52 protein-coding genes (1 of these 52 only partly in view) are annotated in these 55,958 nt (G+C 71.6%); 31 read left to right on the top strand and 21 right to left on the bottom strand.

What is annotated here, in order from left to right; all coding sequences use genetic code 11:
* On the bottom strand, positions 1–217 hold the start of the coding sequence (locus ACFWYS_RS10515; protein ID WP_384765678.1) for a hypothetical protein. Its footprint begins 731 nt before the window's first position; 217 of the gene's 948 nt are visible here — the first part of the coding sequence; it begins with the start codon at positions 215–217; its stop codon lies beyond the left edge, outside the window.
* Positions 218–439: 222 nt separating this feature from the next.
* Complete coding sequence (locus ACFWYS_RS10510; protein ID WP_384765676.1) at positions 440–862, bottom strand: hypothetical protein; 423 nt, start codon at positions 860–862, stop codon at positions 440–442.
* 120 nt (positions 863–982) lie between these two features.
* Between ACFWYS_RS10510 and ACFWYS_RS10505 the strand changes: the two genes are divergently transcribed.
* Together ACFWYS_RS10505 and ACFWYS_RS10500 are read left to right on the top strand one after the other, a co-directional pair.
* Complete coding sequence (locus ACFWYS_RS10505) at positions 983–2,173, top strand: PP2C family protein-serine/threonine phosphatase (protein WP_384765675.1); 1,191 nt, start codon at positions 983–985, stop codon at positions 2,171–2,173.
* 180 nt (positions 2,174–2,353) lie between these two features.
* The gene (locus tag ACFWYS_RS10500; protein WP_384765673.1) at positions 2,354–4,288 is read left to right on the top strand and encodes a hypothetical protein; all 1,935 of its coding nucleotides are present in this window, start codon (positions 2,354–2,356) and stop codon (positions 4,286–4,288) included.
* Here ACFWYS_RS10500 and ACFWYS_RS10495 read toward each other — a convergent pair.
* Together ACFWYS_RS10495 and ACFWYS_RS10490 are read right to left on the bottom strand one after the other, a co-directional pair.
* Positions 4,278–6,254 carry an Ig-like domain repeat protein gene (locus tag ACFWYS_RS10495; protein ID WP_384765671.1) on the bottom strand — a complete coding sequence of 659 codons (1,977 nt, stop codon included), beginning with the start codon at positions 6,252–6,254 and terminating at the stop codon, positions 4,278–4,280. The two genes, ACFWYS_RS10500 and ACFWYS_RS10495, sit on opposite strands and share 11 nt — an antisense overlap.
* A gap of 241 nt (positions 6,255–6,495) precedes the next feature.
* On the bottom strand, positions 6,496–7,278 hold the full coding sequence (locus ACFWYS_RS10490) for an NPP1 family protein (RefSeq protein ID WP_384765669.1): 783 nt from the start codon (positions 7,276–7,278) through the stop codon (positions 6,496–6,498).
* A 347-nt stretch (positions 7,279–7,625) separates the two neighbouring features.
* Between ACFWYS_RS10490 and ACFWYS_RS10485 the strand changes: the two genes are divergently transcribed.
* The 8 genes from ACFWYS_RS10485 to ACFWYS_RS10450 all read left to right on the top strand — a co-directional run bounded on the left by ACFWYS_RS10485 (position 7,626) and on the right by ACFWYS_RS10450 (position 17,958).
* On the top strand, positions 7,626–11,381 hold the full coding sequence (locus tag ACFWYS_RS10485; RefSeq protein WP_384765668.1) for a hypothetical protein: 3,756 nt from the start codon (positions 7,626–7,628) through the stop codon (positions 11,379–11,381).
* 121 nt (positions 11,382–11,502) lie between these two features.
* On the top strand, positions 11,503–12,159 hold the full coding sequence (locus tag ACFWYS_RS10480; RefSeq protein ID WP_384765666.1) for a hypothetical protein: 657 nt from the start codon (positions 11,503–11,505) through the stop codon (positions 12,157–12,159).
* Positions 12,160–12,279: 120 nt separating this feature from the next.
* Entirely contained in the window at positions 12,280–12,936 is a 657-nt protein-coding gene (locus tag ACFWYS_RS10475) for a Uma2 family endonuclease (RefSeq protein ID WP_384765665.1), read from the top strand.
* A gap of 275 nt (positions 12,937–13,211) precedes the next feature.
* On the top strand, positions 13,212–14,582 hold the full coding sequence (locus ACFWYS_RS10470) for a helix-turn-helix domain-containing protein (protein WP_384765663.1): 1,371 nt from the start codon (positions 13,212–13,214) through the stop codon (positions 14,580–14,582).
* Between the two features lie 306 nt (positions 14,583–14,888).
* Positions 14,889–15,893, top strand: coding sequence for a permease (locus ACFWYS_RS10465; RefSeq protein WP_384765661.1), 1,005 nt, complete (start codon positions 14,889–14,891; stop codon positions 15,891–15,893).
* Positions 15,890–16,696, top strand: coding sequence for a TIGR03943 family putative permease subunit (locus ACFWYS_RS10460; protein WP_384765659.1), 807 nt, complete (start codon positions 15,890–15,892; stop codon positions 16,694–16,696). Before ACFWYS_RS10465 ends, ACFWYS_RS10460 begins: the two co-directional genes overlap by 4 nt.
* 138 nt (positions 16,697–16,834) lie before the next feature.
* Positions 16,835–17,638: a GAF and ANTAR domain-containing protein gene (locus ACFWYS_RS10455; RefSeq protein WP_384765658.1), complete on the top strand. Its 804-nt coding sequence runs from the start codon at positions 16,835–16,837 to the stop codon at positions 17,636–17,638.
* A 44-nt stretch (positions 17,639–17,682) separates the two neighbouring features.
* On the top strand, positions 17,683–17,958 hold the full coding sequence (locus tag ACFWYS_RS10450) for a ribosomal protein L7/L12 (RefSeq protein ID WP_384765657.1): 276 nt from the start codon (positions 17,683–17,685) through the stop codon (positions 17,956–17,958).
* A gap of 50 nt (positions 17,959–18,008) precedes the next feature.
* Here ACFWYS_RS10450 and ACFWYS_RS10445 read toward each other — a convergent pair whose 3' ends face one another.
* Complete coding sequence (locus ACFWYS_RS10445) at positions 18,009–18,785, bottom strand: hypothetical protein (protein ID WP_384765656.1); 777 nt, start codon at positions 18,783–18,785, stop codon at positions 18,009–18,011.
* Between the two features lie 401 nt (positions 18,786–19,186).
* On the opposite strand from ACFWYS_RS10445, the gene thrS reads away from it, so the two are divergent.
* Together thrS and ACFWYS_RS10435 are read left to right on the top strand one after the other, a co-directional pair.
* Positions 19,187–20,407 (top strand): threonine--tRNA ligase, encoded by a 1,221-nt coding sequence (thrS, locus tag ACFWYS_RS10440; protein WP_384765654.1) that lies wholly within the window; start codon positions 19,187–19,189, stop codon positions 20,405–20,407.
* 60 nt (positions 20,408–20,467) lie between these two features.
* Positions 20,468–21,442 carry a nucleoside hydrolase gene (locus ACFWYS_RS10435; RefSeq protein ID WP_384765653.1) on the top strand — a complete coding sequence of 325 codons (975 nt, stop codon included), beginning with the start codon at positions 20,468–20,470 and terminating at the stop codon, positions 21,440–21,442.
* Positions 21,443–21,619: 177 nt separating this feature from the next.
* Here ACFWYS_RS10435 and ACFWYS_RS10430 read toward each other — a convergent pair whose 3' ends face one another.
* Positions 21,620–22,555 (bottom strand): LAETG motif-containing sortase-dependent surface protein, encoded by a 936-nt coding sequence (locus ACFWYS_RS10430; RefSeq protein ID WP_384765652.1) that lies wholly within the window; start codon positions 22,553–22,555, stop codon positions 21,620–21,622.
* A 251-nt stretch (positions 22,556–22,806) separates the two neighbouring features.
* Between ACFWYS_RS10430 and ACFWYS_RS10425 the strand changes: the two genes are divergently transcribed.
* Positions 22,807–24,471, top strand: a complete 1,665-nt coding sequence (locus ACFWYS_RS10425) for a glycoside hydrolase family 13 protein (protein ID WP_384765650.1) — start codon at positions 22,807–22,809, stop codon at positions 24,469–24,471.
* Between the two features lie 6 nt (positions 24,472–24,477).
* Here the strand turns inward: ACFWYS_RS10425 and ACFWYS_RS10420 are convergent, their stop codons facing one another.
* Positions 24,478–25,080: a DUF4142 domain-containing protein gene (locus ACFWYS_RS10420; protein WP_384765862.1), complete on the bottom strand. Its 603-nt coding sequence runs from the start codon at positions 25,078–25,080 to the stop codon at positions 24,478–24,480.
* Between the two features lie 172 nt (positions 25,081–25,252).
* Positions 25,253–27,697, bottom strand: a complete 2,445-nt coding sequence (locus ACFWYS_RS10415; RefSeq protein WP_384765648.1) for a tetratricopeptide repeat protein — start codon at positions 27,695–27,697, stop codon at positions 25,253–25,255.
* Positions 27,698–27,815: 118 nt separating this feature from the next.
* Between ACFWYS_RS10415 and ACFWYS_RS10410 the strand changes: the two genes are divergently transcribed.
* A complete protein-coding gene (locus tag ACFWYS_RS10410; RefSeq protein ID WP_384765646.1) occupies positions 27,816–28,121 on the top strand; it encodes a hypothetical protein in 306 nt (101 codons plus the stop codon).
* Positions 28,122–28,157: 36 nt separating this feature from the next.
* Here the strand turns inward: ACFWYS_RS10410 and ACFWYS_RS10405 are convergent, their stop codons facing one another.
* A complete protein-coding gene (locus tag ACFWYS_RS10405) occupies positions 28,158–28,313 on the bottom strand; it encodes a hypothetical protein (RefSeq protein ID WP_384765645.1) in 156 nt (51 codons plus the stop codon).
* A 282-nt stretch (positions 28,314–28,595) separates the two neighbouring features.
* On the opposite strand from ACFWYS_RS10405, the gene ACFWYS_RS10400 reads away from it, so the two are divergent.
* A complete protein-coding gene (locus tag ACFWYS_RS10400) occupies positions 28,596–29,306 on the top strand; it encodes a carboxypeptidase regulatory-like domain-containing protein (RefSeq protein WP_384765643.1) in 711 nt (236 codons plus the stop codon).
* Here ACFWYS_RS10400 and ACFWYS_RS10395 read toward each other — a convergent pair.
* Both ACFWYS_RS10395 and ACFWYS_RS10390 read right to left on the bottom strand, forming a co-directional pair.
* Positions 29,275–29,490 carry a DUF397 domain-containing protein gene (locus ACFWYS_RS10395; protein ID WP_384765642.1) on the bottom strand — a complete coding sequence of 72 codons (216 nt, stop codon included), beginning with the start codon at positions 29,488–29,490 and terminating at the stop codon, positions 29,275–29,277. The two genes, ACFWYS_RS10400 and ACFWYS_RS10395, sit on opposite strands and share 32 nt — an antisense overlap.
* Positions 29,491–29,498: 8 nt before the next feature.
* Positions 29,499–30,350, bottom strand: a complete 852-nt coding sequence (locus tag ACFWYS_RS10390; RefSeq protein WP_384765641.1) for a helix-turn-helix domain-containing protein — start codon at positions 30,348–30,350, stop codon at positions 29,499–29,501.
* Positions 30,351–30,564: 214 nt separating this feature from the next.
* Between ACFWYS_RS10390 and ACFWYS_RS10385 the strand changes: the two genes are divergently transcribed.
* A complete protein-coding gene (locus ACFWYS_RS10385) occupies positions 30,565–30,996 on the top strand; it encodes an ATP-binding protein (RefSeq protein ID WP_384765639.1) in 432 nt (143 codons plus the stop codon).
* A gap of 33 nt (positions 30,997–31,029) precedes the next feature.
* On the top strand, positions 31,030–31,941 hold the full coding sequence (locus ACFWYS_RS10380; RefSeq protein ID WP_384765637.1) for a hypothetical protein: 912 nt from the start codon (positions 31,030–31,032) through the stop codon (positions 31,939–31,941).
* 125 nt (positions 31,942–32,066) lie between these two features.
* Here ACFWYS_RS10380 and ACFWYS_RS10375 read toward each other — a convergent pair whose 3' ends face one another.
* Genes ACFWYS_RS10375 through ACFWYS_RS10365 form a run of 3 tightly spaced genes read right to left on the bottom strand, consistent with a single transcriptional unit; the run spans position 32,067 to position 34,564 of the window.
* Positions 32,067–32,858 (bottom strand): ABC transporter permease, encoded by a 792-nt coding sequence (locus ACFWYS_RS10375; RefSeq protein ID WP_384765635.1) that lies wholly within the window; start codon positions 32,856–32,858, stop codon positions 32,067–32,069.
* Positions 32,855–33,862 carry an ATP-binding cassette domain-containing protein gene (locus tag ACFWYS_RS10370; protein ID WP_384765633.1) on the bottom strand — a complete coding sequence of 336 codons (1,008 nt, stop codon included), beginning with the start codon at positions 33,860–33,862 and terminating at the stop codon, positions 32,855–32,857. Before ACFWYS_RS10370 ends, ACFWYS_RS10375 begins: the two co-directional genes overlap by 4 nt.
* A gap of 30 nt (positions 33,863–33,892) precedes the next feature.
* The gene (locus ACFWYS_RS10365) at positions 33,893–34,564 is read right to left on the bottom strand and encodes a DUF4097 family beta strand repeat-containing protein (protein WP_384765632.1); all 672 of its coding nucleotides are present in this window, start codon (positions 34,562–34,564) and stop codon (positions 33,893–33,895) included.
* Between the two features lie 243 nt (positions 34,565–34,807).
* Between ACFWYS_RS10365 and ACFWYS_RS10360 the strand changes: the two genes are divergently transcribed.
* Positions 34,808–35,554 (top strand): helix-turn-helix domain-containing protein, encoded by a 747-nt coding sequence (locus ACFWYS_RS10360; RefSeq protein WP_384765630.1) that lies wholly within the window; start codon positions 34,808–34,810, stop codon positions 35,552–35,554.
* Here ACFWYS_RS10360 and ACFWYS_RS10355 read toward each other — a convergent pair.
* Positions 35,551–36,012, bottom strand: a complete 462-nt coding sequence (locus ACFWYS_RS10355; RefSeq protein WP_384765629.1) for an FxLYD domain-containing protein — start codon at positions 36,010–36,012, stop codon at positions 35,551–35,553. The genes ACFWYS_RS10360 and ACFWYS_RS10355 overlap by 4 nt on opposite strands.
* A 161-nt stretch (positions 36,013–36,173) precedes the next feature.
* Between ACFWYS_RS10355 and ACFWYS_RS10350 the strand changes: the two genes are divergently transcribed.
* Positions 36,174–36,818, top strand: coding sequence for a hypothetical protein (locus ACFWYS_RS10350; RefSeq protein WP_384765627.1), 645 nt, complete (start codon positions 36,174–36,176; stop codon positions 36,816–36,818).
* Positions 36,819–36,855: 37 nt separating this feature from the next.
* Here ACFWYS_RS10350 and ACFWYS_RS10345 read toward each other — a convergent pair whose 3' ends face one another.
* Both ACFWYS_RS10345 and ACFWYS_RS10340 read right to left on the bottom strand, forming a co-directional pair.
* Entirely contained in the window at positions 36,856–37,224 is a 369-nt protein-coding gene (locus ACFWYS_RS10345; protein ID WP_384765625.1) for a DUF6479 family protein, read from the bottom strand.
* Positions 37,225–37,313: 89 nt separating this feature from the next.
* A complete protein-coding gene (locus ACFWYS_RS10340; protein ID WP_384765623.1) occupies positions 37,314–37,706 on the bottom strand; it encodes a VOC family protein in 393 nt (130 codons plus the stop codon).
* A 303-nt stretch (positions 37,707–38,009) separates the two neighbouring features.
* On the opposite strand from ACFWYS_RS10340, the gene ACFWYS_RS10335 reads away from it, so the two are divergent.
* Together ACFWYS_RS10335 and ACFWYS_RS10330 are read left to right on the top strand one after the other, a co-directional pair.
* A complete protein-coding gene (locus tag ACFWYS_RS10335; protein ID WP_384765622.1) occupies positions 38,010–38,744 on the top strand; it encodes a response regulator in 735 nt (244 codons plus the stop codon).
* A 153-nt stretch (positions 38,745–38,897) separates the two neighbouring features.
* Complete coding sequence (locus ACFWYS_RS10330) at positions 38,898–39,605, top strand: class I SAM-dependent methyltransferase (protein ID WP_384765620.1); 708 nt, start codon at positions 38,898–38,900, stop codon at positions 39,603–39,605.
* On the opposite strand, the gene ACFWYS_RS10325 is transcribed toward ACFWYS_RS10330, so the two are convergent.
* Complete coding sequence (locus ACFWYS_RS10325; protein WP_384765619.1) at positions 39,592–41,076, bottom strand: MFS transporter; 1,485 nt, start codon at positions 41,074–41,076, stop codon at positions 39,592–39,594. The two genes, ACFWYS_RS10330 and ACFWYS_RS10325, sit on opposite strands and share 14 nt — an antisense overlap.
* 289 nt (positions 41,077–41,365) lie before the next feature.
* Here ACFWYS_RS10325 and ACFWYS_RS10320 point away from each other — a divergent pair, with 289 nt between their 5' ends.
* The 8 genes from ACFWYS_RS10320 to ACFWYS_RS10285 all read left to right on the top strand — a co-directional run bounded on the left by ACFWYS_RS10320 (position 41,366) and on the right by ACFWYS_RS10285 (position 50,218).
* Positions 41,366–41,872 carry a MarR family winged helix-turn-helix transcriptional regulator gene (locus ACFWYS_RS10320; protein ID WP_384765617.1) on the top strand — a complete coding sequence of 169 codons (507 nt, stop codon included), beginning with the start codon at positions 41,366–41,368 and terminating at the stop codon, positions 41,870–41,872.
* 72 nt (positions 41,873–41,944) lie between these two features.
* Positions 41,945–42,649 carry a response regulator transcription factor gene (locus ACFWYS_RS10315; RefSeq protein ID WP_384765616.1) on the top strand — a complete coding sequence of 235 codons (705 nt, stop codon included), beginning with the start codon at positions 41,945–41,947 and terminating at the stop codon, positions 42,647–42,649.
* A gap of 86 nt (positions 42,650–42,735) precedes the next feature.
* A complete protein-coding gene (locus ACFWYS_RS10310) occupies positions 42,736–43,530 on the top strand; it encodes an alpha/beta fold hydrolase (protein WP_384765614.1) in 795 nt (264 codons plus the stop codon).
* Between the two features lie 478 nt (positions 43,531–44,008).
* Positions 44,009–45,481 carry an asparagine synthase-related protein gene (locus tag ACFWYS_RS10305; protein ID WP_384765613.1) on the top strand — a complete coding sequence of 491 codons (1,473 nt, stop codon included), beginning with the start codon at positions 44,009–44,011 and terminating at the stop codon, positions 45,479–45,481.
* A 4-nt stretch (positions 45,482–45,485) separates the two neighbouring features.
* Positions 45,486–45,758 carry a PqqD family protein gene (locus ACFWYS_RS10300; RefSeq protein WP_384765611.1) on the top strand — a complete coding sequence of 91 codons (273 nt, stop codon included), beginning with the start codon at positions 45,486–45,488 and terminating at the stop codon, positions 45,756–45,758.
* Complete coding sequence (locus ACFWYS_RS10295) at positions 45,755–46,267, top strand: lasso peptide biosynthesis B2 protein (protein WP_384765610.1); 513 nt, start codon at positions 45,755–45,757, stop codon at positions 46,265–46,267. Before ACFWYS_RS10300 ends, ACFWYS_RS10295 begins: the two co-directional genes overlap by 4 nt.
* Positions 46,264–48,066, top strand: a complete 1,803-nt coding sequence (locus ACFWYS_RS10290) for an ABC transporter ATP-binding protein (protein WP_384765609.1) — start codon at positions 46,264–46,266, stop codon at positions 48,064–48,066. Before ACFWYS_RS10295 ends, ACFWYS_RS10290 begins: the two co-directional genes overlap by 4 nt.
* A gap of 172 nt (positions 48,067–48,238) precedes the next feature.
* Entirely contained in the window at positions 48,239–50,218 is a 1,980-nt protein-coding gene (locus tag ACFWYS_RS10285; RefSeq protein ID WP_384765607.1) for a right-handed parallel beta-helix repeat-containing protein, read from the top strand.
* Between the two features lie 125 nt (positions 50,219–50,343).
* Here the strand turns inward: ACFWYS_RS10285 and ACFWYS_RS10280 are convergent, their stop codons facing one another.
* The 3 genes from ACFWYS_RS10280 to ACFWYS_RS10270 all read right to left on the bottom strand — a co-directional run bounded on the left by ACFWYS_RS10280 (position 50,344) and on the right by ACFWYS_RS10270 (position 54,323).
* Positions 50,344–50,994 (bottom strand): DUF305 domain-containing protein, encoded by a 651-nt coding sequence (locus tag ACFWYS_RS10280; protein ID WP_384765606.1) that lies wholly within the window; start codon positions 50,992–50,994, stop codon positions 50,344–50,346.
* Positions 50,995–51,105: 111 nt separating this feature from the next.
* Positions 51,106–51,528: a DUF6153 family protein gene (locus ACFWYS_RS10275; RefSeq protein WP_384765604.1), complete on the bottom strand. Its 423-nt coding sequence runs from the start codon at positions 51,526–51,528 to the stop codon at positions 51,106–51,108.
* Positions 51,529–51,575: 47 nt separating this feature from the next.
* Positions 51,576–54,323, bottom strand: a complete 2,748-nt coding sequence (locus ACFWYS_RS10270; protein WP_384765603.1) for a hypothetical protein — start codon at positions 54,321–54,323, stop codon at positions 51,576–51,578.
* Between the two features lie 315 nt (positions 54,324–54,638).
* Here ACFWYS_RS10270 and ACFWYS_RS10265 point away from each other — a divergent pair, with 315 nt between their 5' ends.
* Both ACFWYS_RS10265 and ACFWYS_RS10260 read left to right on the top strand, forming a co-directional pair.
* The gene (locus ACFWYS_RS10265; RefSeq protein ID WP_384765601.1) at positions 54,639–55,040 is read left to right on the top strand and encodes a sortase-dependent protein; all 402 of its coding nucleotides are present in this window, start codon (positions 54,639–54,641) and stop codon (positions 55,038–55,040) included.
* Positions 55,037–55,705, top strand: coding sequence for a class F sortase (locus ACFWYS_RS10260; RefSeq protein WP_384765599.1), 669 nt, complete (start codon positions 55,037–55,039; stop codon positions 55,703–55,705). The genes ACFWYS_RS10265 and ACFWYS_RS10260 overlap by 4 nt, the downstream gene beginning before the upstream one ends.
* Positions 55,706–55,958 lie beyond the last annotated feature (253 nt).

The raw sequence follows: 55,958 nt of genomic DNA, 5'->3' as shown, positions 1-55,958 counted from the left end.
CGGCCCCGACGGTGTCCACCACCGCGCCCTGCACCGCCGGATCCGCGGCGAGCGGCGCCATCGCGGTCACATAGCGGCCGGTGTCCGCGAGCCCGTACGTCACCCAGGCCGCCAGCGCGCCGAACGGCACCAGCAGGCACGCCAGCGCGATGAGCGCTGCCGACAGGCCGTGCCGGGCGTTCCTGGTGTTCCGGGCGTTCCGCAGGCGGGTGGGCACCTTTTCAGGCAAGGGTCACCGGGCCGGGAGCGCCAGCGCTGTGCCTGCATACGGCGGCACGGTTCCGCCCTCCGGTGGAGCGTTCACCCGAACGGGTGTCTCATGGATCAGGGGAGCCAGGAGCCCCTGCGGTGCACGACCCCGTGGGTGGATGAAGGGGAACGGGTCGGCCCCGGCGCCGAGGTGGCCGGGGCCGATCCGTGGGTTCGTCGCACGCGTCCGTCACCCGGTGCGATGACCCTCGGCGTCCTCGTGCGTGTAGTAGCGGTAGAACAGCACGACGAAGCAGGCCGCGCCGACCGCCAGCCCCATCGCCGCGGACTTCAGGACGGTGTTGCCGCTCTGGCTGTACAGGAACCCGAAGCCGCCGCCGACGAAGGCCGCCCACAGGATCGCGTGCACCTCGCGGATGGAGCGTGAGGCGATCTCGCGTACGGCGACGTAGAGCACCATGAACGCGATCGCCGTGACGAAGCCGAAAAGCAGGTTCCAGCCGGTGATCTCGCCGCCTGAGCGCCGGTTCGCCGCGGCCCAGTAGCCGTAGATCAGACCGAGGACGACCGGTACGGCGACGCTCGCGATGCGGTGCGTCCGCTCACTGAAGACGTCGGGCAGAGGGCCCGACGCGGGTGCCGCATGAGCCATGAGAGCACTCCTCTCTCCTCGCCCCCGCCAACAAGGGCACACCTGAGGGGGCTGCCTGGCAAGTCGGCGGTCACGGGTACCCGGATGCGGCGCACTGAACGTCGTGCTTGTCTGAGGCGCATGAGGGCCGTCAGCGACGGTGGGGCCAGCCCGGTGGGCGGCGCACGCCCGCCGCAGCTGCTGCGGGTGCGCGGCCGCAGTGTCACCTGGCTGCCGCCGCTGCTGCTGCTCGTCGGCATCGTGCTGGTCGACTTCCGCACCAGCAGCGACTTCCGGATCCTGTCCTGGATCGTGCTGGTGCCCGGTATCGCCGCCGCGATCTGCGGGGTGTGGGGGACGGCCGTGTACGCGGTGCTCGCCCCCGCCACCTATATCGCCGCGGACGCCGTCCTGCCGCACGAGTACCAGGCCGGCCTGCCCGACCTCGTCCTCGCCGGCATCGGCGGTGTCCTCGCCACACTGGCCTGTGTGGTCCGGGTGCGCGGCGAGCAGCGCATGCTGCACATGCAGGACGTCGCCGAGACGATCCGCCGTACCGTGCTGCGCCCGCTGCCACCGGGCTGGGGCGGCCTGGACCACGCGGCCGTGTATCTCTCCGCCGACAGCGAGGCCAGGGTCGGCGGCGACTTCTACGACATCCAGACCGGCCTGCACGGCACCCGCGTCATCCTCGGCGACGTCCAGGGCAAGGGGCTCGGCGCGGTGGAGGCGGCGGCCGCGCTGCTCGGCACGTTCCGTGAGGCCGCGTATCACGAGGCGGACCTGACGGCGGTCGCGCTGCGGCTTGAGGTGCGGATGCAGCGGCACATCCGGATGCGGACGGCGCTGGGCAGGGAGGAGGGCGACCGGTTCGCCACCGCCGTACTGCTCGGCTTCCCCGAGGAGCGGCCGGGCACGATGGACGCCGTCGTCCTCGGCCACGACGCCCCGCTGGTCGTCGGGCCCGACGGCGTACGGCCCCTGCCGCCCGAACACGGCCTGCCCCTCGGCTACGGCGAACTCGTCCCCGCCGACGGACCGCCACCGGTGCTCCGGGTGCCGCTCGCCCCCGGCGAGACGCTGCTGCTGACCACGGACGGCGTGACCGAGGCCCGGGACGACGACGGCACCTTCTACCCGCTCACCACCGACGTCGACGCGGCCGTCACCGCCGACCCCGCCATCGCCCGCCCCGCCCGCCTGGTCGCCTTCGTCCGAGAACGGACACTGCGGCACTGCGGCGGGCATCTCGCGGACGACACGACGGTGTTCGCGGTACGGAGGAGGGTGGGTGTGGGGACGGAGGTGGGCGAACGGGAGTGGGGGGACTGAGGACGTGAGGGCATGAGATGGGGGGACTGAGGACGTGGGGGACCGAGGTGAGGAACTGGCGTGGGGAATGAGGTGGGGAATGGGGGCGGAATCGGGCGTGAACAGTCCTGAGATCCCGCTTTGCAGCCGCAGCGGTTACGGTGCTGCCGTACGTGATCGACGGGGGATGGGGAGGGACCGATGCCCGGAACCGTGCTGCTGCTGGCCGCCGCGCCGGCGGGCAAGGGCTGTCTGGTGGACGCCGCCTCCGTGCTCCCCGTCCTCGCCGCGGTGCCGCCCACGGTGCTGTCCGGCACGGACACGGCGAACGTCGTGGAGCTCGCCGACCCCCTGGAACCGCAGGCCGTCCTCACCCGCCTGCGCGCCGCCGCGGCCGCCCCCGCCCCGCTCACGGTCTTCGTCACGGGCCAGCTCCACCTGGACCGCCGCCAGCATCTGCCGCACCTGGCGCTGGCCCGGACCACCGCGTCGACGGTCCGCTACACGGGCTTCCCCTGGCACTGGTTCCGCGAGGAACTCCGCCTGCGCGCACCGGGCTCGACCACGCTCTTCCTCGACCTGCACGCCGACACCGAGACCTGGGCGTGGCTGCGCACCAACCCCCTCGACTCGGGCCGCAACAGCGCGGTCTACGGCCGTATCGCCCCGTCGCCGAGCCGCCGTACGGTGGCGGGCCCGGCGTACATGAAGGCGGTGGCGACCCTGCTGCGCAGCGGCCACCGCCCGCCCCTGGACCAGCTCCACCAACAGGCACTGTCCCGGATCTCCCCCGACGGCGGCGTAGGCACCGACATCATCCTGACGGCCCAGGGCCCCACCCAGATGCCCCCACCGAGCCCCGCCACCGCCCAGACCCCGCCGCAACTCCGCCCGCACAACGCGGTCCAGGTGCCGGGGGCGGTCGCCGGGCCACTTGGGGAGCAGGCCGGGGGGCCGCACGCTGGGCAGGTCGGGGGGCAGGTCGGGGGGCCGCTCACTGGGCAGGTCGGGGAGCCGTTCGCTGGGCAGGCGCCGGGGTCGGTGGCCGGGCCGGTCGGGGGGCAGTTCGGGGGCCCGGTCGCGGGGCAGCCTCCCGCGCAGGTCTCGCCACAGTTGCCGCCGGAGGTTCCCGGGCCGATGGGGGCGCCGGGCGCGGTGCGGCCTTCGCCGGAGCTGCCGCCGGAGGCCTCGGCGCCGCTCCCGGCCCAGGTTCCCGCGCCGATTCGGACCCAGACGGCCGAGCCGCCTCGGGCGCAGGACCCCGCACCGATTCGGGCACAGGCTCCCGCACCGATCCCGGTACAGGACCCCGCGTCGATCCCGGTACAGGACCCCACGCTGGTCCTGGCGAAGCTGTCTCCGCAGAGTCCCGCACCGGCTGCGGCGCACCACACCGTACGAAGCCCTGCGCCGAGCTCTGCACTGAATCCGGAGCCGGGTCCCGCGTCGAGCTCCGCGCCGAACCGTGCGTCGAGCACCGAGCCAGGTCCCGCGCTGACCCCCGAGCCGAGCCTTGCGTCGAGCCCCATGCCAAGCCCTGCGTCGAGCCCCGCGTCGACCCCTGGGCCAGGCCCCGCACCGAGCCCGGAGCCGGGTCCCGCGCCGCGCCCCGCGCAGGTGCTTCCGCCGATGCCGGCGCACAGTCCCGCACCGGCACCCGCCCATACCCCCGCCCCCGCCCCGGATCGCCTCCCAGTCCCAAGCCCGGCGCCCGCCGATCCGCATGCTCATATTGCCGCTGCCGTCGAGTCGGGGCGGCACAGTGAGGCGGAGGTGTTGGCTGCTCATCATGAGCAGGCGGCGTTGCGGACGCATGGGCCTGCCTCCGAGGAGGCGTTGCACTGGATCGAGGTGCGGGCGGATCTGGCGATGCTGGCGGGGGATCCGGTGCGGAGTTGCCGGACGTGGCTGACGGTCGCCTCGGCGCGGCTGTCCGCGGGGCAGGCGTCGGACGCGCCCGCGGTGGAGGCGGCGGTGGACCGGGCCCACCACCAGTGGGGGCAGATCCACGACACCGCCCCCGCCCGTGAACTCGGCGCCCTGCTCGCGGAACTGCGGGGCCGGGTGCCCGGACGGCGGCGGGGCGCTCTGGAGAACGTCCTGCGGCAGCTGAGGCAGTTGCAGGTCAGCGGGTGAAGGTGAAGTACTTCCAGCCGCCGTACGTCGTCGCGTTGACGTTGTCGCCCGACGTCGTGTCGATGTAGGACGAGCGGATCCGGAAGCGGACGCCCGTGGGCGGGTTGTCGTCCAGCAGGACGGAGTCCTTGCCGTAGCGGTCCAGGGCGAAGTACTCCGTGGCCGTCGTGTGCCAGGCACCGCTGTAGAACTGCTGGATCTGGAACTGGTACTTGCGGCCCGGGTACATCGTCATCGACGTGTTGTAGACCGGGTCCTTGGACTGGTGGAAGTAGGCGTACGTCGCGTTCCAGGCGGTGGCCGTCTTGTAGGCGCCGCTCAGCGACGAGGAGACGCTCACCTTGGTGTAGACGGTGTTGGTCGTCGTCCGCGCCGCGTACCGCGTGTCACCCGTGAACTTCGCGCTGACCTTGGTGTCGCGGGTGAGACGGATGGAGGCCAGCAGGTTGCCGCCCGCGTCGACCGTGCCCTTCTTCACCAGGGCGTTGGGCTTGTCGGAGCCGTAAGGGTCGGCCCAGATCTCCACCGTGCGGTTGCTGTACGTGGCGCCGAGGTGCGCGGTGAAGGTGACGGTGCTGCCGTAGCCGTACACCTTGAGGTTGTTGTCCAGCGTCAGCGTGGCCGCGCTCTTGGCGACGGTCACCGCGCTCGTGGAGGTGGCGCCCGCGTGGTCCGCGTCGCCGGCGTAGGAGACGGTGTACGTCACCTTGCCGCCGGCCGGCGGGGTGTCCGGGAAGGAGTACGAGCCGTCGGCCGCGACGGCCGCCTCGCCGAGGGCCCTGCCGCTCGGGGACTCGTCGTCGGTGCGGGTGACCTGGACCTTGGTGCCCGCCGGGAACGCGGCCGACGAGGTCAGCGTGCCGGTGACGGTGAGGGACGTGCCGCGGGTGCCCGTGGCGGGGGCGCTCGACGTGAGGGTGGTGGCCACCTTCGTCGGGTCGTCGTAGACGTGCAGCGCGTAGGCGTCGCCGCCGGTGCGGGACACCGCGAACAGCTTGCTGGCGTCCGGCGCCCAGGCGAGCCCGCGCGCGGTGAGCTGGTCCGTGCCGAGGTTGTACTCCTTCAGCGGGAGCGAGGTGCCCGGCTTGAAGACGTGGACGTCCGGCTCGTCCGTCGAGCTGGTGCCCGCGGCGACGTCGCCGTTCGGCGCGATGTCGACGGCGTTCGGGTACGGGTTGGTGACGTACTTGCCGTCCTTGGACAGGTCCGAGAGCTTGTAGACCGCCTGGTAGTACGGGGCGCCGCTGGCCGTGACGACGTCCTTGCCGTCGGGCGTGACGGCCATGTCCATGAGGTTGCCGCCGCCCGTGGAACCCGGGTCGAAGGCGTACGCCGTCCGGCTCGGCGTGCCCGAGGAGACGTCGTACACCGCGAGGACGACCGGGCTCTGGTCGGCGGCGCCCGCGACCAGCGTGCCGGGTGCGCCGGCCGAGGCGTCCAGGATCGGGGCGGAGTACCAGGCGTTCGCGGGTGCCTGGTTCAGGGTGACGACCGGGTCGGTGCCGCTGAGGTCCAGCGAACCGATGTTGCCCTGGGTGGCGCCGCCGTAGCCGAACCAGATCCTGCCGCCGGTCGCGGCGAGGTACTGCGGGTCGGCCGTGCCCGTGGACCAGCGGTGGGCCTCGGTCGCGGTCGCCGTGTCGATGGCCACGATCGCGTCGGCGTCGCCCACGGCCGCGTACACGGTGCCCGAGTCGGCCGACAGCTCCAGGCCGCGGACGCCGGGCAGCGAGCCGACGGTGCCGACGACCGAGCCGGCGTAGTCGGTGACGACGACCTGACCGGCGGTCGGGTCACTGATGAAGACCCGCTGGTGGGCCCCGTCGACGACGATGTCGCCGGTCGACTTCAGGGACAGGGGCGTGCTGGAGTCGGCGGTTGCCGACCCGGTGCCGGCCGCGACCAGGGCGACCGAGCTGAAGAGGACCGCGAGTGCCGTCGCGGCCGGGAGAGTGCGTCTGCGCACGGTTTTCGAACCCCCCGGAACGAAAAAGAAACGAAGAAGTGAGTGTGAGTGAATGAGGGCGGCGGCCCGCGCGGCCCTTGCCTGTTCCTCGTAGAGCGATCGAAGGCTAGATCATGGCGCCGACAGCCGGGTTAAGCGGTCTGTAAGAGGCCGGTGTGAACAAGCCGGTGTGAACAGGGGAAGCCCCCGGCGGGACAGGGGGGAGTGTCCCCGCCGGGGGCGGTTCGGTGTCGGCGGTGCGTCAGAACGCGGGGATCTGGCTCTTGGCCGCCGAGTTGGCCTCACGGGCCTTGTTGATGTTGCTCTGGAGGTTGCCGGTCAGCGGGAAGTTGGCCTTGCCCCACTTGGAGTTCCACAGGGCGTTGCGCGGTGCGTCGTCCATCTGCGGCACGTCGACCAGGGCCGGGTGGTCCCACCTGCCCATGGCCTCCGGCTGCTCGCCCCACTTGGCGAAGCGGAAGGCATGGGTGCTCGCACCGTCCTTGTGGTAGACGATCTGGACGTGGTTGCCGTTCATCGGCACCTCGTTGACCGGGTGGGTGCTGTAGCCGCCGTGGCGGGACGCGGCCAGGAAGCTGGGCTTCTCCTTGCCCTGCTGCTGGAAGACCACGACGGACTCCCAGTCGTGGCGGTGGCCGAAGGCGTCGGCGCCGTTGAGCGTCTGGTCCTTCTCGAAGTAGAGCGCGTAGACGTAGGCGCACCAGCCGTTCTTGCACCAGGCCTGCGAGTACGTGTTGGCCGTGTTGGGGTGTCGGCAGGCGCCGGTGATCGACCCGCTGTTCTTGAGGCCTCCGTTGAGCCGTCCGCTCGCGTCGACGGCCGCCGCGGGGAAGCAGCTGTTCGAGTCGTAGTCGAAGTCCGGCATGTACTTGAGCTGGAAGGTGCCGGCCTTCTGCTGCAGCGGGGTCAGGACGGCCGCGCCGGCGCTCCCCGTCAGGCTGACGGTCAGGGCGGCGGCGCTGCCGAGGACGAGGGCCGCCTTGGTGAGGCGGGACGTCCTGCGGGACTTGGCGGTCTGCGACATACGGGTTCTCCAGGGATTCGGTCTGCCGGACGTCCGGCGTGCTCCGTGCCGGGAATCCGGCGATCGGGACCGAGCCTGGGGAACGCGGAGTTGATCGGCAGCCCCTCTCATCAGGGCAATCAATTTCCTGTGGGTGTCCGGTGCGGTGTTGTCCGCGGCGTTCGTGGTGTGTGCCCTTCGCTTCGGACACCGTTCACCTCGTGTTCTCCGGGGTGGCGCCGGTGGCCGTAGGTGTCATCAACCGCACACCTTGAGTCGGTTCACGGGGGAGCGCGGCGAACCGTAGGTTGAACCCGTCTCGGCCTGATGTCCGGACATATGCATCGCCGTACGGAAGTGGGTGACCTGTGGGCCGTCCCGAAAGACCGCTGGACCCCGATGCGGGACCCGTGCAGCGCCTCGCCTGCGGGCTGCGCGAGCTCCGTAAGGCGGCCGGCAGCCCCTCGTACCGCGCCATGGCCGAGACGGCCGGTTTCTCCGCGACGACGCTCTCGCAGGCCGCGGCCGGCGAACGGCTGCCGTCGCTCGCCGTGGTGCGGGGGTACGCGCGTGCGTGCGCTGCCGATCCCGGGGAGTGGGAGACGCGCTGGAAGGAGGCCCAGGACGAGGTCATGGGCCGCGCCCGCGAGGACTGCGAGGACACGGCGCCGCCCTACCGGGGCCTGGCCCGGTTCGAGCCGGGCGACCGGGCGCTGTTCTTCGGCCGGGACCGCATGGTGGAGGAGCTGAACCAGCTGGTGTGCGACCACCGGCTCGCCGTGCTGTTCGGGGCGTCCGGCAGCGGCAAGTCCTCGCTGCTGCGGGCCGGGCTGATCCCCCGGCTGCGCGAGGAGATCGCCCGGCGGGAGCGCCCGGCGGTGCTGCGCGTGCTCACCCCGGGGGCACGCCCCGCCGAGCAGTACGGACATCTGCTGGCCCCCGCCGAGGACGAGCCGGAGAGCTGGGTCGTGGTGGACCAGTTCGAGGAGGTCTTCACCCTGTGCCGGGACCGGGCGGAGCGGGCCCGGTTCATCGACCTGCTGCTGGCCTCCCGAGACCCGTCCCGCCGACTGCGGGTGCTGGTCTCCGTCCGGGCCGACTTCTACGCCCGCTGCTCCGAGCACCGGGGACTCGCGGACGCCCTGCGCGGCGCCGGCCTGCTGGTCGGCCCCATGACGGCGGACGAACTGCGCGAGGCGGTGACCAAACCGGCGCAGACGGCCGGCCTCCTCGTCGAGCGGGAGCTGACCGCCCGGCTGGTGGAGGAGGTCCTGGACGAGCCCGGCGGGCTGCCGATGCTCTCCCACGCCCTGCTGGAGACCTGGCGGCGGCGCCATGGCCGGATGCTGACGCTGGCCGCCTACCAGGCGGCGGGCGGAGTGCGCGGCGCGATCGCGGCCAGCGCCGAGGAGGTGTACGGCAAGCTGGCGGCGGCCCAGGCGGACGCTGCCCGGCTGCTGTTGCTGCGGATGGTCGAACCGGGCCAAGGCACCCCCGACACCCGGCGCCCGCTGACCCGGGCCGAGCTGGACGAGTGGGCCGACCCGGACGTGGCCGTGGTGGTGGAGCGGCTGGCCCGGGCCCGGCTGCTGACGGCGGACGAGGAGGGCGTCCACCTCGCCCACGAGGCGCTGATCACCTGCTGGCCCCGGTTGCACGGCTGGATCGAGGAGGACCGCGAGCGGCTGCGCCACCACCGGCGGCTGACCGAGGCGGCCCGCACCTGGCTGGAGCACGACCGCGATCCCGGCGCCCTGTACCGGGGCACCCGGCTGACCCGGGCGGAGGAACTGTTCGCGGACGACGACGGCATCCTCACCGGACCCGAGCGTGACTTCCTGACGGCGGCCGTGGCGGCCCGCGAGGCGGAACACCGGCTCGCCGCGAGCACCGCCCGCCGCTCCCGGTTCCTGCTCGCCGGTCTGTCCGCCGTACTGGCGGTGGCCCTGGTGGTCTCCCTGGCCGCCTGGACCCAGCACCGCGACAACGAGCGGCAGCACACCGAGGACGCGGCCCGCCGGATCGCCGAGGTCTCCGACGCCCTGCGCACCACCGACCCGCGCACCGCCCAGCTGCTCGGCGTCGCCGCCTGGCGGGTGGCCCGGCTGCCGGAGACCCGGCGGGCGCTGCTCGGGGCGCTGGGCCAGCCGGAGCTGGACACCTTCCAGGACCCGGCGCCCGGGGACGGCCCGGCGCGCTTCCTGACGGACTCCGGCCGCACCCTGCTCAGCGTGGCGGGCCGCACCTGGCGCACCTGGGACGTGACCCGGCACCGCCGCCTCGACTCGGGCCGGCTCCCGGAGGCCGGGCAGGTGACGGGGGCGAGCCCGGACGGCCGGCTGCTCGCGGTCCACGGCGACGACGGCGTCCGGCTCTGGGACACCAAGGCCGGCCGCTGGACCGGCGCCGCGCTGCCCGAGTCGGCGCTCGTGGACTTCGCCGGGCCCACCTACGTCGTCAGCGACATCGACGACCCGAAGGTCCGGGTGCGCTCGGCCACGGACGGCCGAGCGCTGCTCGGCACGGAGGCCGCGGGCCCGACCCTGGTGGCCCCCGACACGAACGGCCGACTGGTCGCGGTCTGCTCCCTCACGGGCCCTCCGCAGGTGCGCGACCTGCACACGGGGCGCACCGTCCCCGGCCGCTGGGAGCGCGTCGGCGACGTCTGCGGTGAGGAACGGGCGCTGCTGACGCTCGGCGGTGGACAGCGTCTCGCCGCGGTGACCGGCGGCAAGGTGCGCGTCTGGGACGTCCGCTCGGGCGAGCAGCTGGCCGACCTCCCGGACCCCGGAGTGCGGTACGCCTCCTTCAGCGCGGACGGCAGGTTCCTCGCGACCGCCGACGGCGAGGAGGTCAGGGTCTGGCGGATCGGCGTCGACGCCCCGGTGTTCCGGCACTCCCTGAACAGCCAGCACCTCTACGGCGGCCTCGCCTGGGACCCGGGGCGCCCGGTCCTGCGCTACCTGGAGGGCGGTACCGTCCACTCGCTGGACGTCTCACGCTCCCTCACGCCCGCCTGGCGGGCCGACCCGATGGACAAGGTGCTGCTCAGCCCCGACGGCCGTACCTTCACCACCGCGCGCCGCACCGGCGAACGCTACGTCTTCGAGCTGCGCTCCACCCGCGACGGCCGTCTGCTGCACACACTGCCGTCCCCGCCGCTCCCCACCTCCCCCGACCCGTCCCGCCCGGTGACCCCCGGGTACACGACCCCCCTGCTCGCCTACGACCCCGACGGCAAGGCCGTCGCATACGGCGTCTCGGCACCCGGGTACGAGACGTCCGCGCAGCGCGTCACGCTCTGGGACGTCCGCAAGGGCGCCGTCCGCACGACCCTGGACCTGGCGCCGCGGACAGCGGCCGGCGCGGTGATCACCATCGCCCTGGGCCCGAAGGCCCGCACGCTCCACGCCACCCGCACGCCCGCCACCGGCGGTCTGTCGAACGAGGTCTGGGACGTGCCGGACCACCACGTGACGTCCGCCCTCCCCGCCCTCTCCAGCAGCCACCTCGCCGTCCGCCCCGACGGCGGCCTCCTGGCCGGCGACAACCGGACGGCGGCCCTGCCCGGCGGCAAGGTCACCGGCCGGGACCTGGTGCAGGGCGACCAGATCGGGGCGATCGCCTTCTCCCCGGACGGTTCGCGCCTGGTGGCCGGAGACCAGACGGGCCGGGTGGCCCTGTGGGACGGCAAGGTCCGCGACCGGCTCGGCGTCCTGCGCAACGTGTTCCCCGCACCGGCCCGCGGCGACTCCGCCGACGACCCCCTCGACGACAGCTCCGAAGCGGTCAGCGCCCTCGCCGTCAGCCCCGACGGACGCACGCTGGCGGTGGGCGGCGAGGCGGGCACGCTGCAGCTCTGGGACATCGACACCCGCCAGCCGCTCGGCGGCCCGCTGACGACGCCCGGCGAGGCGATCGACACGGTGGCGTTCAGCGCCGACAGCGCCACGGTGTACGCGGGGAGCGCGCACGTTCCGCTCCAGCAGTACACGATCACGCCGTCGAAGGCGGTGGCGTGGGTGTGCGAGCGGGCGGCGCGGGCGCCGGGGGCCGACCTGACGAGGGCGCAGTGGCGGACGTACCTGCCGGATGTGCCGTACCGGAGGGTGTGCGGGAATTGATCGCCGCGTATTGCTACGTATTGCTCTGGGCGGATTGATTCACCTGATGGCAGGGCTGGCCGAACAATTCCCGCCCCGCCGACGATCGTCCCGTCGCTGCACATCCGACGGGAGACCCCCCATGAAACTCCTCAAGTCCAACCGCGGCCGCTTCGGTGCGCTAGCCCTCGCCCTCGCCCTCGCCCTGATCCCCCTCTCGACGGGCACGGCGAGCGCCAACACCACCCCCGGCTGGGGCGACGACAAGCCGGACGTGATCTGGGACTGCAACAACGGCAAGGCCGACTCCTGCCAGTACCACGAGACGAATGCGTGGACCTCGCTGGGCAAGCGGCGTCAGGTCGGCAACCCGGTCAACAACTGCGCGGGCAGCACGCCGCTGGGCTTCGACCTCACGTTCCGGACCGACCGCTCCACCGAGTACTCGTTCCAGCAGGAGACGAAGGTGGAGGTCTCGGCCGGCTTCTCGGACGTCCTCACAGGCGGCATGTCCGCCAGCTCCACGCAGACCGAGACCTGGAAGGCGGGCACGGTCACCAGCGCCGGCACCACCCTCAAGGGCACCATCCCGGCCCACGAGGCCGGCGGCTACTGGTTCGCCCCGTACGAGCGCCACTCCCAGGGCTGGGTGGAGGTCCACTACGGCAAGCGCAAGAACGGCCACTACTTCTGGTACTACCCGGGCCAGGGCTCGACGGGCGTCCAGATCAACACGCCGGTGAAGCTGTCGGACGGCTCGATGAAGGGGCAGTGGTACTGGGCGACGTGGAAGTGCTGACCCCGGCCCCTCGGCGAGCGGAAACGTAACAGCACACTCGTTCGGGTGATCGGCTCCGGATTCCTTGTGCGAGCTCCGCGTCTACTCTGGGAGCGTCGCGTCGAGCGAAGGAGGACTGTCATGGCGACGGCGGAGCCGATCATCATGCCGGGGTATCAGGGCGAGGCCATTAATGGTCCGTACGACGACCCTGACGGCGACAGTGACGCGGACAGTGGCGTGTCCGACAACTGGGATTCGAGCGTAGAGACAGCCTTCGAGCGCCTTAGTGCGGCAGCCCCCCGGGGCTGGCGCGTGGAGCTGATCGAAGGAGAGATCTACGTGACGCCACCGGCCAACGGGGAGCACGAGGAGATTCTGGCGGAGGTCAATCACCAGGTCGGCCGGAAGGCGTCTGATGATTCCCTGCGCAACTACGGCGGCATCGGCCTGAACGTCCCCGGCTCGTCCGACACTGGTCACGTCGAGCCGGACCTGGTGATCGCCCCGAAGGGCAGTTTCGACGACCAGGAGGAGTGGCACGACCCGTCCGGTGTCCTCCTCGTCGCCGAGGTCACCTCCAAGAGCACCGCCGACCGCGACCGCCACATGAAGATCCGCGGCTACGCCCGCGCCGGCATCCCCGTCTACCTGCTGATCGACCGCGATGAAGCGGAGGTCACCGTCTACTCCGAGCCGTCCGGCGACGAATACACCCAGAACCCCAAGTACAAGCTCGGCCTCGCCGTCCCGCTCCCCTCCCCGCTCGGTTTCGAGCTGGACACCGCCGAGTTCTGAGGCCGCCCCGCCTCCCGGCCCGGAAGACCCGCCGCCCGGGCCGGTCCCGCGTTCGCCGCCAGAATCAGGGTCGCCACGGCGATCACCGCGGCCGCGAAGCTTCGGGTGTAGCGCTCTGTGGTGCTGGTGCGTTGCTGCACGGCGACCTCGCAACAGCCATGGGTTAACCACGCTTAATCCTCGGTTTAACCTAGGGGCTGTCGGACTCGAACGGCAAGGGGACCAGGGAGAGTTGGGCGAGGTGGGGGACGCGAGGACGGTGGGGGAGATGAGCGATGTCGGACCGTGACGACCCCGGGACCATCGGGCGGAGAGTGCAGCGGTTGCGGGCCGACCGCGGGCTGACGCAGAGACAGCTGGCGGAGCCGGCGTACACCCCCGCGTACATCTCCACCCTGGAGGCAGGCCGTGTCCGCGCCTCCGACGACGCGCTGCGGCACATCGCCGAGCGGCTCGGCATCGCCTTCGAGGAGCTGCTCACCGGACGCCCCGCGCACCTCGTCACGGACCTGCGGCTGCGGCTGACCGGCGCCCAGCGCGCCCTCGCCACCGGCGACACCGAGGCGGCGGCCGAGCAGTACGCCGCGCTGCTCGCGGAGGCCGAGTCGGACGGGTTCGCCGAGGAACAGGCCGTCGCGCTGCTCGGGCTCGGCGAGTGCGCCGTCGAGGTCGGCGAACTCACCACCGCCCGGGGCCACTTCGAGCGGGCCGAGCAGGTTCTCGCCGAGGCCGACGCCCCGCTGCCCGCCCGTGTCCCCGCCCTGCGCGGGCGCGCCGTCTCGCACTACCTCGCCGGTGAACTCCGTTACGCCGTCTACCTGTTGGAGTCCACTCTCGACGAGCTCAACCGTGGCGGACTGCACGACCCCGACGCCCTGCTGCTGCTCTACGCCAGCGTCATCGGCCCCTACATGGACATGGGCGCCCACGCCCGCGCCGCCCAGGCCGCCGAGTACGCCCTCGCCCTCGCCCCCAAGGCAGCCGACCCGGCCCTGGTCGCCCGGATGCACCGCTCCGTCGCCCGCACCCTCCTCGCCGAGGGGCGGGTCGCCGAGGCCGACGCCTCCCTCGCCAAGGCCGCCGAGCTGTACCGGCAGCTCCAGATCCGTACCGAACTCGCCAACTGCCACTGGATGCGCGGCTACGTCTACGCCCAGCACGGCGACCTGGAGCGCGCCGAGGCCGAACTGCGCGAGGCCCAGACCATGCTCACCGCCCGGCGCGCCGCCCTCTACACCAGCCAGGTCGCCGTCGAACTCGCCGACGTACTGCACCGGCGCGGCAAGTCCGACGAGGCCGCCGCCCTGCTCCACGAGGTGCTCAGCGACCCGAGAGCCTGCGGACAGGCTCTCGGCCCCGAACGCGGCGCCCTGCACGCGGCCGCCGCCCACCGCCTCCTCGGCATCATCGCCGAGGACGCCCACGACACCGAGAGCGCCGAGGAGCACTACGTCCGCGCCCTCAGCCTGCTGGAACGCGCGGGCGCGGCCGGCGACCTGGCCGACCTGTGCCGACTGCTGGGCGACCTGCTCCGCCGCACCGGCCGGGTGGAGGCGGCCCTGGACGCCTACCGAACGGGCCTCGGCCACCGCACGGCCCCCGGCACCACGACCCTGGGCCCGGCCCCCGCACAGCCCCCACTCTGAGGCCCCCAAGGCTCCCCACAGGCCCCAACCGACCAGCCTGCGCCCCACCCACCCCCACCCCCATCTTCGCCCCGCAACCCGGCACCCGTCCCCCTCACAGCCCCCACCGTGAGGCCCCGAAGGCTCCCCACAGGCCCCAACCGACCAGCCTGCGCCCCACCCACTTCCGCCCCCACCTCCGCCCCGCACCCCGGCACCCGCCCCCCTCACAGCCCTCTCCTTGAAGATCCCAAGGCCCCCAACAGCTCCCACCGGCTAGCCTGCGCAGGCGTATTCGAACGGGTTCGGACAGGTGGGGACAGGCGCGTGGAGAATCGGCGAACCGTCGTCGACGGGCTGCGTGTCGTCGTACGCGCGCTCGTGTACGCCGTGCTCGGCGGCACCGCGCTCATCGCCATCGCCACGGTCGTCTCGGTCCTCGGCCCCGTGCTCGCGCTCGACCTCTACACCCCGCCCGTCGCCGCCTGGTGGACCGTCTTCACGGCCATCGCGGTGCAGGGCGTGCCCTTCCTGCTGCTCGGCACGGTCGTCTCGGCGGCGATCGGCGCCTTCGTACCGGAGCGGGTGTTCAGCCGGCTGCTGCCGCGCAACCAGGCCCTCGCCGTGCCCGTCGCGGGAGCCGCCGGTGTCGTTCTGCCGGGCTGCGAGTGCGCGTCCGTGCCGGTGGCCGGGAGCCTGATGCGACGCGGGGTCGCCCCGGCCGCCGCCCTCGCCTTCCTCCTCTCCGCACCCGCCGTCAATCCGGTCGTCCTGGTCGCCACGTCCGTCGCCTTTCCCGGGCAGCCGGAGATGGTCCTGGGGCGGCTCGCCGCCTCGCTCGGCACGGCCGTGGTGATGGGCTGGCTCTGGGCCCGGTTCGGCCGCGAGAAGTGGCTACGGCTCCCCGAACGGCACACCGACCCCACCGCCACCGGTCTGCGCGCCTTCACCGCCGGGCTGCAGCACGACTTCCTGCACGCCGGCGGCTTCCTCGTGCTCGGCGCGGCGGCCGCGGCGACCTTCAGCATCGCCGTGCCCCGCTCCGTACTCGACCTCTTCACCGGCTCCCCCTGGCTGTCGGTCCTGCTGCTCGCCCTCCTGGCCGTCGTCCTGTGCGTGTGCAGCGAGGCGGACGCGTTCGTCGCCGCCTCACTGAGCGGGTTCTCACCGACCGCACGGCTGGCCTTCATGGTCGTCGGGCCGATGGTGGACCTGAAGCTGATCGCCCTCCAGGCGGGCACCTTCGGACGGTCCTTCGCCCTGCGGTTCTCGTCCGTGACCTGGGTGGTGGCCGTGGCGAGCAGCGCGCTCGTGGGGTGGTGGCTGCTGTGAGGCGCCACGGACCGGCGGTGCTGCTGCTCCTGACGGGCGCGGCGATTCTGCGGATCTCGCTCTTCAGCGAGCTGTATCTGCGGTACGTGCAGGCGGGACTACGGCCGTACCTGGTCGTGTCCGGGCTTCTGCTGGTGCTGCTGGCGGTGGCCGCGGTGCTCGTCGGGCGATCGGAACAGGAACCGCACGCCGAGCAGGGCCAGCACACTGAGCACGGCGAACACGCCGGCCGCGACCAGCAACGCGAGCACGGCGAGCACGGCGAGCACAGCGACGATTCCCACGCCCACGATCAGCACGGCGGCCACCATAGCCCCCGCGTCGCCTGGCTCCTCACCCTCCCCGCCCTCGCCCTCCTGCTCTTCCCTCCCCCCGCCCTCGGCTCCTACAGCGCCGAACGCGAGGCGGCTCAGCGTGCGGCGCAAGGGGTCGGTACCTTTCCCGCGCTGCCCGCCGGGAACCCGGTGCCGCTGTCCCTGGGGGAATTCAGCTCGCGGGCGATCTACGACAAGGGACGTTCGCTGGCGGGCCGCACCGTGCGGCTGACCGGGTTCGTCACGCGCGACGCCGACGGCACCTGGTACGTCACCCGTCTCCTCGTCGCCTGCTGCGCCGCCGACGCCACCACCAGCAAGGTGGAGATCCGGGGCGCGGACGCGCCGCCCGCCGACACCTGGGTCACCGTCACCGGCACCTGGCATCCCAAGGGCGCGCTCGGTACGGACGGGGCCTGGCCGCCCGTCCTGGACGCGGGGTCGGTGCGGCGGGTCGCACAGCCGGCGAACCCGTACGAGAAGCGTTAAGAGGCTGTGACGGCGGCCGCCGACGGGGTTTCGCGGGGCGGGCCAGGGGTAGTCGGGCGTCGTCCGGGGGGAGCGGTGGAAGGGCCCCGAGGGCCGTATTCGACCTAAGCAGGCCGCGCTCGGAAAGAGGAGGCTGCCGTGCGGCCCAGAGACGAGCAGCGTGGTGAGCCGGGGCCGGAGCGCGGCGGTGCTGGGGACGCGAGGGCCGACCGGGTACGCGGTGCGGGTCCCGCAGACGTACCGGGGCAGTTGTGCGACGTCGCCGTGGAGTTGCTGCCGGTGACCGGCGCGAGCGTGTCGCTGCACAGTGACGGTCTGCCCGTGCAGTTGGGGGCGAGCAGTGCGCAGGCCGCGTATGTGACGGAGATTCAGGCCACCCTGGGCGACGGTCCCTGCCAGTCGGCGGCGGAGAGCGGTACGCCCGTGCTCGCCCGCGATCTGACGGCCGGGCGGGACGTGCTGCGCTGGCCGGTCTTCGCCCAGCAGGCCACGGCCGCCGGGGTGCAGGCGGTGTACTCGCTGCCGCTCGGCAACGACACGGTGTGCGTGGGCACGCTCGACCTCTACCGCGACACCCCTGGCGACCTCACCGACCGGGATCTGCGGACGGCGCGGCTGGTGGCCGGGATGATGACCGTGGCGCTGATGGCGCTGCCGCGCGACGAGGAGACGGGCGGTCCCGAGGACGACCAGTGGCTGAGCGGCCTCGCCACCGACCACAACCTGGTCTACCAGGCCACCGGCATGATCATGGCCCAACTGGCCATCGGCACCGACGAGGCACTGGCCCGTCTGCGCGCCCACGCGTTCGCCTACGGCCGTACGGCACTGGACGTGTCGCGGGACGTGGTGGCACACCGGCTGCGGTTCGACGCGGACTTCAACGCGGACTTCGACGGGGAATCCGACGGGGAATCCGACGGGGAATCCGACGGGGACTAGGCCGCCGGACCAGGGCGTACGGAGCGTGCCTAGGATCGTCAACCATGGAAATAGCAGGTCTCTTCTTCTTCGTGGTCGGCATCACGGCGGTCTGGAGCATCCAGAGCCGGATTTCGCAGGCCGACCGGCGAGCGGCCCGGGTCGAGCGCAAACTCGACCTGATTCTCGACCACTTGGGGCTGAGTGCGCAGGAGCCCCGGATGGACGAGGTCGTGGCGCTCGTGCGGCAGGGCAAGCAGATCCCGGCGATCAAGCTCTACCGGGAGATCACCGGCGCGGGCCTGAAGGAGGCCAAGGAGGCGGTCGACCGCCTCGGTTAGACGCCCGCCGGACGCCCCCCAGACGCCCGCCAGACGTCCGTCGGCATCCGTCAGACGTCCTGCCTGCCGCGCTTCCTGGCCTCCGCCAGCCGGTGGGTGCCGAGTTCGACGGCCGCCGAGGTGGCGTCCGCGGGTACGTCGCCCAGGCCGCCGTTGGTGATGGCGATCGCGTCGTCGCCCACCCGGACGGCGGCGACGTGCACCGTGAGCACGGGCCCTTCGTCGTACTCCGAGCCGGCGCCGAGGACGATCCTCAGTCCCTGCCGGGCGTCCCCCACCTCCGGCATCTCGGCCTCGCTCACCTTGACGGTGAGCTCACCGCCGCCCGCGACCGCCGTGAACTCACCGCACTCGCCCGGCAGGCCGGCGAGCCACTTCAGCGTCCGGTCCAGGTCCTCGGGCCGGTGGGCGACGATCTGGTAGCGCAGCTGGGCCTCGTCCCACTCGTCGTCCAGCCCGACCGACGCGCGGGTACGGGCGTCGGGGCCGAAGAGCTCCTCCGCGTAGAGGGCGTCGAGCAGCCGCTTGCAGTCGGCGTTCTCGGTGTCGGCCTTGAGCATGGCGTCCCGCCAGGTCGCGAAGCCCTTGGTGGGAACCCACGGTTCACCGAGGTCCTCCGCACTGATGAGGGCGGCACGGGCCTGGGCCTCGGTGAGGGTGGGGGCTGCCGCCGGGGTGGGCGGCGCGGAGGTGTCCGCGGGGGCGACCGCTTCAGGGACCCCCTTGATCGCCTTGTCCAGGTCGCCGAGGGAGCACGCGGACGCGGACAGCAGGGCCGCTGCCGAGAGCGTCGAGGCGATGACGGTGCGGGCCGGGGGACGGGGCATCGCGAGCCTCCTGTGCCGGGGACGGGGACGCGCCCAGGGCCGGGTACGTGTTCTTAAGGCACCACCACGGCACTACGTCCACCAGCGCGCCGGTCCGTCCGGGTGACGGCCGCCCGCCCGCGGCCCGAGGCACACGAGGCACACGAGGCCCTCCAGGACCGCGAGGGCACTTCTCGACGAGTGGCCACGGTGGCTACGGCGCCGAGCCGGCGGAAAACGCCGCGACGTGCCCACCCACCCGCTGTTACCGTCGCCCCATGCAGCGCGCCAACCCGTCTCTCACGACGACGCCGGACCCCGTCCCGGCGCGCTGACAGCTGAGCGAATCCGAAGCCCCGGGCGAGTGCCCCGGGGCTTTGTCGTTCCCGTCGGCTCCTCGCCCCCCAGCGAGGGAGATCCACATGTACGACCACCGCCGACTCGGCCGTGAGCTCGACCTGTTCGACACCGATCCGTTGATGGGCGCGGGGCTGCCGTACTGGCTGCCCGACGGGGCCGTCGTGCGGCATGTGCTGGAGGAGTACGTCCGGGAGGCCGAGCGGGCCGCCGGGTACCGGCATGTGTACTCGCCCGTCCTCGGCAAACGGGAGCTGTACGAGATCTCGGGGCACTGGGCGCACTACAGCGACGACATGTTCCCGCCGATGAAGCTGGGCGGCGAGGAGGTCGTCCTGCGGCCGAGTCTCTGTCCGCACCATGCGCTCATCTATCGGTCCCGTTCCCACAGCTACCGCGAACTGCCCTTGAGAATCGCCGAGTTGGGCGGGATGTACCGCTCCGAGCTCTCCGGTGTGCTCGGCGGGCTGACCCGCGTCCGGTCCATCCAGCTCAACGACGCCCATATCTTCTGCACCCTGGAACAGGCGGTGGAGGAGGCCTGCGCCGCCCTCGACCTCATCGGCCGGGCCTACGACGACCTCGGCATCCGAGCGGCCCGCTACCGCCTGTCCCTCCCGGGCGACGGCGGCAAGTACGTCGCCGACCCGGAGCTGTGGCGCCGGGCCACCGCGCTGCTCGAAGACGTCCTGGACGGGATCGAGTACGAAGCCGTCGAGGGCGAGGCCGCCTTCTACGGGCCCAAGATCGACGTCCAGATCGCCGACGCCGCCGGCCGCGAATCCACCCTCTCCACCGTCCAGATCGACTTCCACCAGCCCGAACGCTTCGACCTGCACTACATCGGCCCCGACGGCGCCAAGCACCGCCCGGTCATGGTGCACCGCAGCGTCATCGGCAGCGTGGAGCGGGCGGTGGCCCACCTGATCGAGCAGCACGGCGGCGCGTTCCCGGCGTGGCTGGCGCCCGTGCAGCTGGCGATCCTCCCCGTCTCGGAGGAGCAGATCGAGCAGGCGGAGAGCCTTCTGCGCCGGGCCCTCGACCAGGGCCTGCGCGCCGAACTCGCCGGTCCCGAACACGGCACCCTCGGCGCCCGCGTCCGCGCCGCGCGCCTGGTGCCGTACCAGGCGGTCATCGGCGAGCGGGAGGCCGCGGCGAACGGCGACCTCGTGGCCCTACGCCTACGGGACGGGTGTCGGCCCGGCGCCGTCTCCGGCGCGGAACTGGTCGCCCGGATCGCCGAGCGCGTCGCAGCGCGCGGCGGCAGGCTGTGGGGCGATGAGTGACGTCGTCGTAGGGTCACTCCCGTAGGGCCCGCCCCCCACCTCGTCGAGAGGAGCCTCGCCGTGACGAACGCCGAAGGTCAGCCCATCCCGGTGATCATCGACTGTGACACCGGCGTCGACGACGCCCTGGCGCTGCTGTTCGCCGTGCGCCACCCGGGGCTGGACCTGCGCGCGGTCACCTGCGTGGCCGGGAACACCGACGTGGACGGCGTCGTACGCAACACCCTGACCGTGCTGGAGCAGGCCGGCGCCCCCGACATCCCCGTCGCGCGGGGGGCCGGACGTCCGCTGATCGAGCCCGCGCGCTCGGCGCGGCATGTACACGGCGAGGACGGCATGGGCGACATCGGCCTGCCCGCCCCGACCCGCGCCCCGGCGGACGTGGACGCGGTGACGCTGCTGCGCCGCGAGATCCTCGCGTCCCCGCGCCCGGTGACGCTGATCCCCACCGCGCCGCTCACCAACATCGCCCTGCTGCTGCGCACGCACCCGGAGGTGACCCGCAACATCGAGCGGATCGTCTTCATGGGCGGCGCGGTGGCCTGCGGAAACGCCACGCCGGTCGCGGAGTTCAACGTGTGGCACGACCCGGAGGCGGCAGCGATCCTGCTCTCCGCCGAAGTACACATCACCATGTACGGCCTGGACGTCTTCCAGCAGGTCGTCGTCCCCGGCGCGGATGTACGGCGCCTGCGGGCGAGCACGGAACCAGGCGCCCGCCTCGCCGGTGAGCTGTTGTCCCACCGCCCGGCCACGCCCGACGTCGGCCCCGACTCCGAAGCCGGCGGCATCGGAGACGCGGGTGCGGTCTGCACGGTCGTGGACCCGGCCGGCATCACGACCCGGCTCCTGCCCGTGGAGGTCTCCCTCGCCCCCGGCCCGACCCGCGGCCAGACGATCGTCGACCGCCGCCCCCGCTTCGGCGAGTCCGAACTGCACACCGGCACCCGCGACCTGCGGCTGGTGGACGTGGCCCTGGACGTCGACGTGGCCCGCTTCGTGAAGCTGTACCTGACGACGGTCGAGCAAGCCTGACCGGCCCGAACGAGAAAACGCCAGACTCAGGCACGCACGCCAGGCTCAGGCACGCACGCCGAACGGGGCCCGGGGATCACCCCCGGGCCCCTTCACATGCCGTCAGCCATGACCGTGCCGTCGGTCAGCGTGTGCCGTCGGTCAGGACCGTGCCGTCGGTCAGGACCGTGCCGTCGGTCAGGACCGTGCCGTACGCCGCCGCTTCGACGCCACGACGAACGCCGCGCCGCCCGCGACCAGGACCACCGCGCCGATCGCGATCGGGCCGGTCGCGCTGCTGCCGCCGGTCTTGGCGAGGCCGCCCGGGGGCACCGCCGGGGAGGACGTCGACTCGGAGGGCTCCGGGGTCGGGGTCTCGGTCGACGGGGTCTCGGAGGCCGGCGGCGTCGTCTCCTCCGCCGGGGGCGTCGTCTCCTCGGACGGCGGCTCCGACGGCTCGGCCGGGGGTGTCGTCGCGGGCGGGGTCGGCGGCTCCTCGGTGGCCGGAGGCTCCGTCGTGCAGTCCTTCGTGCCGCCGTTCCAGGCCGCGATCAGCTTGTCCTTGATGACCGGGTGGTCCGGGCCCTTGGGCAGGTCGCCGTGTTCGAAGCCGTCGTTGGCGTCGGGCTTGCCGTCGAACTTCACCGCGCCCCGGTACAGGTCGATCTGCCCGAAGCAGCCCGCGTCCGGCACGGCGATGTCGAGCGTGTCGGTCTGGCCGGCCTTGAGCGTGACCGAGTCGAAGTCGACGAAGACCTGCTCACCGGAGGCGGCGAAGGTCGGCCCGTGGGCGAGGTAGGAGGCGAGCGAGGCGGTGCAGGTGCCCGCGTCGGCGGCGGCGCGGACGGTGATGTGGACCTTGCCGTCGCCGGTGACCTTCAGGTTCTGGTCGTCGACCTTGACGGAGTCGTAGAAGTTCGTGCCGTCGAGCGAGAACTGGCAGCGGTCCGTGGCGGTTTCCGTACCGGCGCCGGTGCCGGGCCGGTAACTGCCGCCGGACTTCCAGCCGTCACCGCCGTGCGAACCGGTGGCCCAGGCGCCGGAGGCGGAGGCGACGGTGGCCGCGCAGAGGGCGAGCGACGCGGCGCCCGTCCCCAACAGGCGTCGCGCGATGACACGTCTCGCTATGGACATGCGTATCCCATCGTGGGGTGAGTGGTCGAAGAAGAAACACTGGGCTCATTGGTCACATGTGCCACAGCGTGAGGACATCGTCGGGCGACCGGAGAACGCTGTCAACCTGCGGGAACACAAGGGAAGTTCAAACGGCAATCACAATTCCATCACACGAGGAATGATCTTCTCCGGTCCTCCCGGTGTTCGCTTTTCGGGCCAAGTGGACAGAGTTCTCACTGTCGCCCGAACGCACCCGACGAGGAGACCGTGTGACCGTCCGCACCCCCACACCCGACGTCTCGTCCCGCAACCCCGACTGGTGGCGCCAGGCCGTCATCTACCAGGTCTATCCGCGCAGTTTCGCCGATGGCGACGGCGACGGCCTCGGCGACCTGAAGGGCGTCACCCAGCGCCTGAACCACCTCGCCGCCCTCGGCGTGGACGCCCTGTGGCTCAGCCCCTTCTACCCCTCCGAACTGGCCGACGGCGGCTACGACGTCGCCGACTACCGCGATGTCGACCCCCGCCTCGGCACCCTGGACGACTTCGACGCCATGGCCGCCGAGGCCCACCGCCTCGGCCTGAAGGTCATCGTCGACCTGGTCCCCAACCACACCTCCCACCAGCACGTCTGGTTCCAGGAGGCACTGCGCGCCGGTCCCGGCTCCGCCGCCCGCGAGCGCTACGTATTCCGTGACGGCCGCGGACCGCACGGCGAACTCCCTCCCACCGACTGGCAGTCCGTGTTCGGCGGCAGCGCCTGGCGCCGAGTCCCCGACGGCCAGTGGTACCTGCACCTCTTCACACCCCAGCAACCGGACCTGAACTGGGGCAACGAGGACGTCCGCACCGACTTCCGCACCACCCTGCGCTTCTGGTCCGACCGTGGTGTGGACGGCTTTCGCGTCGACGTCGCCCACGCGCTCGCCAAGGACCTCAGCGAACCGCTGCGCGACCTGGGCGCACCCGAGCTGAGCGGCGAGGAGTCCCTCCCTCGCTTCCCGCCCGGCACCCACCCCTTCTACGACCGCGACGAGGTCCACGAGATCTACCGCGACTGGCGCAAGATCCTCGACGCCTACCGCCCGCCCCGCATGGCGGTGGCCGAGGCCTGGGTCAACCCGAGCGCCCGCCGCGCCCTGTACGCCCGCCCGGACGAACTCGGCCAGGCGTTCAACTTCGAGTATCTCCAGGGAAGTTGGGACGCAGAGGAGCTCCGGCAGATCATCACCGACTCCCTCGCCACGGCCCGAGCGGCGGGCGCCTCCGCCACCTGGGTCCTCTCCAACCACGACGTCGTACGCCACACCTCCCGCCTGATGCTCCCGCCCGGCACCGACGACAACGCCTGGCTCCTGTCCGGCGGCCACGCCCCGGCCGTCGACGAGCGGGCGGGCCTGCGCCGCGCCCGCGCCGCGACCCTCCTCATGCTCGCGCTGCCCGGTTCGTCGTACGTCTACCAGGGCGAGGAACTCGGCCTTCCCGAGGTCGCCGACCTCCCCTCCGAGGTCCTCCAGGACCCCATCTGGGAACAGACGGGCCGCGTCCGCAAGGGCCGCGACGGCTGCCGGGTGCCGCTGCCATGGGCGACGACCGGCCCGTCGTACGGCTTCGGCGCGGGCGGTTCCTGGCTGCCGCAGCCGTCGGGCTTCGGGCGGTACGCGGTGGCGGCCCAGGACGGCGTGGACGGCTCCACCCTGGAGCTCTACCGCCGGGCCCTGCGCCTGCGCCGCAAACTGCAGGAGGGCGAGGAACTGTCCTGGACGGACGGCGCCCCGCCCGGGGTACTGGACTTCACCCGGCACGACGGCTGGCGGTGCGTGGCCAACCTCTCCGATACGGCGGTGGAGTTGCCGCAGGGTGAGGTGGTGATCGCGAGTGCGCCACTGGACGGACGCAGGCTGGGGCCGGACACGACGGCCTGGCTGACGTAGGACACCTCAGGGCTTGAGGGTCACCTGTGGTTCACCGGCCGACGGCGGTGGCGGGGTCGTGTCGTCGGCCGGGAGCTTCGGCGGGGTCGTCTCCTGGAACAGCACCTGGTCGAAGTCGACCAGCCCCGTCTTCTCCATCACGGTGATGTGGTCGAGGACGGTGTCGTTGGCCTGGTCGGCCAGCTGCCGGACCAGCGAGTTCTCGGTCGTGGCCCGGATCTTGGCGACCGTGCCGAAGATCTGGCCGTGCGTGGTGCGCAGGATGTTCGCCATGTCGCTGTCGAACTGCCTGCCGCTGTCCGCGCTGAGCGTGGCGACGAACCCCTGCTGCTGGGGGCTGGGCTGGTTGGGCAGCGTGATGTTCAGCCGCACGGCGATCTTCCGGCAGGTGGCATCGAGGGCGGCATGCCCGGCGACGAGATGCCGCCCGGCCGTCCGAACGGCGTCGGTGGTCCCCTTCTGCAGGGCCATCTTCCCCACCGGGTACTCCCACAGCCCGGCCGCCCGCACCTTCACCACGAAGTCCCGGTCCGCCTCGGTCAGCGGCCCGGTCGGCGTCTGGGCGATCACCCGCGTCTGCGAACTGGCGACGGTGCTGAAGCCGAGCATCGAGGGATAGGCGAGCGCGGCGAGCGTGAAGGTCAGGGCGCCGCCGACGAAAAGAGTCCCGGTCGCGTGCCGAGTGAAGCGCACGGTGCTGCCTCCTGTGCGGTAGCGGTCGTACGGATCGGTCGTACGTATCGGTCGTACGGATCAGTCGTACGGGAGTACGCGCACGGGGTTATGGACGGCCTTTTGAATCGCCCAAGGTTGCGTCAGGACTTCCTTGAGAACCTCCTTCAGAACCTCCTTCAGGGCTTTGCCCCGACAGCAGCTCCTGGAAGAGGTCCGAATGGTGCGACAGGGGGGCCGCGAGGTGCTCCGTCAGGGGATGTTCCGGGCCGAAGGTGTCCAGGCTGGTCTTGAGGGCGACCACGGCGATGGCGACCTCTTCCTTGTGCCGCCCCAGCGTGCAGTGGATGTGGGCGAGGTTGTGGAAGTTCGTGAGGGTGGTGGGATGGTCCGCCCCCAGGGCTGCCGCGCTGATCTCCGCGGACCGCTCCGCGATCGGAAGCGCCTCGTCGTCACGGCCCGTCCGGCAGTAGGTGGTCGCCAGGTTGCTCAGCACGATGGAGACGAAGGGGTGATCTCCGCCGAGGGACTCCTCGCACTGCTCCAGCAGTTCGAGGTTGACCCGCTCGGCGTCCTCGTACTGCTCAAGACAGAGGTACACGGTCGCGAGGTTGTTGAGGTTCGTCAGGTACGTCGGGTGGGCGGCCGGCATCGTGTCCCGGCTGATGTCCAGCGCCTTGCGGGCCAGTTCCAGGGCCTCGGCGTAGCGGCCGAGCTTCTCCATGGTGCGGCCCAGGTTGCTCAGGGACACCGACGTCAGCGGGTGGTGCCCGTGCAGGCGCTCGGCGATCTCCACGGACTTCTGATCGAGGGGGAGCGCGTCCTCGTAGCGGCCGAGGCCCCGATAGACGGCGGCGAGATTGTTGTTGGCGGACTGAATGTGCTCAAGGAGCTCCCCTTCCCCGTCGTCGAGCGCCCCGCTCAGGGCGAGACCCCGCTCGCCCGCCTCGCACGCCGCCGGATAGTTCCCCAGACTGCAGTGGATCATCGTGAGGATGTTCAGCGCCGTGATCATGCCGGGCGGCACATGGTCCGGGGTCCGGAACCTCTCTCCGGCCTCCAGCAGCATCTCGCCATAGCGGAGCGCGCGGGCGTCGAGCCCCTGGGAGACGAGGTAGGAGCAGGTGTGCGTCAGCAGATCGCGCAGGAGGAGCCGGTCGTCGTCCGAGGCGTGTGAGAGGAGCGCCTCGATGTGCGGCAGCAGAACGCGCCAGCGGGGCCAGTACTTCGGATCCTTGGGGTCCGTCGCGCGCACCACGTGCTGGAGCACCTGCCCGGCGGCGGCGATGTCCGGAACGATCTCCGCGTCGATGTGACAGACCTTCCTGCGCCGCCACGGCAGCCGGCTGCGACTGAGCGCCAGCTGCGCCGAGGTCGAGAAGACGCGCCTTCTCGACGTCTGCGGACCGAGGGAACTGCGGATGACCGACTGAAGGAGCCGGTGGATGGAGACGGAGGCGGGGGTGAGGGTGATGAGGCTGTAGCTGTTGAGGAGGGACAGGGCCCGGTCGAGGTCGAGAAGATCACCCAGGGCATGGGCCAGGGCGTGACCGAGCGCCTCCCGGGGGATGTCGTCGGGCGCGAAATGGGCGAGAACCCGCAGCAGCCCTACGGCGGCCGGGTCGCGTCGGTCGATGTCCTGGAGCGTGTGATGCCAGATACGGGCGACCGTCCGCTCCGGATCACCGCCCTCGGGTACGGCGGTGTGCAGTCGTTCCGGATCCGTGCTCAGCCGCTGGAGATAGCCCGCCAACGTGCTCCGCGTCTGCACGACGTACGCCCCGACCTGCTGGAGGGCGAGCGGAAGGTGCCCGAGTTCGCAGGCGAGGCGGGCGGCGGCCGCCCGTTCACCGGCGTCGTCGTCCCCGCACCCGGTGATCCCGGTCAGTACGGCGACCGACTCCTCCTCGCCGAGCACCTCCAGGCGCAGTCGTGTGCCGGGTGGTTCGACACCGAGGTCGCGGCGGGTCGTGACGACGAGATGGCCGGCCATGGAGTCCAGCAGCAGAGGGCGGATATGGCCCGGATCCTCCACGTTGTCCAGGACCAGGAGCCAGCCGCCGTGGCCGCTCAGCCAGGCGATGGCCCACTCCGCGGCGTCCTCGCTCGTGGCGGCGGTCCGCAGCGCCGGGTTGAGACGGAAGGTGAGGGCGGCCAGCCCGGCGGTGAGGTTGCCGGGTGTGTCGGCGGTGATCCACCACGTCAGGGCGTACCGGTCGCGGTTGCGGTGCACGTGGTGCTGGACGAGCGTGCTCTTGCCGACGCCGGCGAGCCCGCAGACCGTCTGCACGTGCGGGCTCCGAGTGTCCGCCGACTCCACGGCGAGCTGCGCGAGAGCGTCCTCACGGCCGACGAAGAGCCGCGGGTCGCTCCAGGGAACGTTGCTCTCCCCACCGGGTTCCACCTCCGCCGGGGAGGGCACGGGCTGGGGCCAGTTGTGGACATGCCGCTCGATGTGGGCCCCGTCCCCCGAGCTGGCTATCTCGATCGACTGGGCTGCCACGGACCGCGGTCCGGAGGCGACGGTGCGAGGGCGGCTCTGCTCTGCGGTCATCGGGGTTCAGTGTGCCGCAGCGGGGATGGCCCGGAGGGGTGGTCGGGGTGGTCGGGACGGGCTGAGGGCGGCGTGGCGAACCGGGTAGCGCGGCGCCGCTCCCCAAGGATCCGAACACATGGCACGCACCTTCGAAGAGCTGGTCGCCATGCAACGGGCGGCGGACCAGGCGCACACCCGGGTGGAGGAACTACGGGACCGCTACGGGCCGCCTGCCCACACGCCGTGGACCGAGCTCCAGACCGACACATACGAAACCGCCTGGCGCGCCTGGCGCGACCTCGCCCGCGACGTCCACGACGCGGTGACGGAGTACGCGAAGGAACAGGGGACCGCGCGGAACGAGGCCGAGGCGGAGGTGAAGAGGGCGGTGCGACATGGGGACGGGGAGGGGGACGGAGAGGGCGGCGAGGCGGACGGATGACACGTCACCGCTCATCCACTCATCCGTTCCTCCGTCCTACAGAACCCGGAATCCGATGAGCGGGATGTTCCACTCGTTCCGCTCGATGTTGCCGTGGCCGTCCTGGGCCGTGGCCGGTGCCGCGGACAGCATCAGTCCGGTGACGACGACGGTGACGGCGGCGGCCAGGGCGGCGAGGGCACGACGCTTCACGGGTTCCTCCTCGACGACGACAGTCCCGACCACCCTGCGCCGCGCAGACGGCCGTCACCCGCCCGGACACGCGCCGTCTGCCCCGTACGGCCGAACAGCGCGCGGCATCGGCGGGCGCGGGCCGGGAGAATCGCAGGCAGGGGGCCGCCGACGCGTGTGTGAGGAGCTCCGCCGACGATGAGCTGGTGCCGGAAGACATCGATTCGAGGGTTGCTGGCCGTGGCGGGCGTGATGGTCATGTCAGGGATGGCAGGGATATCGGCGATGCCAGGGATCTCGGGGATGGCTTACGGCAGTGAGGGCGCCGGAGGCTCTGCCGGTAACGACCTCTGGGCGTCGGCGACCATCGAGCCCGGGCGGGAGGGCATCGTCGAGGTCGGGGGGTACGAAGGGCTGCCGCTGGGCGCGGGTTCCGTACTGACGCTGACGGCACCGGCGAAGGCGCGGGTGACGGGGGCGCCGTTCACCGCTCTCGGGTACCGGGGGGAGGTGGCGCTGGGCGGCAGCAGCGCGACGTACACCTTCGAGGGGACGTCCACTTCGGCGGCGCCGGAGCGGGAGGCGATGGGGAAGGGCCGCACGTTCCCCTTCGTCCTGTCGGTCCCCCCGGACGCCGAACCCGGCACCCGTCTCCCCGACTGCGCCCTGATCCTGAGGGACGCGAACGGCACGGTGCGGCAGCGCGGCACCTGCACCGTGACGGTCGGGCTGCCCCAGCCGACCCTGGACCGCCCCCAGTCCGGCGTGCCGCTGAGCACAACGCCGCGGACATCGGGCACGGCCTACCCGGGCGCCCAGGTCACGGTGCGCGACGCCCTGGAGGAGGAGGTCTGCACGACCACCGCGGCACCCGACAGCACCTGGTCCTGCGTACCCGGCCGCACGTTGCCGCCCGGGGCGGGCCGCCTTCAGGCCACGGCGACGTTGAACGGGGTCAGCGCGATGAGCGAGCAGATCCACATCACCGTGGCGAGGTCGACGGGGGGTCGCTGAGCTCGCCGCTGCGTATTGCCTGGAGGAGGTGGGTGAGGGGGGTGCGGGTGGTGGTGAGGACGGTGGCAGGGTGGTCGGATTCGCGGAGGTGGAGGGTGGTGGGGGTGACGGCCACTTCGACGCAGGTGCTGCCCTCGCTGCCATCGGAGAAGCTCGACTTCTGCCAGTGGATGTCTTGGGCCATGGGGCGCCTCACAGTTCCTTCGTCAGGCGGTGAATGAAATCCCGGGACGCCGTAGGGCTGAGCGACGCCTTCTCCACCCTAGAGAACAGCGTTCGGAGCCCCCGCAGTTGGGGTTGCGCGTCGATGAACAGGGTGCCGCTGGGGGAATCCCGCAGTGCGGTGTCCAACTGGAGTACGGGACCACCGGTGTAGAGCATCGCGGCACCTGCCCCGCCGAAGCCGTCCTGGTCGGTGGGAATGACGCGCACGACCGCGTGGCCTTGCTCGATCTGGTCCAGGATCTGCTGGAGCTGCTTGCGGGAAACGTCGCGATCCGCGACTCGGGTGCGCAGCGCAAACTCATGGACGATCGTCTCGTAGGGGGTGGGGTCGTCGCCCTCGATGACGGCGCGTCGCCTCATTCGGTGTTCCACGCGAGGCGTCAACTCGCTGACCGGCAGATCTGGGTTCATGTATCCGAAGACTGCGCGTGCGTAGTCCGGGGTCTGGAGGAGCCCGGGCACGTTTGTGATCACGACCTCGCGCAGGAACGTGGCATGGTGCTCGACCTCGGCGACGTTCAAGTACACAGGGGGCAGCACTCCCCGGTACTCCTCCCACCAGCCCCGGGTGCGATCGGCTGCCATGGCCACGAGGGCCTCTGTCAACTCCCCGTCCGTGCAAGCGCAGTAAGCCGCCAGCCTGCGTAGCCGCTCCTCGCTGATGGCCGAGCTGCCGGCTTCGATCTGGCTCATGTGCGCCGAGCTCGACCCCAGGAGACCGGCGACCTCTTTGGCTGACTTGCCCGCGGCTTCCCGCAGTTTGCGCAGCTCGGAGCCCAAACGCATCTGCCGCGCCGTGGGCTGGTTCCGCATGGTCATCCAGGTAACTGCCTCTCTGGGACACCTCGTTCGGGTGCCAGGTTATGCGAAGAGGTTGCAGCGGTAAGAATTTCTACCCTACCGTCGGTGACGCGACGCACACGCTGCGGAACCCCGGACCCCGGAAGCGCACCACTCCGTCCTGCCACGACGGCTGCGGCACTGCCACTGGAGCCCGCCACCCCAACTCCCCACAGTCCTCCAGGAGTTACGCATGCTCGAAACCGGAGACACCCACCCCATCGAACCCTGGGAGTACTCCCTCTCCATCCCCCACGACCCCCGAGCCGTCACGATCTGTCGCCGTACCCTCCGCCTGATCCTGACCATGCACGGCCTGATCCGCCTCACCGACACCGCCGAACTCGTCGCCACGGAGCTGATGGCGAATGCCGTACTCCATACCAAGGGCCCCGCCATCCTCCGAGTCCGCTGGTCGGCCGGCGTCCTGCGCATCGGCGCCTGGGACGCGGACCCACAACCCCCTGAGCCGCCGAGGGAGTTGGCCAGCCTCGCCAAGGCCGACGCCGAAGACGGCCGCGGCCTCGCCCTCGTACGCGCCTGCGCCGACCTCTGGGGCTGGCAGCCGCTGGCCAGGAACGGGAGTCGGGGCAAGTACGTGTGGTGTGACCTCGTCGCGGCGTAGCGCGTTGATCGCTTTGTATGGAAAGGAGGGCGGATGGTCAGCTCGCCGCACGAAGGTCTGCATCAGCTCTGCCAGAAGGACCCGGCAGGTTTCACGCGCACGCTTCAACGTGTGCTGCGCATCCCGATTCCCGAACCGCGCGAGTTCGCGGTCCTCAACGCGGACCTGACGGAGATCGAGCCCGTCGAGCGACGCGTGGACACGCTGTTACAGGCGGAGACGGATGAGGGGACGTACCTGCTCGTCGTCGAGTCTCAGGGGAAGCGGGACGACGGCAAGCGGAGCAGTTGGGCGTACTACCTCTCGTACCTGTACGCGAAGTACCGCTGGGAGCCGGTGCTGATCGTGCTGACGCAGAGCGCGTCCACCGCTCGCTGGGCGGCGCAGCCGATCCGCCTGGGCCTGCCCGGCTGGCACTCGCTCACGGTACGACCGCTGGTGCTGAGCCCGGAGAACGTGCCGCTCATCGCCTCTGAGGAGGAAGCCAAGCGGGACGTATTCCTCGCGGCGTTCTCGGCGATGACGCATGGTAAGGGCCGAGGTGCCGCTGCCATACTGAAACCGCTGGCGGCAGCCTTGGCGACCACCGACACCGACAGCGCGGGGATGCTCGCGCAGTTCGTGGAGTCATGCCTGGTCGATGCCCAGGCGAGGCAGATCTGGAAGGAGCTGATGATGCCGGTGAACTACTTCTTCCGGCACGAGGTCGCCGAGAAGGTCCGCGCGGAGGGGCGGGAAGAGGGTCGGGAAGAAGGCATCGAGGAGGAGCGAGCCTCGATGATTCTTCGGATTCTCGACTGGCGCGGCATCCCGGTCCCGGATTCCGTTCGTGACCGTGTGAAGGCCTGCTCCGACTTGGGGCAACTCGAAGTCTGGGCGCAGAGGGCGGTGCAGGCGACGGACGCCGAGGATCTGTTTCGCGACGGTACTCGGACGGCGTCCTAGGAACGGCGTCCCAGGAGGAGTGCCCTCCCCGCACACGAACAGGGCGGCGCACTCCGACGCGGTGTCGGTGTACGCCGCCCTCGGGCGGGACGGGGTGCGGGAGGTGGCCCGCGTGGTCATGGCGGTTACTTCGGGTCGTCGTTGAACTTCGAGGTGGACCAGAAGTAGCCGAGGACCGCGAGGCCCAGGCACCAGGCGACGGCGAGCCAGCCGTTGTGGCCGATCTCGGTGCCGAGGAGCAGACCGCGCAGGGTCTCGATGGCCGGCGTGAACGGCTGGTACTCGGCGATCGGCCGGAACCAGCCCGGCATCGCGCCGAGCGGGACGAAGGCGCTGGACAGAAGCGGCAGCAGGATCAGGGGCATCGCGTTGTTGCCGGCGGCCTCGGCATTGGGGCTGACCAGGCCCATGCCGACGGCGATCCAGGTGAGCGCCGTGGCGAAGAGCACGAGCAGTCCGAAGGCCGCGAGCCACTCCAGGACGGTCGCGTCGGTGGAGCGGAAGCCGATGGCCACGCCGACGGCGCCGACGAGGACCACGCTGACGATCGACTGCAGCACGCTGCCGACGACGTGTCCGACGATCACGGAGCCGCGGTGGATGGCCATCGTGCGGAAGCGGGCGATGATGCCCTCGGTCATGTCGTTGGAGACGGAGACCGCGGTGCCGATCGTCGTGGAGCCGATGGTCATCAGCAGCAGGCCCGGGACGATGTAGGCGATGTACACGGAGCGGTCCGCACCTCCGCCGCCGATGCCCGCGCTCATGGTGTCGCCGAAGATGTAGACGAACAGCAGCAGCAACATGATCGGCGTGAGCAGCAGGTTCAGGGTGAGGGACGGGTAGCGCCGGGCGTGCAGGAGGTTGCGGCGCAGCATCGTGGAGCAGTCGCGTACGGCGAGGGAGAGCGAGCTCATCGGGCGGTCCCCTTGGAGTAGTTGGACTGGTTCGGCTGGGTCGGCTGGTTCGACTGGTTGGGCTGGGGCGGGATTTCGGTGGCGCCGTCGGTCAGGGCGAAGAAGACGTCGTCGAGGTCGGGGGTGTGCACGGTCAGTTCGTCCGCCTCGATGCCGGCCGAGTCCAGCCGGTCGAGGACGGAGCGCAGCTCACGCTGGCTGCCGCCGCTCGGGATCTGCAGCGACAGCGACTCGTCGTCCCGGGAGACGTCGGTGAGCGCGGCGGCGGCGCTCCGGTACGCGGCGGGGTCGGTGAAGCGGAGCCGTACATGTCCGCCGGGGACGATCCGCTTCAGTTCCTCGGCGGTGCCCTCGGCCGCGATCCTGCCGTCGTTGAGCACCGCGATGCGGTCGGCGAGTTGGTCGGCCTCCTCCAGGTACTGGGTGGTGAGGAAGACGGTGACCCCGTCGCCGGTGACGAGCTCGCGGATGATCTGCCACATGTTGTGCCGGGAGCGCGGGTCCAGGCCGGTGGTCGGTTCGTCGAGGAAGATGATCCGCGGACTGCCGACCAGCGTCATGGCGATGTCCAGGCGGCGCTTCATACCGCCGGAGTAGGTGGAGGCTGGCTTCTTCGCGGCCTCCACCAGGTCGAAACGCTCCAGCAGTTCGGCGGTGACCTGCCGTCCCTCCCGCTTGGAGAGGTGGTGCAGGTCGGCCATCAGCCACATGTTCTCCTCGCCGGTGATCAGACCGTCGACGGCGGAGAACTGACCCGTGACACCGATCGCGCCGCGCACCGCCTGGGGGTCGACGGCCAGGTCGTGGCCGCCGATCCGGGCCTGTCCGCCGTCCGCGGAGATCAGGGTGGAGAGGATCTTCACGGCGGTGGTCTTGCCGGCGCCGTTCGGGCCGAGCAGGGAGAAGACCGTGCCTTCCGGTACGGCGAGGTCGACGCCGTCGAGGACGGTCTTGTCGCCGTAGGACTTGCGCAGCCCGTTCGCCGCGATGGCCAGGTCGGTCATGAGGAGTGCTCCTTCGGAAGCTGCGGGCGACTACAGGCTGCGGGCGGTGATGTCGCCGTAGGTGGTGGTCGCGTGGACGGTCAGGGCGGCGTCGGCGCCGTCGGTGTTCATGAGCGTGTTGTGGATACGGCCGGTGCCGGTGCCGGCGTCCAGGGAGGCGGAGGTTCCGCGGGCGGCGCCGAGCGAGATGCCGCCCTGCTGGGTGCGCAGGGTGACCGTGCCGCGTACGGCCTCGGTGACCTGGATGTCGCCCCGCTGGGTGCTGATCTCGGCGGGGCCGGTGAGGCGGCCGACCGTGATGTCGCCGTCCTGGGCGGAGAGGCGGGCGCTCGCGGCCTCGTCGAGCTTGACCGAGCGGTAGCCGCCCTCGAAGGTGACGTCGCCGAGCCGTCCGACGCCGCGGAGTTCGGCGGCGGCCGCCTTCGCCTCGACACGGGAGCCGGCCGGCAACTGGACGGTCACCTCGACGGACCCGGTGTGTCCGAGGACCCGGTTCTTCGGCTCCGGGGCCTCGATCCGCAGTACGCCGTCGCCGTAGGTGACCTCGATCTGCTCCGCCGTCTTCACGTCGCGGCCCTTGGCGGCGTCCGCGGGCAGGACCTCGACGACTGTGTCGGCCCGGTCGGCGGCGATGAACTGGATGCGCCCCGCGGGGATGTCGAGGACGGCGGCGATCGGGGCGGGGGTGTCGAACTTCTGCATCGTGCTCTCCTGAGCTCGTCGTTGTTTCTGACGATGGAAAAGCTACGTTGCGTTCGATGATTCGGCAACGCATTCGTTGCGCATGGGTGGCATAACTGCAGGCAGGAGCTACTAAATTGTTGCAATGGCCTTGCTTCTAACGCAACAACATCATTGCCATCCGTTGCAATGAATCGAGGTTGAAGGCTACGCTGACGGCGTCAAGTGCGAAGTACGGCAAGGAAGCACGAAAGGGAGGTCGCGATGCCGGGAGGCAGGCTCACCCAGCAGGAACGCCAGCAGATCGCGCTGGGGGTGGCCGACGGGCTCGCCTACGCGGAGATCGCCAGGCGTCTCGACCGCCCGACCTCGACGATCACACGTGAGGTGATGCGCAACGGCGGCCCCACCGCCTACCGCGCCGACCTGGCCCACCGCGCCACCGAACGCCGCGCCCACCGGCGCAGGCAGGCCACGCCCCAGGGACTGGAGGCGCCCGCGCGGGCCGACGGGCGCGACGCCGAGGCCGTACGCGAGTACACGGAGACGTTCACCACCCTGTTCATGCAACAGGGGCTGCCGAAGATGACGGCCCGGGTGCTGGCCTCCCTCTACACCACCGACGCGGGCAGCCTCACCGCGTCCGAACTCGCCCAGCGCCTCCAGGTCAGCCCGGCGTCCATCTCCAAAGCGGTCACGTTCCTCGAAGGCCTGGACCTCATCCGCCGGGAACGCGACGAACGCCGCCGCGACCGCTACGTGGTCGACAACGAGCTCTGGTACCAGGGGATGATCGCCGCCGCCCGGTCCCAGGCCCAGCTCGCCGAGACCGCACGGCAGGGCGTCGACATCCTCGGCCCCGGCACCCCGGCCGCCGTCCGCCTCGAAAACATCGCCCGCTTCGTGGACTTCGTCGGCGAGAGCATGATCCGCGCCGCGGAGCAGGCCCGCGAGGTGCTCTTCACGAACACGGAAACGACCTCAGAGGACACCGGCACGACGAACGGCTAGTAGCGCACCGCCCGCTCCACCTCCGCCTGTACCTCCCCGCTCAGGTCGCGTGTGCTGCGGGCCGTGGCGTTCGCGGTCTTGTTGGCAGCCACGTCCGACACGGTCACCACCGCCGCGTCGAGGAGATTGCCGTCCTCGTCCTTGAAATTGACCTGGACGGCGAAGGACTTCGTCGAGTCGGTCGTGTTCTCGGCCGTGACCTCCACCGTCGTACGGCCGTCGGAGTCGGTCTCGGTGTCGCCCAGCCGTACCGAGTTCTTGGCGTCGATGCCGCCCTTGATCTCGTCCAGTTGGCGGCCGGCCTCCGCTGTCGCCGAGGCGTAGGCCGACGCCGCCTTGCTGGCCACCGAGGAGGGGGTGTCGTCGTCCGAGCAGGAGGTCAGGGGGGTGACGAGGGCCAGGGTGGCGGCCGTCAGGAGGACGGTGGTCGTGCTCCGCCGTGTACGGGGACCGGGCATGGTGGGCTCCAAGGGGTGGTTCCGGTCTCTTCAGTGAAGGGCGGTGTGCCCGTCACCGCACTCCGGGCGTCACCCGATCGGCCTTTCCCCCGTGGTGACCGCCCTCGGCCGAACCCATCGTCGTACCGACCGCAGAACCGGAGAAGTGGGGTACGGCAGTCATGAGCCAGCAACAGCCGCAGTCGCAGTCGGCGTCGGCGTCGGCGTCGCCGTCGCCGTCGTCATCGCAGTCGTATGCGAGCGATGCGGCCCACAGTGCCCCTGGTGCCCCCGGTGACTCCCGGGTGGCCTGGCCGTCCGCCCACGCCGGTCCCACCTCCGGTGGACAGCGACCCGCCGCCCCCTCCGTGCCCGGCTGGGTCACCGGCGGGCTCCTCTTCGCCGGTGCGTTGATGCTGGTGAACGGGCTGCTGGCCATCCTGCAGGGCATCTCCGCGATCGCCGAGGACGACGTGTACGGCCGTGTCGGCGACTACGTCTTCGAGATGAGCCTCACCGGCTGGGGCTGGACCCTGCTCGTCCTCGGCGTCGTCGTGGCCGTCGTCGGCTTCGGCATCCTCAAGGGGGCCTGGTGGGCGCGGATCACCGGCATCTTCGTGGCGGCGATGAGCATGGTGCTGCACTTCCTGTTCCTGCCGTACGCGCCGGTGTGGTCGGTGATCATGGTGGGCGTCGACTTCTTCGTCATCCTGGCCCTGGCCACGGCGCCGGACATGACGGAGACGCCTCGCACTTCACCTGGCGCTTCGACCGGCGCTTCACCTGGAACATCATTGCGCGAAGACGCCTCGGCAGCAGGTCGCTGATCAGCTCGTCCGGCCCTGTGCCTGCGCGGGCCCCGGCTCAGCCGTGACCCAGACCGCCGCCGCCGAAGGAGCCGCTCTTGCCGGGGAGCCAGCGCCTGCGGTGCTGGTCGTCGCTGCGCTTGCTGCCCGCGTGGTGCAGCTCGTGCGGCAGAAGCCGTTCCTTGCCGTGTGCGTGCGGAACTTCGTCCGGCTCCCTGATCTCCCGGACCTCGTGGACCGGGCCGGTGTCGGGGAGATGCGGCTGCTCGTCGGCCGTGGGCCGGGGCAGCTCTCGATCACGGACCCGCATGCCGAACTGCACGGCCCAGACCAGTGCGCCGGCGATGAACAGGCCACCCACGAAGGCGGCGATCACGTTGAGTACTTCACTCGACGTGGCCGCTAGTACAAACGTCGCCGTACTCATGCCCCAATTATCACCGAAACGGACGAATAAGCTCCCGGGCGGGAGCGGGGAAGCATAGGGCGGCCCGTTCTCGGCTTGTTCTCACGGGTCTACGCGCGTTCGTCCAGTTCCGTGAACAGCGTCAGCTGTAGCGCGCCGGGTGCTTCCAGGCGTGAGTTCAGGGAGTTCCAGGGGGTGCGGGTCGGCTCCGCGATGACCTCGGCTCCGGCGGACGCCAGTCTCGCCGTCGTGGCCGTGGAGTCGTCCACCTGGAAGGCGACCCGGATGTGGCCCGCCACCCGTCTGCCGACCTCGACCTCATCGATGAACTCGGCGTGGTTCGGGTCCGTCAGCTCCAGCGTGGCCCGGCCCGCTTCGAGGATCGTGACCCGGCCGTCGGGGGAGGAGAACGCCGCGCGCTCGGGCAGGCCCAGCTCATCCCGGTAGAAGCGCAGGGCTTCGTCGTAGTCGGCCGCGGTGACCACCAGGCGAAGTTCGTGCACGCGTGCACGGGGTTGTGCGTGGGGCCGTGCGGGGGGTTCGGTCCGTCCTGCCTCGGACATGTGCTGCTCCTCCTCGGTTCGCTCATCGACGGTCGTGACTCATGAACCCGGCCGCTCGGATCGGGATTCCCGGCCGCTTCGCCCAGGACTCCAGTCTCTGATTCCCGAACGGCCCGTCGCCTCGGCCGTTCGGCCGAGCCTCACCCCCACGTGAGCCCCCAACCCCGGCCGTTCGGCCGAAGCGGGCCCGGGGCGCGTGCGGCGACAGTGGACGCCGGTCACCCCCGTCCCAGGAGTACGTCCATGTCGTCCACGTCGTCCACGTCCCCGCAGGACTCCCGTTCCGGTGCGGCGCCCGGCGTGATCCGGGTCGTCATCGTCGACGACCAGGACATGGTGCGCTCCGGCTTCGCCGCCCTGCTCGCCGCGCAGAGCGACATCGATGTGGTCGGCGAGGCCCCCGACGGCGCACTCGGCGTCGAGGCCGGCCGTCGTACGCATGCCGACGTGGTCCTGATGGACGTACGGATGCCCGGCATGAACGGACTGGAGGCCGCACGGCAGCTCCTCGACCCGCCACCCGGCGTCACGCACCGCCCGAAGGTGCTGATGCTCACGACGTTCGACCTGGACGACCACATCGACGAGGCACTGGCGGCCGGCGTCAGCGGGTTCCTCCTCAAGGACTCCCCGGTCGCCGAACTCGTGCACGCCGTACGGGTCGTGGCGGCCGGTGACGCGCTGCTCGCCCCGTCGGTCACCCGGCGCCTCATCGAGGGCTACGCCCGCCGCCGCCCCGCCGCCCGCCGGGAGGCCCGGCTGAGGCTGAACGGTCTCACCCCGCGCGAGACGGAGGTCCTGTACCTGGTCGCGCGGGGGCTGTCGAACACCGAGATCGCCGGCGAGCTGGTCGTGGCCGAGCAGACCGTCAAGACGCACATGACGCGCCTGCTCACCAAGCTCGGCGTCCGCGACCGGGCCCAACTCGTCATCTTCGCCTACGAGTCGGGGCTGGTGACTCCTGAGGAACGGCCTTGAGCCGCCGTAGCCGCAGAGCAGAGCTGTGCCCATCGTCGTAATACCCCAGTGCTACAACGCAATTGGCACCCCAGTGTGACGTACCCCCGCAAAGCACTCTCTTACCGTGCCGGCGTCCAGCACAACCACACCAACGGCACGCACGGAGCGCACATGCACGTCCAACCCCAGCGGATCGACCTCGACCACGTCACCGGCCTCTACCGCACCTACGGCGACGACCTCGACCGTGTCCGCGAGAAGCAGCGCCGGCTGCTCGCTCCCCCGCAGTCGATGCAGGCCCAACTAGACGACATAGAGGCGGAGATCACCTACCTCCTGCTGCGCGAGAGCCGACCCGAGACGGTCGTCGAGATCGGCACCTTCCACGGCTGGTCCACCACCTGGATACTCCAGGCCCTGCGTGACAACGGCACCGGCCATCTCCACTCGTACGACATCACGGACAACGTCGTACGGGGCGTCCCGGCCGATCTCCGCGCCGGCCGCTGGACCTTCACGCAGGGCGACGCCCGGCGGAACCTGGAGAAGATACCCACCGCCGCCGACTTCCTGTTCGTCGACGCGGCCCACTCGGCGCGCTTCGCCCGCTGGTACCTCCAGCACCTGTTCCCGCGTCTGACGCGCGGCATCCCGGTCTGCGTCCACGACGTCTTCCACGGCAGCCGGGCGCTGCCGTTCACCGAGGGCGCGGTGGTGCTGCGATGGCTGGCGGAGCGCGGGACGCCGTACTTCACGGCATCCCGCGCCCACGCGCCCGAGACCTACGACCGACTGCGGGACGTCAAGCGGAAGCTGGCCCTCGGCCTGCCTCTGCGGGACAGCCACCACAACCCGATGATCTTCTTCAACCTGCCCTGACCACCGTCCGCTCGGACTCGCCCTCGGCGGCCGTCCGGTCGGCGGACTCGCCCGCGGTGCGCTGCCTCGGGATCAGCGTGGCGACGGCGAAGGCCAGCAGGGCCGCTCCGGCGCCGATGGCCATGACGACCTTGAAGCCGTTCTCCGAGGCCAGGGCGTGACCGCCGAAGTCCGTGGTCATCTGGGCCAGGACGACGCCCGCGATGGCGCTGGCGAAGGAGGTGCCGAGCGAGCGCATCAGGGTGTTGAGGCTGTTCGCGGCGGCCGTCTCCGACTCGGGGACGGCACCCATGATCAGCGCGGGCAGCGCGCCGTAGGTGAAGCCGACGCCCGCGCCGATGACGCAGGACACCAGGACCAGATGCCAGACCTCGCTCATCAGCACGATGTTCAGCGCGTACCCGGAGGCCACGATCAGCGAGCCGATCATCAGGGTGACCTTGGGCCCCTTGGCCTTGGTGACCCCGGCCGACACGGCGGACATGGCCATCATCACCAGGCCCTGCGGGGCCAGCACCAGGCCGACGGTGAGCATCGACCTGCCGAGGCCGTACCCGGTCTGCTCCGGCAGCTGGAGCAGCTGCGGCAGCACCAGCGACATCGCGAACATCGAGAACCCGAGCGCCACGGAGGCGAGATTGGTGAACAGCACCTGCGGCCGCGCGGTCGTGCGCAGATCCACCAGCGGCTGCCGCGACTTCAGCTGCCACCAGCCCCAGGCCAGCAGGACCGCGACCGCACCGGCGCCCAGACCCAGGGTCGTACCGCTGGTCCAGCCCCAGTCGGCGCCCTTGGAGACGGCCAGCAGCAGCGCGACCAGTCCGGCCGACAGGCCGAGCGAGCCGACCAGGTCGAAGCGACCGCCGGTCCGCGCCCTGGACGCCGGTACGACGGCCAGGACCAGCAGGAAGGCGACCACACCGAGCGCTGCCGAGGTCCAGAAGAGCAGGTGCCAGTCCCAGTTGTCGGCGATGAACGCGGCGGCGGGCAGCCCGAGCGCGCCGCCGACGCCGAGCGAGGCGCTCATCAGGGCGGTGGATCCGGCGAGCCGGTCGGCGGGCAGCTCGTCCCGCAGGATGCTGATGCCGAGCGGGACGACCGCCGCGGCCAGGCCCTGCAGGGTCCGCCCGACGATCATCGGCACCAGCGACTCGGCCAGCGCGCACACCACCGACCCGGACACCAGCAGGGCGATGCTCCCCAGCAGCATCCGCCGCTTGCCGTACATGTCACCGAGCCGCCCGACGACGGGCGTGGCCACGGCCGCGGCCAGCAGTGTCGCCGTGACCGCCCAGGCGGTGTCGGACGCGGAGGCGTCCAGGAGTTTCGGCAGTTCAGGGACGATCGGGATGACCAGCGTCTGCATCAGCGAGACGACGATCCCGGCGAGCGCCAGCACCGCCACGATGGCGTTCGGCCCGACGGACTTCCTCTCCGTGCCGTCCGTGGGTCGGGTGAGTGCGTGGGACATGGCGGGGCCTCCAACAGGGCGTGGGTCCACAGGGGAGTGGTGAGGTGCGGTGATCCGAGGGGGGTGATCACGGGCGCAGTCGGTGTCACCGGGCCCGGCGGCGGACAGGGGGGAGTCGTCTCGCCGCCGGGCCGGTGACCGCGCCGGTGCCCGTCCCCACGGGGCGGCGCGTGGGGCCGTCCTCCGCTCAAGGCGGCCCCGGTCTGCGGTCGTGCTCTTTATTGCTTAACTTAGGCAAGCATGATTGGGTTACTTAAGTCAAGCAAGCATTTGCTGTACGGTGTGGGCCATGGCCGCACCCTCGTATGAAGCAGCGTCGCCCGTCCCGACGGACATCGTGGAGATCGAGAAGTGCCTCACCCGGGTCGCCTATCTGGCGGGCCGGGTGCGACAGCACGAGTCCCTGATGGCCCTGGCCGGTCTGGCCCTGGACCGGGCCGCCGTGGCGATCCTGCGCCGCCTCGCCGACACCGAACCGATGCGGCCCGGCGTGCTGGCCGGGTTGCTGGCGGTGGAGGCGTCCCATGTCACGCGCCAGGTGCAGCGGTTGGAGCGGGGCGGCTATGTGGTCAGGGCCGCCGACCCGCACGACCGGCGTGCCCAGCGCATCGAGCTCACCGACGCGGGGAGGGCGGCCGTGGACCGTGTCCGGGAGGCCAATCGCGTCGGCATGGCCATGGCCCTGGCCGACTGGTCCGACGAGGACCTGCACCGGCTGGCCGGGCTCTTCCACCGCCTGGTCGACGACTTCGTCACCCACGCGGAGATCCCGGCCGACCTCGGCCCGACCGCCTGACGAACCCAGCCCGACGACCCACCCCGAACCACCCCGGCGCACAGCGCATCCCCCCACACGAAGGGTGTCGCCATGACCGCGAAGCTCTCGAACCTCCTGGAGAAACCCTCGCCTCCGCGCGGGGACGGACAGCGGGTGCTGGTCGTCGCCGGTGATCCGGGAGACAGTGAACTGCTCAGCACCACACTGGAGTTGGCCGGGTACCGGGTCGGCACGGCCGGTACCGGTGCCGAGGGTATGACCCGGCTGACCGAGCACGGCTTCGACCTGGCGGTGTGGGACGCCGTACTCCTCCCGCACCTCACCCGGCTGCCCCCGGCCCCGCTGCTCTTCCTCACCACCTGCGACTCGCTCCACCGTCTCGTCCCCGAACTCGGCCCGGGCGAGCAGGACTACGTCACCAAGCCGCTGCGTATCGCCGAGGTCCTCGCCCGGGTCGAGGTCCTGCTGCGCCGCCGGGGCCCGGAACGGCAGCCGGGCCTGCCGCACTACGGCGACCTGGTCCTGGACGCCGCCGCCTGCCGGGCCCGGCGCGGCACCCGCTCCCTCGACCTGACGCCCGCCGAGTACCGCCTGCTGCGCCATCTGCTCGTCAACGCCGGGTGCGTGCTGTCGAAGGAGCAGATCGGCCGCCATGTCTGGGGGGACTTCCGGGCCAACGAGGCGATCGAGAAGCTTGTCTCGCGGCTGCGTCGCAAGGTGGACAGCGATCCGGGGGAGCCGGCGCTGATCCATACGCGGCGGGGTTTCGGGTACTGGCTCGGGCGGGCCGGCTGATGTGCCGCGCCGCGTTGCGGGGCGGGTGACCTGCGGCGGAGACTGGCTGTGAGCGTTGGCGGAGCGAGAGGCCGGAGTCCTCAGCCATGGGCGAATACGTGCAGTTGCCGGGGGTGCGGACGTGGTACGACGCCGACGGTGACGGCGACGCCGATCCACTGCTCCTGCTGCACGGCGGGTTCTGCACCAACGAGACCTGGCAGGCACAGCGCGGGGACCTCGCGGCGAGGTACCGCGTGCTGCTCCCCGAGCGCCGGGGGCACGGCCGTACGCCCGATGTCGCGGGGCCGCTGTCCTACCAGGACATGGCCGACGACACCGTCGCCTTCATCGAGACGGTCGTCGGCGGGCCCGCCCATCTCGTCGGGTGGAGCGACGGCGGGATCGTCGCCCTGCTGGTCGCCCTCGCCCGGCCCGACCTGGTCCGCAAGGTCGTCGCCATGGGGGCCAACTTCCGTCCGGCCCCGGAGTGCCTTGCGGACCCGGCGATGTTCACGGAGCTGGATCCCGACGGTCCCGGTATGGCGCCGTTCCGTGAGATGTACGAGGCCGTGTCGCCCGACGGCGCGGACCACTGGCCCGTCGTCGCGGGCAAGTTGACCGAGATGATCACCACGCAGCCGGACCTCACCACCGACGACCTGGCCCGTATCGCCGTACCCACCCTCGTCCTCGTCGGCGACGACGACCTGATGACGCTGGAGCACACCGTCGCCCTGTACCGCGCGATCCCCGGCTCCGAACTGGCCGTCGTCCCCGGCGCCTCGCACGCGCTGCCGCTGGAGAAGCCCGCCGAGGTCAACCGGATCGTCCTCGACTTCCTGGACAACGAGCCGGCTCCGACGATGCTGCCGATCCGACGGGCGGAAAAGCGGGAGTGACCCGGATCCCGCGTACCGCCCATGCATCCGTGTCGAATCTTTGGTCTGCCAAAAAAAGCCCCAATTTTTTTGTTCCGGCTCGGTTTCGGGATGATATTCGAGGTAGGTGGTAATAGATTGATCGTGAGGGAAAGAAGGTGAAGAACATGCTGAGGTACACAGCCCCGACAGTGGTCCTCCTAGGCCGGATCGAAGAACTAACCGGGCAGCTTCGCCGCGGTGTTCCCGACCTCCTAGGCCACGGCAACATCCTGTGACGGATCGTCGTTCAGGCCCCTCACCTGCTGCGACAAACGGGTGGGGAGGGGCCGCCACATCCGACGGGTATTTCTCGTTTCAATGGTTGAGCCGTCGTGTTCTTTTCGTCGGTCGACCCGCATTCCGTCCATCCCTGGAATTCGTCCAGAGCATTACGGATGTCACGTCTCGGAGTATTACGAATGTCACGTCCGAGGGGCAATACAAGACTCTCGCCCGTATGCTCAGGGCCCTCCCTCCGGAACTCTCCGGGGGTGTCGCCACCCCGCACGGGACCCTCATATTCCGCGGGCTGTGCAGCCCCGACCAGATCTTCCACCGCGGGATCAGCGGGACCGGCGGGCAGGTCTCCTGGTCTCCCGACCCGAGAGACCTCCTCGACGCGCACTTCCGTCTGACGGACTTCGACCGCGAGACCCTCTGGCGCAGCTGCCGTGGCGAGGACGTTCTCCTCTACCCGGACCTCGGTCCCCTGCTGCGCCCCGGACGGTTCGCCGTCCTCGGCCCCCGCTCCACCCACACCGAGACCTACGACCGGGCCACGCCCCTCGACCTGCCCCGCCGCACCTCCCTGCGCGAGTACGCCCACCTCACCTACGACCTGCTGCTGGAGGAGACCCGCCGCTGGACGGGCCTCGGCCGCGTCGGCATCCTCCTGTCCGGCGGTGTCGACTCGGCCACCGTCCTCGCCGCGCTCACCGACCACGGCGTGGACGTCACGGCGTACCACATGGGGACCGACGATCCCTCGGCCGACGAGTCCGCGTACGCCCGCCAGGTCTGCCGGCACCTCGACGTGCCCCTGGTCACCATCGACCGGGTCGCGGACGACGAGGACTACTTCGCCACCGTCCGCGACCTCCCCCACCCCTTCAACCACGTCTGGCTGCGCACCCTGGAACACCTCGCCGACCGCATCGCCGCCGACGGCGTACGGGTCCTCGCCTCCGGCCTGGAGGGGGACATGCTCTTCGGCCCGCTGTCCTACGGGCTGCACGACGTCCGCGCCGCGGACGTGCCGCCGTACGAGAAGTGGCGGATGCTGCGCGGACTGCTCGGCACCCGCTGGGAACTGAGCCGGCTGCTGCGCAGCGCCCGGCCCTCCTACTCCCTCTACGCCGATCCGGAGGCGCTCGCCGAGACGGAACTGGGCAGCGACTTCCTCGTCCCGCACCCGGATGCCGCGCCCGAGTCGTACGACCCGGACTTCGCGCCCCAGGAGCACACCCTGAACCTCGCCCTGTGGCGGCCGCGCGGCATCCACCTCGTCAAACCGCTCGGCGGCCGGTCGCTGCGGTGTCTCGCGGCCCGGCTGCCCGACGCCTACCGCCTGATCCCGCACGCCGGGCGCACCATCGACAAACCGGTGCTGCGGCTGGCCGCCGCCCACCGGCTGCCGCCCGACGTCTGGCGGCACTACGGCCGGACCTGGCTGGGCTCCCCCGACGAGACCTGGTGTCTGCGCCACCCCGATGCCCTCGCCCGCGTCCTCGGCGCCCCCGACGCCCGGCTGACCGCGCTGGGCGTCGTCGACCCGCGCCGGCTCGCCGAGGTGCTGGCCGACCCGCGGGCGCTGCGCCGCAACGCCGAGAACCTGATCTGCTCCGCGATGGTCGAGCTCTTCCTGCGCGACCTGGACGGCAACCTGGAAGGACGGGTCCGGCCCGTCCGCGCGACCCACGACCGGAGATGACGCCATGCCGCTGCTCCATCTCACCGACCAGACCGTCTTCGACCCCGCCGACGGCACCGGGGTCCTGTTCGCCGGTACCGAAGGCGCGTACTACGAGCTGAACCCCGTCGCCACGCTCATGCTTCAGGCCGCGCTCCGCTACGACACCACCGATGAGGCCGTACGACACCTCGGCGAGCGCATCGACGCCGGCGAGGCCGTCCTGCGCGACGGCCTGGCCACGCTCACCGGCCGGCTGACCGAGAGCCACCTGGCCGAGCCCGGCACACTGCCATGAACAACCCCACCGCCGACTGGGAGTTCCTCCTGTGGGACCCCGGCCCGGCCCCGGCCCGTCCACCCCGCCGGGCACGTGTGCTCGCCGCCGCCCGCACCGTTCGGGCCGCCCGTCTGCTCAGGCGGCGCGGCTGGCCCGAGGCCCAGCGGTATCTGCACTCCCTGCGCCCCGTGACACGGCACGACACCGAGCCGCCGGAGGCGATCCGCCTCGCCCGCCGCGAGGTACTGCCCTGTCTCACGGCTCTGCGCCTGGCCGACCCGAACGCACTGTGCCTGCCCCGGTCGTACGCCCTCGCCGTCCACCTCAGCACGCTCGGTCTGCCGGTCGAGGTGGTCGTCGCACGGCAGCGCTCGTCGATCGGAGGGCGGTTCGCGTTCCACGCCTGGGCCGAGCTGTACGGGGAGGTGCTCGCGGACATCCCCGGCGTCCGCACCGGGTTCACGGTGCTGTCGCGGTTCGGTTCCGAGCATGTACCGCGAGTTCAGGGCGTACGGAGCGCCGTATGACCGGCGAAATGACCGACGGAATGACCGGCGCAATGACCGGCGGGCGGCCTCGCACCGGCGCGCAGGAGATCCGCCGCGTCCTGCGCGGCCACGGCCGCAGGATCGGGTGGGCCGCGCTGCTGGCCCTGGCCGGCTCCGCGCTCGCCCTCGCCCAGCCCCTGGTGGTCAAGCGGGTCATCGAGGCGGCGGGCGAGGGGGCGGCGACGGGTGGGCCGGTCGGGCTGCTCGTGGCCCTCTTCCTCGCCCAGGCCGCTGTGCAGGGCGTGGCCCGCTATGCGCTGGCCCGCACCGGCGAGGGCGTCGTCCTCGGCCTGCGTCTCGACCTGATCGCCCAGCTGCTGCGGCTGCCCATGCGCACGTACGACCGCCATCGCACCGGCGATCTGATCGCCCGCACAAGTGCCGACAGCACCGCCCTGCGGCTGCTCGTCTCGGAGGGCTTCACCGACGCGGTGACCGGCACCATCGGGCTCGTCGGGGTCGTCGCCCTGATGGTGTGGCTGGACTGGGTGCTGTTCCTGCTGGTGCTGGCCGTGATCGTGGTCGGCTCGCTGGCGGTGGCGTCGGTGCTGCGCGGCATCGAACGGGCCTCGCTGCGCGCCCAGCAGGCGACCGGCGCGATGACCGCCGAGCTGGAGCGGGCGCTGGGCGCCATCCGCACCGTGCGCGCCAGCCGCGCCGAGGAGCGCGAGACGCTGCGCATCGGGGCCGAGGCGCGGACGGCGTACGCCCAGAGTGTGCGGGTCGGCACCCTGGACGCGGTGATCGCCCCGGCGGTCATGCTCACCATCAACGGTTCGTTCCTGCTGGTGCTGCTGATCGGCGGCATGCGGGCGGCGGACGCGGACGGCGCGGGGGCCTCGACCACTGCCGCGGTGGCCGAACTCGCCGCGTTCCTGCTCTACATGCTGTATCTGATGGCCCCGGTCGCGGCCCTCTTCCAGGCGCTGAGCACCATGCGCCAGGGGCTGGGCGCGCTGCGGCGCATCACCGAGGTCCTCGACCTCCCACGGGAACCCGAGCCCCGTGCCGCCCGGCGGGCCGCAACCCCGGGGGACGGCACCCCCGTACTGGACTTCCAGAACGTCCGCTTCGGCTACGACCCCTCCCGCCCGGTCCTGCGCGGCGTCTCCTTCACCGTCCCCCGGCACGGCCACGTCGCCCTGATCGGCAGCTCCGGCGCCGGCAAGTCCACGATCTTCGCGCTGGCCGAGCGCTTCTACGACCCCGACGCCGGCCGCGTCCTGTTCGAGGGCGGGGACGTCCGCACCCTGGACCCGGCCGCGCACCGCGCCCGGATCGGCCTGGTGGAGCAGCACGCGCCGGTGCTGTACGGCACGCTGCGCGAGAACCTCCTGTACGCCGCGCCCGACGCGGACCCGGCCGACCTGGACCGGGCCATCGAACTGGCGCAGCTCACCGAGGTGGTCGCCCGCTCCCCGCACGGACTGGACACGGAGGCAGGCGAGCGGGGCATGTGCCTCTCCGGCGGCGAACGCCAGCGCGTCGCCCTGGCCCGTTCCCTCCTCACCCACCCCGCGCTCCTGCTCCTCGACGAGCCGACGGCCCACCTGGACGCGGCCAACGAGGCGGCCCTGCGCCGCTCGATCGGCCGGATCACCGACGAGTGCGCCCTGCTGGTCATCGCCCACCGCTACTCCACGATCCGCGCCGCCGACGCCGTCGTCGTCCTGGACGCCGGCCGGGTCACGGCCACCGGCACCCACGACGAACTGCTGGCGAGCAGCGAGCACTACCGCCGCGTGTCCCAGCAGGCCGGGGTCGGGGCGCGCCGCTGAGCCGCCGCTCCGCCGTGCCTCGGAGGATCCTCCGTCTTCGGTCGGACGCGTCGGCACACATCGGCGTCCCCAGCCGCTACCAAAGACGCACAGCGAGCGACGATCGGCCGACGCGCCCGGTGCCGCCCCCGCCCGACCATGGACACGTCCGGCGAACGGGAGGAGCGGGAACATGGCGGACCTGCGGGTCGGGGCGGTCGTATCGGCGCTGATAGTGGCAGTGTCCGGTGGGGCCTGGGCAGCCGCTCCCCCGACGTCGGCGTCGGCGCACGGCGGAGGGCCTGCCGCACAGCAGCTGTATGTGGCGCCCTGGGGGAGCGACCGGTGGCCGGGCACCTTCGAGCGGCCGTTCGCCACGCCCGCCAGGGCGCAGCAGGCCGTGCGGGCCGGGACGGGGGCCATGACCTCGGACATCGTGGTGAATCTGCGGGGCGGGACGTATCGGCTGAGCGCTCCGCTGCGGATGTCGGAGGCGCGCGGGGACTCTGGGCGCGGCGGGCATCGGGTGGTCTACCGGGCGTACGGCTACGGCACCGCCCTGCAGGAGCCGGTCACCCTCAGCGGTGGCCGGGAAATCCGGGGGTGGCGGCCCGATCCGGCGCGGCGGGGGGTGTGGCGGGCGGACGTCGGGGCGCTCGACACACGGCAGTTGTACGTCGGGGGGAGGCGGGCCGCGCGGGCCGGTCAGGGCGATGGCATCCCCGGCAAACTGAAGGTGACGTCCGGCGGCCTGACCACCACCAGTGCCGTGCCCCGTGGCTGGCGGGTGCCCGAGGACATCGAGCTGCGGTTCCGGTTCGCCTACGTCGAGGGCCGGTGCGGTGTCGCGGGTGTCTCCCGGGGGCCGGGCGATCTGACGACGATCCGGATGGACCAGCCGTGCTGGCGGCTGGCCCGTGACCTGTACGGGGCGGAGCTGCTGGCCATGCCGTCCGACGTCGAGAACTCGCCGAGCTTCCTCGGGAAGCCGGGCAGCTGGTATCTCGACCGCTCCCGGCCGGGGCGGCACGAGCTGCTGTACCGGCCCAGGGCGGGGGAGGACATGGGGCGGGCGAAAGTGACGGCGCCGGTGCTGGAGACGCTGGTCAGCGGTACGGGCAGCCCCGGACGGCCGGTGCACGACATCGCCTTCGAGGGGCTGACGTTCGCGCATGCCGGGTGGCTGGCGCCGAGCGAGCCCGCCGGGTTCGCCGCCGCCTGGAGCATGTATCTGCGGCCGGGCAAGGGGGAGAGGGCGGATGAGCCGCGGCTGCTCACCGTGCCGGGGAACGTCGCCTTCCGGACCGCCGAGCGCATCACCTTCCGGGGCAACCGGTTCGTCCATCTCGGCGCGCAGGGGCTGGAGTTCTCCGAGAACAGCTCGCACAACACGGTCGACGGCAACGTCTTCACCGACATCTCCGACGGCGGTGTCGTACTCGGCGTGCTGCCGCCGGACACCAAGGGCAGCAACCGGGGCAACCGCATCACCAACAACTGGATCCACCACATCGCGGCGGACCACCACGCCGCCTCCGGCATCTGGGACACCGGCGGCCGTGAGACGACCATCGCGCACAACCAGGTCGACCACGTGCCCTACACCGGCATCCTCTCCGGCCCCAGCGACGACCTGCGCGGCCTGATGCGCGGCAACCGCATCGTCGGCAACCGGGTCTTCGCCACCAACCGCCTCCTGGCCGACGGCGGCGGCATCTATCTGCGCGGCGAACAGGGCACCTCGCACGCGGACGGCGCCGTCGTCAGCGGCAACGCGGTGACGGGCAGTGCGTACGGCGAGTGGAACGTCGGCATCTACACCGACGACAGCAGCAACTGGATCACCGTGCGGGACAACGCCGTCCACAGCTACCGCGCCTCGATCGGCGGGTGCAGCGAGGAGTGGGGCGACCGGCCCGTCCGGAACATCCGCTACCGCGGCAACTTCTGGGACGACGCCGTACCCGACTGGCTGCCCCGCCGGGACTACCCCGGAGGCTGGCCACCCGCCCCGGACTGCGGCGACCCGCACGACCTGGAGTTCAAGGACAACACGCGGCTCACCCCGGCCGACCCCGCCGCGGACTGCGCGGCCCGCCCGGCATGCGCCGCGATCGTGGACCGGGCGGGGCCGCAGCCGTCGTACCGGCGGGGGCTGGGTCTGAGGCCGTAACTGACGGAGTGGGCCGGGTCGGAGAGATCGCGGGCGGCGGGGAGTGAGCCGATGTGAGCCACTCCTCGCCGCCCGCTTCAGGGCCCGCCTGCGTCAGAGCCCGCCTACCTCAGAGCGCGTCCGCGTCAGGCGCCGCTCTTGCCGAGGAGCTTGTTCATCTCCTTGATCTCGGCGGTCTGGGCGGTGATGACGGCGTCGGCCAGTTCGGTCGCGGGGCCGTACCGGCCCTTCGTCTTCTCGGTGGTGGCCATCTCCACCGCGCCCTCGTGGTGCTCGATCATCATGGTCAGGAACATGGTGTCGAAGTCCTTGCCGGACGCCTTCGACAGCTTGTCCATGTCCTCCTGGTCCATCATTCCTGCCATGCCCGACCCGCCGCCGGACGAGTGACCGCCGGAGTGGTCCATGCCGGGCATCGCCGAGGGCACGTCCTCGCCCCAGGTCTTCAGCCACCCGGACATCGTCTCGATCTCCGGGTCCTGCGCCTTCTGGATGCGCGCGGCGAGGTCCTTGACCGCCGCCGAGGACGCGCCGTCGGCGGCCATCCCCGCCATCTCCACAGCCTGCTGGTGGTGCGGGATCATGCCCTGCGCGAAGGTGACGTCCTGGTCGTTGTGGGCGCCGGTGCTCGCCGGGGAAGAGGCGGCGGGCGCGTCGGCGGCGCCGTCCGAGCTTCCGTCACCGCCGCAGGCGGCGAGGACGAGGGCGGCGGTGACGGCCGTCGTGGCCAGGGCGGCGCGACGGAACAGGGTACGACTGCTGGTCTTGCTGGTCATGCTGGATCTCCTGCGAGGTGCGTGGGTCGCCGCGCACCTGGGCGCGGCACGGGCATGGCTGAGTGCCGTACGCCCCCGGCGTTGGTGCAGGGGGAACGGCTCGGCCTTGTCCTAAGTCCGCAGGATCTGCAGTTCGGCCAGCGAGGGAGGCGCGCGTCCGCCCTCGGGCGCGGTGGCCACGGAACGGCCGTCGAGGTCGCCGGAGACGGCACCGCCGGCCGGGTCGGGCAGCAGGGCCGGCAGTGCGGGCCCCGCGCCGACGGCACCGGAGGCACAGGTCGGGTCGGCGTGCTGTGCGTGCCCGCCGCCCGTGGTGCCGCCGTGGCAGACGGATTCGTCGGTCGTGGCCGGCATGTGCGCGGCGGTCATGGCGCGCGCGTGGGGGTGGTGGGCGGAGGCTGCCGTGACCGTGTTGCCGGGTCCGAGCCCGTGCATCGCGACCACCCCGGCGAGCAGCCCGAGCAGCAGAAGCATGCGCCACGGCCCCTGCATCGGGAGCCGCAGCGCACGATGGTGCTGTGCACGGGCGGTCACGCCCTCATCGTACGGATGCCGCCCGCGGTCGGTTCACCAGGAGTCGGTCAGAAGTTGGAGATCACGCTCGTCAGGACCTCCCTGATCGTCTCGGGATGCTCCCGCGCGTCATAGGCCCGCCCGCCGCTCTCGAAGGCGATCCGCTCCAGCACGCTCTTGCCGGTCGCGTCGTCCTCGTCGGCCTTGGAGCCGTACGCGATGGTGAAGACCCTGACGCGCTCGCTGGGCTGTCCGGCCTTGGCGAGGACGTCCTCCAGCGTGGTGGGGTCGGAGGGCACCCCCTCGTTGCGGCCGTCGGTGAGCAGCACGACCGCGTTGATCGCGGTGGGGTCGTAGTCCTCACGCATGGTCTGCACCGCCGCGACGGTCGTGCCGTAGAGCCCCGTGGCCCCTTCCGGTACGAGTCCGTCGACCTCGGCCTTCAGCTGCCCCGCCCGGATCCTGCCGGACTTGCCGGGCACGGCGCCGCCCATGGGGCCGATGGGGACGAGCGGCAGATAGTGGTGGTCGTCGTCGGCGTACGGTGCGCTGGAGAACTTCCACAGCCCCACCTCGTCGGTGGCGGCGAACTCCCCGAACAGCGCGGACTCGGCCCCCTTCAGCAGCTCCATCTTGGTCTTGCCGCTGCCGGGGACGTCCTCGTTCATCGACGTGGAGTTGTCGATCACGACGAGCACATGGGCCCGGCGCCGCAGCGTGGGCCAGGCCTGGAGGAGCTGTCCGAGGACGGCGCCGCGCGGGGGGTAGAAGTCCTTGAGCGGGGTGTTCGGGAGGGCGCCGTTGTCCTGGGTGACGAGGCCGGTGGGCTTGGCCTGGTGGGTGCGGTAGCCGTACGGCGTGAAGTGCTTCTCGTGCACCGCGGGGTCGTGCAGATAGCCGAGGAAGTCGTCGGAGACGCTCCGCAGCGCCGGGGTCATGTTGTTCAGCTGCACATACGGGTGGTCGCTGACCGGGACGCCGTCCGCCGGATAGAAGGACACCAGCGGTGTTTCCGGCCTGCTCGTCTTCGCGCAGCCCGGCTCCGCGCTGAGCGCGCCGCACGGGTAGCCGTTGTTGTAGGCGACGACCGAGTTCTCCTCGACCGTGACGGCGGAGATGTAGTCCAGCGCCGCCTGGGAGCCGCCGGAGTCGTCCGCCTCCCGGAGGTTCTTGAGGAACGTCAGCGTGGTGTCGCCGTAGTGCACCACGGACTTCTCGATCTGCCGGACGAAGTCCTGGTTGCTCTTCTTCTCTATGTCCCGCACGGAGAGTTCACCGCTGGTCTCCGTCACCGCGTAGAAGGCGCCGATCGTGGCGTCGAGCCCGGACGTCGAGTAGCCGGGGTTGGTCTTGCCGAGTTTGAGCGGCCCCCACTGCTCCTCCTTGCGGTCCCGCCAGAAGTCCTGCGGGTCCTTGGCCCACTCCGCGAGGTCCTTCCAGCCGACCGCGCTCTCCGGCCAGCCCAGCGCCTCGGCCATCGGCTTGGGCATCGCGATGGTCAGCGGGCTCTTCACGATCGCCCGCGCCGACTTCGGGAACAGGCCCGCGGTCTCCTTGCCCGCCCGCGCACGGGCCAGCGCCAGCCAGTCGCTGCTGGCGGGTGACCACACGTTGGGCTCCCCGTCGCCGCTCCAGCCCTTCGTGAGGCGCTCCATCCCGGTGCCTGAGTTGACCTCGGAGACCTCGACGCGGACGCAGATGTCGCCGCTGCGGCGCAGACCGTAGTCCTCCGCGGCCCGGCGCAGCTCCGTCGACAGGTCGACCGAGGCGGCTATGCGAAGCGGCGGGGAGTTCGCGTCGTCGCAGTGCGGCAGGCCGGTGGGTTCCTTGCTCTTGCCGCAACTGTTGACGAGCCAGCCGGAGCCGGCCAGCACGACCACGGCCAGGGCCGCGGCGGCCCCTTTGCGCCAGGCGAGGCGGGGGCGGCGGGAGAGCAGGGGCGGCGTGCGGGGGCCGGACCGAACGTGCGGAACGGACTGAACATTGGCAACGGGCGGAACAGGCGGATCAGGGAGAACGGACGAACCGACCGGGGTCGGCTCCTGGTGTGCCCCTTGGAGCTCCCCACCGCCGGTCGTCCCCGGTCCGTCGGGCTCGGTGCCGAACTTGGCGAGGACGGCGCGGGCGAACGTCGCGGCGTTGGCGGCGGCGACCTCCTGCGAGCCGGAGGCGTCGGCGTTCCGCTTGTTCCCGTCGGCCTGGTCGCTGATCCCGCGGATGATGAGGGTGTCGAGCCCCGCGACATGACCGGCCCGGGATGTGCCGGCACCCTCCATCTCGATGGCGGCGGCGTCGTTGAAGTGCTCCCTGAGCCACTCCCGCAGCGCGGACTCGCTGCTGTCGAGCAGGACGTCACCGGCGGCGATCGGCTTGGTGTGCACCCGAAGCCTGTTGCCCAGCTTCGACTCGGCGGAGTGCGCGGCCTGCATCAGCGGGTGGGCCGCCTGGTAGGAGGTGGGGCGTGCCTGGAAGGACGTACCGCTCGCACGGGCGCCGTGGATCGCGTACACCTTGCTGGCGACGACGACGTCCCCCAGGGCTATGTCCGGTTTGAGGGAACCGGCTATGCCCACGAAGAGCTGGGCCTTGGGCCGGAACATCTGGTGGCCCTGCATGGCGATGGCCGCGGCGGAGTCGTTGCCCTCGCCGGTTCGGGCCAGGGCGACATGCCAGTCGGTGCCCCGGAAACGTCCGCAGTGGAAGATCGTGCCGTCGCTGTGACGCACCTCCCTTCCTCGGACGATGAACTTCCGTACGGCCTCGTGCTCCACGCGAAGCGCCGTGAGGATCACCACGGTGGGGGAAGTGTCTGTCACGTGATCAACCGAGCCTTGACTCCGTCCGTTCCGTACAGGGCATGCTGCACACGGTAACCGCGCAGGCCACGGGTGTACCCAACTTCACCAAGCCTGACGCCCGTTGAGCCGCAATCGTGACGCCGTGCACGCGGGACGGGTCCCGGGCACGCTCGCTCCACCGGAAGGGCACCGGGCCGCCGAGCGGCACGGCCCCGCTCGGCTTTGCCCTCTCTTTACAACCTGCCCCGCCGCCGAGTCGTCTCTCCGCTCGACCCGTCACCCAGTCCGCCGCGTACGGCAGTACCGGCCGGGCCGACGAAAGAGAGCGAATCGATGCGCCGAACTGCCCTCAGTGCCCTGGCACTTACCTGCACCGCCCTGCTGGCGGGCGTCACGCCCGCGTTCGCCGACGGGACTTCGGCGACTCCGGCGCCCAGCCCGACCTCCACCAGCGCCCCTTCGGAGTCGGCCTCCCCGGTCCCCAGCGCCGAGCCGACCCGCCCGCCCGGCACGGACCCCAGCGCGGTGCCGAGCGCCGAGCCGACCCGGGTGCCGTCGGAGGCCGGCCAGGTGTCCGTCGTACCGTCGGGGGCGCCCGACACCGGAGTCGCGGGGACGTCTTCGTCGTCCGGGACGGAACAGGGCGGGCTGATCGGCGGCGGAGCGGCCGCGCTGCTCCTCGCCGGTGGAGCGACGACGTTCGTCGTACGGCGTCGGCGGGCGAACGAGGCGTGACGCCGCTGTCCAGGCGCGCGTTCGCGACGGCGGCGACGGCGGGGCTGGCCTCGCTGCTGGTGGGCTGCGGTGGTGACGAGGCGGGTCAGGACGCCACGAGCGCGGGCTCCCGGCGGCACCGTGGGGCGGAGGGGGCCGGGGAGTCCGGGAAGTCCGGGGAGTCCCCGTCCGCCGGGTCGGCGTCCGCGAACTCGGGGCGTGCGCTGGGGCGTTCGGTCCCGGTCCGGCTGCGGATCCCGGCGATCGAGGTCGACACCCCCCTCATCGGTCTCGGGCTCGGGTCGGACGGCACGGTGCAGGTGCCGCCGATCGCGGCCGACGACCGCGCGGGCTGGTACCGGCACTCGCCGACGCCGGGCCAGGTCGGCCCGTCGGTCATCCTCGGCCATGTCACAGTGGGCGCCTACGGGGACGGGGTGTTCCGGCACCTCGCCCGGCTGCACCGGGGCGACCGGATCGTGGCGCGCAGGGAGGACGGCAGCACGGCGGAGTTCGCGGTGAGTGCCGTACGGACGGTGGCCAAGGCGGACTTTCCGGCGAAGGAGGTCTACGGGGACGTGGACCGGCCGGAGTTGCGGCTGATCACCTGCGGGGGGCCGCGGGAGGGGGAGGAGTACCGCGACAACGTGATCGTGTTCGCGGTGCTGAGCAAGACGGCGGCCTGAGGGCTTTCACAGGCTCTGATGGCCTGTCGGCCTGCCGGCGAGTGTCGTGCACGACCACGGAGAGCGTTGGAGAGCGTTGATACGGTCCCGAGACGAGGCGGCGTCCGAGCTGTTCGCCGCCCTGTACCCGCGCCTCGCCGGCTGGTGCCGCCGGGGCGGCCGCGACGCCCCACAGGGCCCCCCCAAACCCCCCGGCGCCCTCAACACCCCGGGTGGGCGCCGGGGGCCGGGGGTGGGGGACCCGCGCGGTGTA

The organism is Streptomyces sp. NPDC059010, from assembly GCF_042740355.1.
GTDB lineage: Bacteria > Actinomycetota > Actinomycetes > Streptomycetales > Streptomycetaceae > Streptomyces.
Note: the sequence above shows the minus strand (reverse complement) of the source record. Positions and strands in the feature narration are given on the sequence as shown.

Bases quoted from the DNA above. Each gene is read 5' to 3' on its own strand.
- ACFWYS_RS10510 (WP_384765676.1), bottom strand. From the start codon at position 862: ATGGCTCATGCGGCACCCGCGTCGGGCCCTCTGCCCGACGTCTTCAGT.
- ACFWYS_RS10505 (WP_384765675.1), top strand. From the start codon at position 983: ATGAGGGCCGTCAGCGACGGTGGGGCCAGCCCGGTGGGCGGCGCACGC.
- ACFWYS_RS10500 (WP_384765673.1), top strand. From the start codon at position 2,354: ATGCCCGGAACCGTGCTGCTGCTGGCCGCCGCGCCGGCGGGCAAGGGC.
- ACFWYS_RS10490 (WP_384765669.1), bottom strand. From the start codon at position 7,278: ATGTCGCAGACCGCCAAGTCCCGCAGGACGTCCCGCCTCACCAAGGCG.
- ACFWYS_RS10480 (WP_384765666.1), top strand. From the start codon at position 11,503: ATGAAACTCCTCAAGTCCAACCGCGGCCGCTTCGGTGCGCTAGCCCTC.
- ACFWYS_RS10475 (WP_384765665.1), top strand. From the start codon at position 12,280: ATGGCGACGGCGGAGCCGATCATCATGCCGGGGTATCAGGGCGAGGCC.
- ACFWYS_RS10470 (WP_384765663.1), top strand. From the start codon at position 13,212: ATGTCGGACCGTGACGACCCCGGGACCATCGGGCGGAGAGTGCAGCGG.
- ACFWYS_RS10450 (WP_384765657.1), top strand. From the start codon at position 17,683: ATGGAAATAGCAGGTCTCTTCTTCTTCGTGGTCGGCATCACGGCGGTC.
- ACFWYS_RS10445 (WP_384765656.1), bottom strand. From the start codon at position 18,785: ATGCCCCGTCCCCCGGCCCGCACCGTCATCGCCTCGACGCTCTCGGCA.
- thrS (WP_384765654.1), top strand. From the start codon at position 19,187: ATGTACGACCACCGCCGACTCGGCCGTGAGCTCGACCTGTTCGACACC.
- ACFWYS_RS10430 (WP_384765652.1), bottom strand. From the start codon at position 22,555: ATGTCCATAGCGAGACGTGTCATCGCGCGACGCCTGTTGGGGACGGGC.
- ACFWYS_RS10420 (WP_384765862.1), bottom strand. From the start codon at position 25,080: ATGCTCGGCTTCAGCACCGTCGCCAGTTCGCAGACGCGGGTGATCGCC.
- ACFWYS_RS10415 (WP_384765648.1), bottom strand. From the start codon at position 27,697: ATGACCGCAGAGCAGAGCCGCCCTCGCACCGTCGCCTCCGGACCGCGG.
- ACFWYS_RS10410 (WP_384765646.1), top strand. From the start codon at position 27,816: ATGGCACGCACCTTCGAAGAGCTGGTCGCCATGCAACGGGCGGCGGAC.
- ACFWYS_RS10400 (WP_384765643.1), top strand. From the start codon at position 28,596: ATGGCTTACGGCAGTGAGGGCGCCGGAGGCTCTGCCGGTAACGACCTC.
- ACFWYS_RS10395 (WP_384765642.1), bottom strand. From the start codon at position 29,490: ATGGCCCAAGACATCCACTGGCAGAAGTCGAGCTTCTCCGATGGCAGC.
- ACFWYS_RS10390 (WP_384765641.1), bottom strand. From the start codon at position 30,350: ATGACCATGCGGAACCAGCCCACGGCGCGGCAGATGCGTTTGGGCTCC.
- ACFWYS_RS10385 (WP_384765639.1), top strand. From the start codon at position 30,565: ATGCTCGAAACCGGAGACACCCACCCCATCGAACCCTGGGAGTACTCC.
- ACFWYS_RS10380 (WP_384765637.1), top strand. From the start codon at position 31,030: ATGGTCAGCTCGCCGCACGAAGGTCTGCATCAGCTCTGCCAGAAGGAC.
- ACFWYS_RS10375 (WP_384765635.1), bottom strand. From the start codon at position 32,858: ATGAGCTCGCTCTCCCTCGCCGTACGCGACTGCTCCACGATGCTGCGC.
- ACFWYS_RS10370 (WP_384765633.1), bottom strand. From the start codon at position 33,862: ATGACCGACCTGGCCATCGCGGCGAACGGGCTGCGCAAGTCCTACGGC.
- ACFWYS_RS10365 (WP_384765632.1), bottom strand. From the start codon at position 34,564: ATGCAGAAGTTCGACACCCCCGCCCCGATCGCCGCCGTCCTCGACATC.
- ACFWYS_RS10360 (WP_384765630.1), top strand. From the start codon at position 34,808: ATGCCGGGAGGCAGGCTCACCCAGCAGGAACGCCAGCAGATCGCGCTG.
- ACFWYS_RS10355 (WP_384765629.1), bottom strand. From the start codon at position 36,012: ATGCCCGGTCCCCGTACACGGCGGAGCACGACCACCGTCCTCCTGACG.
- ACFWYS_RS10350 (WP_384765627.1), top strand. From the start codon at position 36,174: ATGAGCCAGCAACAGCCGCAGTCGCAGTCGGCGTCGGCGTCGGCGTCG.
- ACFWYS_RS10345 (WP_384765625.1), bottom strand. From the start codon at position 37,224: ATGAGTACGGCGACGTTTGTACTAGCGGCCACGTCGAGTGAAGTACTC.
- ACFWYS_RS10335 (WP_384765622.1), top strand. From the start codon at position 38,010: ATGTCGTCCACGTCGTCCACGTCCCCGCAGGACTCCCGTTCCGGTGCG.
- ACFWYS_RS10330 (WP_384765620.1), top strand. From the start codon at position 38,898: ATGCACGTCCAACCCCAGCGGATCGACCTCGACCACGTCACCGGCCTC.
- ACFWYS_RS10325 (WP_384765619.1), bottom strand. From the start codon at position 41,076: ATGTCCCACGCACTCACCCGACCCACGGACGGCACGGAGAGGAAGTCC.
- ACFWYS_RS10320 (WP_384765617.1), top strand. From the start codon at position 41,366: ATGGCCGCACCCTCGTATGAAGCAGCGTCGCCCGTCCCGACGGACATC.
- ACFWYS_RS10315 (WP_384765616.1), top strand. From the start codon at position 41,945: ATGACCGCGAAGCTCTCGAACCTCCTGGAGAAACCCTCGCCTCCGCGC.
- ACFWYS_RS10310 (WP_384765614.1), top strand. From the start codon at position 42,736: ATGGGCGAATACGTGCAGTTGCCGGGGGTGCGGACGTGGTACGACGCC.
- ACFWYS_RS10305 (WP_384765613.1), top strand. From the start codon at position 44,009: ATGCTCAGGGCCCTCCCTCCGGAACTCTCCGGGGGTGTCGCCACCCCG.
- ACFWYS_RS10300 (WP_384765611.1), top strand. From the start codon at position 45,486: ATGCCGCTGCTCCATCTCACCGACCAGACCGTCTTCGACCCCGCCGAC.
- ACFWYS_RS10295 (WP_384765610.1), top strand. From the start codon at position 45,755: ATGAACAACCCCACCGCCGACTGGGAGTTCCTCCTGTGGGACCCCGGC.
- ACFWYS_RS10290 (WP_384765609.1), top strand. From the start codon at position 46,264: ATGACCGGCGAAATGACCGACGGAATGACCGGCGCAATGACCGGCGGG.
- ACFWYS_RS10285 (WP_384765607.1), top strand. From the start codon at position 48,239: ATGGCGGACCTGCGGGTCGGGGCGGTCGTATCGGCGCTGATAGTGGCA.
- ACFWYS_RS10280 (WP_384765606.1), bottom strand. From the start codon at position 50,994: ATGACCAGCAAGACCAGCAGTCGTACCCTGTTCCGTCGCGCCGCCCTG.
- ACFWYS_RS10265 (WP_384765601.1), top strand. From the start codon at position 54,639: ATGCGCCGAACTGCCCTCAGTGCCCTGGCACTTACCTGCACCGCCCTG.